Source organism: Nonomuraea sp. NPDC059194 (assembly GCF_042754765.1).
Classification (GTDB): Bacteria; Actinomycetota; Actinomycetes; order Streptosporangiales; family Streptosporangiaceae; genus Nonomuraea.
This window is the reverse complement of the sequence record NZ_JBHZBH010000007.1, coordinates 1-52,712: the sequence shown is the minus strand read 5'-3', so window position 1 is coordinate 52,712 and position 52,712 is coordinate 1. Positions and strand designations below refer to the sequence as shown.

The following is a 52,712-nucleotide window of genomic DNA, read 5'->3' as shown; positions in this document are numbered from 1 at the left end:
TTCGCAATGCTCCACAACGCACCACGAGGCACAGAGGCGAGATGACTTTGACCGTCGAGGAGGCGCGGGAACGGCTCGGTATCGGCCGCTCCACGCTCCTCCGCATGCTCAGCTCCGGCACGCTGACCGGCACCAAGACGCACGCGTGCGGCACCCCGTGCGGCACCCCCGACACCTGCAAGCAGGGCACGTGGGCGCTGGACGAAGAGGCTGTCGAGGCGCGCCTCCAGGCTGGGAAGCAGGCGAGCTGATGGCGGCCAGGAACCCGGAACGCCGCTCGGCGATCGCCAAGCTCGCGGTCCACGCCTCGTGGGCGCGGACCCCGGACAGGCGCGAGCGGACGCAGGCCGCGACCAAGGCATCCCCGGTCTCGATCGAGTACTGGGAGGAGCGGCTGCGCGATGAGGGTGTCGTCTCGGAGGCCGACATCCCCGCCGCGGCCGTCAACGCCCGCTCTGCGGAGATGCGGCGGCGGGCGCTCAAGTCCGCGACGTCGCGGGCCCGCAACAAGGCCGCCCGCGAGGCGGCGCTCAGGCAGCTCGCCGAGTCGGCCTGACCCATGAAGACGGCCCGTCACTCGATTGCAGCGGGTGACGGGCCCAGCATCCACAAAACCCACAGCATGAGAGGTAGGACGCAATGTCCAAGGCTATGCCCCCCGCCCACGAGCCGCTGCTCACCCCGTCCGAGGTCGCCGCGATGTTCCGTGTCGACCCCAAGACCGTGACCCGCTGGGCCAAGGCCGGGAAGCTCACCAGCTTCCGCACCCTCGGCGGGCACCGCCGCTACCTCGAGTCCGAGGTCCGCGCCCTCTTGGCCGGCATCCCCGCCGACACCGCCGCGGAGTAGGCGATGCGGTTCGCCGACCTGGAGCCCGGCTCGCTGGCGCGCGTGCCGAAGGCGTATGCGCCTCGCCCTGGCGACCCGTTGCCGCCCGCGGTCCGCATGGACCACAAGCCGACCCCGTGCGGCGCCAACTGGTGCGAGGCGCTGAACGTCGTCGCCCGCGACCTGGAGACCGGCGCCACGCACTACTACCACCGGAAGCCGGACTTTCAGGTCATCGAGATCACCCCCGCCGAGGAGTCCCTGTGATCCGCGACATCCACATCACACACCTGCGCGAGCAGGTCGACCAGGCCCGGCGTGACCTGGCGGGCTTCGAGCGCATGCTGATGCTGGCCGAGCAGGAGGCGCGCGTCGGCCAGGTGCTGCCTGACCCGATGATGCCGGTCGGCGCCCCCTGGCCGGCGCCGCCCCAGGGCGTCCACCCGTACCAGCCCACCCCGATCGACGGCGAGCAGCTGCCGCCGAAGCAGCAGAACGCCTTCACCGCGTTCGAGGCGAACCACAAGGAGCTGGCGCAGACGCCCGAGCAGGTCCGCGAGGACGAGAAGTGGCGGCAGGCGTGAACAAGTGGATCAAGGCAGCTATCGCGGTCGTCCTCATCGACGTGCTGGCCGCATACTCCCTGATGAGGATCCTCCAGGTGCTCCACGACGAGTGGTCGCCGGCGGTGCCCACGATGGGCTTCTGGACGGCGCTGTTCGTCATCGTCTTCACCTGGTTCGTGCTGCTGCCGTTCCGTGTGAAGGGCGGCGACTGATGGCCATGGTCCTGGCCCTGCTCGTCGCGCTCGCGGCCGCCCTCCTCGGGGTGGCGGCCGCCCGCCGCGGCTGGTGGACGAAAGCCTGCATCGCAGGCGCCTGTAGCTTCCTGGCCCTGTTCGCCGCCATCTACCTGACCGGCCCGGCCGCTGATGTCCAGCTGCCGATGTGGGTCAGCGCGGCCGCCGCGCTGCTCGTCCTGCCGACGTCCGGCTGGCTGGCCGTGACGGCGTGGATGTGCGAGCGGGACCGGAAGGAAGGCCGCCCGTGAACAGCGAACGCCGCGACGAACTCGCGCTGTTCAAGGACCGCGCCCGGGCCCGCTTGGAGTACGCCGTGCGGATGGAGCTGACGTTGAAGGCGATCAGCGACGTTCTTGAGCAGGAGCGCGTCTTCCAGATCGGCCTGCACGCAGCACTCGACAAGGTGCGCGCCCTCACTGCGGAGACGCTCTCCAAGCCTGTCCCGTGGAGGGAGCGGTGAACGGCGAGCCGCGCTCGTGGACGATCGAGCTTCCCGCCGGGCTGAAGCTGCTCAACTCCAACCAGCGCATCCACCGAGTCCCCGCCTCCAAAATCACCAAGGCGATCAGGGAGGCGGGGAAGGACGCCGCCGAGGAGGCGGGTCTTCCGCCGCTCGCCAGAGCCCACATCTTCGGCGTCCTCCGCCCGGCAACCAAGGGGCGCCGGGATCCAGCGAACTGGTATCCGAGCTTCAAAGCTGCAGTGGACGGCCTCGTCGACGCGGGCGTGCTGCCCGACGACGACGACAAGCACCTCGTCGGCCCCGACATGCGGCTCGGCCCAGTGCAGCGGGGCAGCCAGCTCGTCCTCCACATCTACGAACTGCTTGAGGAGGCGTCTTGACGCGCCGCTTCGTCCTCCGCCGCTACACCGACGTGTCCGGCGTTTCCGGCATCGGGATCGTCGCCGACGGCGTGCAGTGGCCCGACGGGACAGTCACCCTGCGGTGGCGGGGTGATCGGCCGTCCACCGTCTGCTGGGACAACCTCGCCGACGCCGAGGCGGTGCACGGGCACGCGGGCGCCACCCGCGTCGTGTGGCTTGACCCCGAGCCTTCGGCGGTGAGCGCATGAGCACCGCCGTCCAGAACTGGATCCGCCCGTGGTATCCGGCCGGGTTCGAGGGCCACATCTACGCCGACTGTCCCAACCTGCTGGAGAAAGTGTCCGAGCCTGTCGAGGGTGCCGGCTGGCTCGACCCGTTCAACGGCGAGGTGTGCAACGACTGCCTGAAGCGCAGCAACGACTGTCTGAAGCGCAGCGACGTCCCGTCTTGGGACGCGGTGTGCGAGACCTGCGACTCCTCCATGAAGGAGGAGTGGGAGGACGCGCCCCGCCCTTTCACCGAGGACGACGCCCAGCTGTGGAAGGAGGAGCACCGCTGCCAGCCGCTCGTCCGCCTCATCTCCCCCGATCAGAGAAAGAAGAAGCAGTGAAGCTCACGATCATGGCGGGAGAGTTGGCCGACGCCGTCGGCTGGGTCTCCCACGCACTCCCCAAGCGGCCATCCGCGCCCGTCCTCGGCGGCATCCTCGCTGAGGTGGACGACGACGGCGTCACCTTCTGCGCGTTCGACTACGACACGTCCCGGCGGATCACTGTCGAGCTGGACAGCCCTCTCACTCCTGGCCGTGCACTGTTGCCCGGACGTGTCCTGGCCGAGCTGGTGAAGGCGCTACCGAAGGGCGAGCTCGTCGACGTGGCGGTCGACGAGAAGGAGGCGGTCGTCCAATGCGGGCGGGCCGAGTTCGCGCTGCCGCTGATGCCCGTCGACGACTACCCGAACCTGCCCAAGCAGCCGGCCGCGGTCGGCACCGTCCACTCGAAGATGCTCGGCTACGCCGTCGCCCAGGCCGCGGTCGCCGCCAGCACCGACGATTCTCTGCCGCTGCTGACCGGGGTGCGGCTCGAAGTCGGCGACGGCCTCATCGACCTGGCGGCCACCGACAGGTACCGGCTGACGTGGCGCACCCTCGCCTGGTCCCCGGTGCTGGACGGCCCTGCCGACGTGAAGGCGCTGATCCCCGCCCGCATCCTGCAGGACATCGCTCGAAGCCTCCCCGAGGGAGACGTCGCGGTGGGGCTCGGCGACGGGCTCGCTTCGTTCAGCTGCAAGGGCCGGTCGACCACGGTGCGGCTGCTCGACCCAGAGTTCCCCGACTTCCGCGCGATGTTCGCCAAGGTGGAGGCCGCAACCACGGCGACAGTCGACGGCGGCGAGCTGGTCAAGGTCGTGAAACGGGTCGCTTTGATGGCGCCGCGGAGCACGCCGGTGCGGCTGTCGTTCGGGCAGGGCCGCGTCCTCGTCGAGGCCGGCGGCGAGGAAGGACGCGCCGCCGAGGCGGTCGACTGCAAGGTGGACGGCGCCGACGTGACGATCCCGTTCAACGCCGCCTACCTGGTGGACGCGCTCAACGCGTTCACCGGCGGGCCGGTGCAGGTCCGCGTGTCCACGCCGGGCAGGCCGTGTCTGTTGAAGCGCGCCGACGACGACACCTACCAGCACATCGTCATGTCGATCAGGGCCTCCTGATGGCTAACCAGACGACGGCCGCCGACCTCCCCGAGGTGGAGGTCGGCAGGAACGCGGCGATGGTGACCGTGACCACGCATGACGGCGACACCGTCACCGTCACCACGTGGACCACCTGCCCAGGCGTCGGCGCGTTCGTCCGCGGCTTCCTCGGCCAGCCGACAAGCAGCTACGAGGTCACGCTCAACCAGCCGTGAACCACCGCGATTCAAATCCGGCAATCTCCTCTTGCTTCGCAATGCTTCATCTTGTACCGTCTTAGCTAGCAGAACGGAGCAACACGGAGTGAGGGGAGAGAGCCGATGACGCAGGAGCTCGCGGAGGACATCGCCCGCCTCGACCGCATGACGCGGGAGGAGCTCGACATCGAGGTCGGCCTGACGAAGGCGCTCATCGCCTCCGGCCGGGCCGACGCCGAGGACCTCCAGTACTGGGCCGAGCTGCAGAAGCGGACGCGCTGACGGGTGCGCGGGATGGCCGGCCATCGGCGGTCCGGCCATCCCGCAGACCTTCCAGACGCCCACCGAGCGAGAAAGAAGAAAGCCATGAACGACGACGAGGCGTTCGCCTTCCTTGAGACGTGCACCGAGACGGAGATGAGGGACATGCTCAGCTTCTTGCACGGCTACGAGCCCAAGGGCTTCATGCGCGCCGTGGAGATGATCAAGCGGGACCGCCAGGCGGGTGCCGCCTGATGACCACGCTGTTCACCCAGCCCGGCGCCTTCACCGCGCCCGCGTTCACCGCGCCGACCCAGGCCGCGCCCGTCTTCGAGCACCCGCCCACCATCGAGCAGGCCGCCATCCTGGAGGCTGCCCGGCAGGGCGATGACCTCGTGATCGAGGCGGGAGCGGGCACCGGCAAGACCAGCACTCTGAAGATGGTCGCCGCGGCCTCGATGCGGCGCGGCCTCTACCTCGCCTACAACCGGGCGATCGCCGACGACGCCCGCGCCTCGTTCCCCGCCTCCGTCCAATGCGCAACCGCGCACAGCTTGGCGTTCCGCGCGGTCGGCCACCAGTTCGCCCACCGGCTCAACGGGCCGCGCCTGCCCGCGCGGGAGGTGGCGCGCTTCCTGAAGATCCCGGCCGTGCTCGACCTCGGCGCCCACGCCCTCACCTCGGTAAAGGTCGCCAGGATCGTCATGGACGCGGTGGCCGCGTTCTGCCACTCCTCCAGCGACGAACCGGCCTGGTGGCACATCCACGACATCCCCGGTCTGGACGTCGACCCGTACGCCATGACCCAGCTGCGCCAGGCGGTGCTGCCCATGGTCGTCAAGGCGTGGGAGGACCTCATCAGCCTGGACGGCAAGCTGAAGTTCACCCACGACCACTACCTGAAGATGTGGGCTCTGGGCCGCCCGGTCCTGCCCGCCGAGCTCGTGTTCCTCGACGAAGCGCAGGACGCCAACCCGGTCATCGCCCAGGTAGTCGAAGACCAGTCGTCGCAGACGATCCTTGTCGGCGACCAGTCCCAGGCCATCTACGGGTGGCGGGGCGCGGTCGACGCCATGGAGTCGTTCGAGGGGGCCCGCTTCCAGCTGTCCCAGTCGTTCCGATTCGGCCAGAAGATCGCCGACGAGGCGAACGTGTGGCTTGAGCTGCTCGACGCGCCCCTCCGGCTGACCGGCAACCCAGCCAAGGATTCCGGGCTCGGCGTGGTCTACCCAGGCGACGCGATCCTTTGCCGGACGAACGCGGGCGCGATCGGCCAGGCGATGGCCGCGCTCGGCTCCGGCCTGCGGCCCGCGATGGTGGGTGGCGGCGACGACATCCGCCGCCTGGCCCGCGCCTGCCAGGACCTGCGCAACGGCCGCGGCACCGAACACCCCGAACTGATGGCCTTCAGCAGCTGGGCCGAGGTGAAGGAGTACGCCGAGCACGACGCCGGCGGCGCCGACCTGAAGACCCTGGTGAAGCTTGTCGACTCGCACGGGCCCGAGCGGATCCTGAAGGTCGTCGACCAGCTGGTGGATGAGCACAACGCCGACGTCAAGATCAGCACCGGGCACCGCGCCAAGGGTCGCGAGTTCGAGACGGTACGGCTCGCCTCCGACTGGAACGAGCCGTACGACAAGGACGGCAACCTGGTCCCGGCCGAGGCGATGCTCACCTACGTCGCCGTCACCCGCGCCAAGCAGGTGCTCGACTGCCGGACGCTCACCTCCCAGGGCGGTATCCACAGCCCCGACGAGGTTGTCCACAGAACGCCGCTCGCCGCCGAACAGGCGGTCCCGGCCGGTGGAGACTCCACCGCCATGGACGTGCTCACCCCCGACCCCGAGCGGGTCGACACGGACCTCCCTGCCGAGATGGTCGGCTGGCTCGACTACGCCAAGAAGGCCGCCGAGAACGAGGCCGGGTGGAAGGCCGTCAAGGACGCCGCCATCCAGAAGGTGAAAGACCACCTCGCCGCGCGCGGCCTCGACAAGGCCACCGTCGCCGGTAGGGACGCCGTCTCGTGGAAGGAGTCCGCGCCTGGCGGCCAGCTCGACGGCCAGGAGCTCAAGAAGGACCACCCCGACATCTACGCCAAGTACTACAAGCCCAAGAAGGCCAGCCGCCCCTTCAACTTCCTCGGAGAGTGGAAATGACCGACCGCCTCACCCCCACCAAGATCGCCTCCCTCCGCCTGGTCTGGTCGCCAGACGCCCGTTTCAAGCGGCACGGTGCCACCGTCGTTAACCAGCTGCTCGACGAGATCGAAGCGCTCAATGCCAAGCTGGAGCAGGCCGACGGCGAGCTCGTCAAGCGGCTCACGCTGGCCCCGTGGGACGAGCTCGCGGACGAGCTGGTGGAGGCCTACCACGGCGCGATCTCCATGCACGACGGCGTCAAGGCCGTCTACGGCCACATTCAGACCATGCTCGCTCTCGAACTTGTCCTCGCTCGCGCCGCCATGGCGGGCGACGAATGACGGTCGCCTTCTCTCAGCCGGACGCGGGGTGGGCCACCACCCCGCTGTCCGGGCTGGCCGCCACCATCGCCACCAACGTCGTCCAGACTGTGAAGCACGCCGGCGAGCACGCGCCGCGCTCCCTGCAGCGGGTGATCGGCCCGTCCGAGATCGGCGTCCCGTGCGTGCGCCGCCTCGCCTACAAGCTGTGCGACCACCCCGAGGTCAACACCGGCGGCGACCCGTGGGCCAGCATCATCGGCACCAGCGTCCACGCTTGGATGGAGGAGACGTACGCCGCCGAGAACCGGCGCCTCGGCCGGGAGCGGTACGTGGTCGAGCGGCGGCTGCACATCCGCGGCAACATCTACGGCAGCGCGGACCTGTACGACCGCGACCTGCGAGTCAACAACGACTGGAAGGTGACCGGCGCCGATCGGGTCAAGAAGTACGCCAAGGACGGGCCCGGCGACCAGTACAGGATCCAGGCCCACCTGTACGGGCTCGGCCAGGAGAACGCCGGCGAAACCCCCGAGCACGTCGCTATCACGTTCCTGCCGCGCGGCGGGCGGATCGACGGCCTGCACGTCTGGTGCGAGCCGTACGACCGCGCCGTCGCCGAGGCGGCGCTGGAGCGGATGGATCACGTGCTCACCGCGTTGACCGTGCTCGACCCGCCCAACAACCCGCACAACTGGGCCGCGTTCCCGGCCACCGCGTCGTACTGCACGTTTTGCCCGTGGTTTGCGCCCGGCTCGACCGACGCGAGCAATGGCTGCCCCGGCACAAGCTGAAGCACCGTATTGCTTCTAAATGCTTCATCTTGTACCGTTCTTCTTGCACCACCAAGTCAGGTCACATCAAGTCAGGTTCCGTCAGGTTCCGAAAGGATCAACATGTTCGCTCAGCCCTCCGCCGCCTCCGACTTCCGCGCCAAGGACCACGTCGGCCACCTCCTCCTCATCTACGTCCGCGACCTGCGCAAGGACATCGTCACCGCGTACGGCACCAGCGACGCCATCCAGGCCGACGTCGTCGTCCTCACCAGCCCCGAGGGCCCGCGCGTCGAGACGAGCGTCCTGTTCTTCCAGAAGCCGCTCATCGGCTCCCTGCAGGCCAGCATCGGCAAGGACCCCGTGCTCGCCCGCCTCGGCCAGGGCGTCGCCAAGCCCGGCCAGTCCGCGCCGTACATCCTCAACCCGTTCAACGAGGCCGACGCCGCCTTCGCCACCCAGTGGCTGCAGTCCGTGGGCGGCAACCCGTTCCAGACCGCGCCCGTCGTCCAGCAGCCCGCCCCGGCTCCCGTGCCGGTTCCCGCGGCCGCGCCGATCCCGCAGGCCCCGGGCGTCCCGGCGCAGGCGCCCCAGTGGGCTGGCCAGCCCGCGCCCGCCCCCATGGCGGCCGCTCCCCAGCCCGCTCCGGTTCCGGCCCCGGCCGCTCCTCAGGTGGCGCCGAACGCGGCCGAGGCCGCCGCCGCCATGGCCGCGCTCGGCATGCAGGCCCCGCCCCCGGCACCGGCCGCGTAACGCGCCCATGAACAGCCCCGAGACGCCGCGCTGGTCGTCTCGGGGCTTTCGCGCCCCCACCCACCACCGGAACCATCGAGGGAAGCGCACATTGAACGAAACCTTGCTGCAGACGGCCCTCCAGCTGCACGACGCTGGACTGTGCGTTCTCCCCGCCGCCGTCGACGGCAGCAAACGGCCCGCCATCTTCTGGAAGCCCTACCAGCACGAGCGGTCCAGCCGAGACCAGATGGTGGAGTGGTTCTCTGGCGACAGGGCACAGGGCCTCGGCGTGGTCTGCGGCGCTGTCTCCGGCAACCTGGAGATGCTGGAGTTCGAGGGCCGCGCCGTCGCCGACAACGTGCTCGGAGAGTACGGGCAGCTCGCCGAAGCATCCAGGCTCGGCGAGCTGTGGAAGCGCGTCACCACCGGCTACGTCGAAGTCACGCCCTCCGGCGGCATCCACCTGCTCTACAAGGTCGCCGACAGCACGGTCGCCGGGAACACGAAGCTGGCCCGACGGCCCGCCACGCCCGAAGAGCTCGCCGCCAACCCCCAGGACAAGGTCAAGGTCCTGATCGAGACGCGCGGGGAGGGCGGCTGGGTCGTCCTCGCCCCCAGCGCGGGCACCACCCACGAGACCGGGAAGCCGTGGCAGCTCCTGGCCGGCGGACCCGACACCATCGCCTCCATCACCGCTGAAGAGCGTGACGCCCTCCACCAGCTGGCCGCCACCTTCGACCGCATGCCCAGTCACGTACCCGCTGATCAGCCGTCTTCCCGGATCCGGGAAGACGTCGCCGCGCCCGGCCAGCTCTTCACGCAGCCCGCGCCCGCATGGGACGACGACGAGGGCGTCTCGCCCGGCGACGACTTCACCGAGCGCACCACGTGGGACGAGATCCTCACCCCGCGCGGCTGGACGCGCATCTACACCGACTCGTCCGGGGTCACCTACTGGTGCCGCCCCGGCAAGAGCACCGGTATCTCCGCGACCACCGGCCGCGACGGGCTCGACAACCTGTACGTGTTCACCACGTCGACCGAGTTCGAGACCGAACGGCCCTACTCAAAGTTCGGCGCCCACACGCATCTCACCGAAGGCTCCACCAGCCCGGCCGCGCTCTCGGCCGCCGCCTCCAAGCTGGCCGCCCAGGGGTACGGCCACCGCGTCGAGCGCACCATGCCCGCCCCCGCGGTCGCCCCGCCGCCCATCGTCGGCAACCTCGCCCCAGTCGTCGAGCTCCACCCCGACGGGCCGCCGCCCCTCCAGATCGTGGAAGAGAGGACGTACGCCCAGTCCGACGACGGCAACGCCCTCCAGCTCGTCGACAGGTTCGGCGACGTCATCCGCTACTGCCCCGAGCGTGGGCGTTGGCTCGCCTGGACGGGCACCCGCTGGGAGTGGCAGCCGATCGGCGGCGGCCTGGTCCGCGAGTACGGGAAGAGGATCGCCCGCGGCCTGCCCGAGGCCGACAAGCTGGCCGTCGCCCACAAGCGGAAAGCGCTCGGCGCGGTCGGCACTGGCGCCATGCTCGCCCAAGCCCAGACCGACGTGCGAATCGTCATCAGCTTCGACGAGCTCGACAACCAGCCGTGGGAGCTCAACACGCCCTCGGGGATCGTCGACCTGCGCACCGGCACGCTCGGCCCGGCCGACGCCACCAAGCTCCACACCAAGGTCACCGCCTGCTCGCCCGACGCGGCCGCCGACCCTGCGCGCTGGCATGAGTTCCTGGCCGACACGTTCGGCGGCGACACCCAGCTCGTCGCCTACCTGCAGCGCCTGATCGGGTACAGCGCGACAGGGTCCGTAGCGAAGCACGTCTTGCCCTTCTGCGTCGGCACGGGCGGCAACGGCAAGGGCGTCTTCCTTGAGGCCTTGGTCGCGGTGCTCGGCGACTATGCGACGACTGCGCCGAGCGGCTTCCTCATGGCGAAAGCCTCCATTCAGCATGAGACCGAGATTGCCCGGTTGGCCGGTATGAGAATGGTCGTCTGCAGTGAGGTCGCGGACGACGATCGTTTTGATGAAGTGAAAGTTAAGCAATTGACGGGCGGCGACACACTAACGGCCCGGTTTATGAGGCAGGACCATTTCACTTTCAAGCCGTCACACCATTTGTGGCTCATGGGAAACCACCAGCCGTCCGTACGCGCTGGTGGTCGAGCCTTTTGGCGGCGCCTGAGGTTGATCCCGTTCCTGCATGAGGTCGAGCCCGAGAAGGTGGTCGATGACCTGCAAGGAATCCTTGCCGGTGAGCACGGCCCGGCACTGCTCGCGTGGATCGTGGCGGGGGCGGCCGCCTACCACCAGGGCGGCCTCGACGAGCCCGAGACGGTCAAGGCCGCCACGGACGAGTACGCCGCCGACCAGGACACCGTCTCCAGGTTCGTGGCCACCCGATGCCACAAGGCGGCCTCCGACCAGGTGCAGATCAACGTCACCAAGTTCCGCGAAGCCTACGAGCGTTGGTGCTTCGACGAGGGAGAGATCCCGGTGTCTCCGAAGAAGCTCACGATGGAGCTCACCCGCCGGCACGGGGTCGGCGACGCCCGCTCCTCGACCGCACGCTTCTACACCCGGATCACCCTCCTCGCCGAGGACCGTGAGGGCGATGACGGATCCGTCACGCCGATGACGGATCCGTCATCGCGAGGCTTCACCCAGCCGGACGACGGCGACAAGATCGGCGGGCCGGGATGGTGAACCGCGTGACGGATCGCCGTGCCGATGACAGATCCGTCATCGCGAGAATTCGCTGTCTGACCTGCAAGGATCCGCCACCCGCGTTCAAGGTCATGACGGATGACAGTTTTCCCATCGTTCCCTCCTTACGCGTACGTGTACGCGCCCGCATGCGTGCGCACACCAAGGGTGGAACACAGAGAAATCTGTCATCTGTCATCGGGCGGTCGGAATGATCTCCAGCCCGGCCGTGCTCGACAGCTGCCCCCGATGCGGCGGCCTGATCTTGGTGGCGCACACCGACGGCATCCCCGCCCGCGCCGACGCCGCCCCGCTCGACCCCCACCAGGAGCTGGCCGCCATCCTCGACGGCCGGTTCACCTACGACGTGCAACCCCTTGGCCTCCCCCGAAAGCCCTACCTGATGTACCGGCACAGTTTCCGAATCGCGCGATCCACCCGCGAATGGAAAGTCGTCGCCACCCACAAATGCCCGCCAGGCCCACACCGCCCGACCATTCGCCAACCGCCCACCACCCTCGTCATCCCGTACGCCTCGGCCAGCCCCGATATCCCGCCATTCTGAGGAGACCGCATTGAGAGACGAAGTTGTGGCAGACCTCGAATGGGCAGCCGAATACTGGCCCGACCTCATCGAAATGAGGATTCCCGGCACCCGCCGGCCATGGCGGCAAACCGAGCTCACCCCCGAGGTGATCGCCGAACGCGACGAGCGCGACCGCATCGAACGCTTCGAGAGGTCGAGGCTGTCCCTCGGCGCCTCCCCGGCCCCGCTCGATATCAGCGTGCTGCAGACGGTGCTCGACCTACTCGTCCAGGCCGACGACCTCGCCGCCCAGGTGGCCGACCTGCTCGGCTACGAAGAGCTGCCGCCGCCTGGCCCGGGGGAGATGGACGCCCGCCCGTACCTGCTTTTCGTCGCCCGCCGCGTTCTCGACGTCGGCGACGAGCTGTTTGTCGAGCACGTCGCGAGGATCGCACGCACCATGGTGGACAGGGTCGCCCACAGCCTGTGCATGGTCTACACCGGGCAGGCGCTCGACGTCGAATGCCCCTGGTGCCACCAGCCCGACGCATGGAGAGTCCGCGAATTGCCCGGCGGCCAGGTCGCCATCGTCTGCGAAAGCAGCGTGGTGTGTGAGCCGCCGACCAGGGAGGTGGGCACGTGGTGGGGAGGCCGGCCAGTGTGGCCGATCCAGGACTGGGAACGCCTCGCCCGGCACATCCAAGCGGCCGAAGAACGCGCCGCGTAATGCTTCACAGTGCGTCGCATTGCTTCTACCTGCGGGGGAAGGTATTATCCACAGGCATGAGGCGCAGCATGCCCTAATCCAGCCCCGCCACAGCGCGGGGCTTCTTCATGTCCGGGGGTGAGCACGTGTGCCTCAGGGAAAGCCCCTCAACGACAAGGCCCGCGCGGCCATCCTCCGCGACATTGAATCCGGCGAGAAGTCATGCCGCAGCATCGCCACCGAACACGGAGTCGCCCCCTCCACCGTCGCGAAGATAGCCCGCGACAACGGGCTCGGCTTCGAACGTACGAAGACGAAGAACGCGACTGAGGCGAAGAAGGCCGACAACGCCGCCCTCCGCGCGTCGACGTCCCGGCGCTTCCTGGAGGAGGCGAACCGGTTCCTTGACGATCTGCACAAGCCTGCGCTCGTGTGGAACTTCGGAGGGAAGGACAACACCTTCAACTCGAAGGAGCTCCCGGCCCCGTCGACTGCGGACAAGCGGAACCTGATCGTCAGCGCGGCCACCGCGATCGACAAGCACCTCGTCATCGAGAAGCACGACAGCTCGGGTGAGTCGCACGCGGCGGTTGACGCCTGGTTGACGGAGATGACGGGCCTGTGAACGTCACCCCCTTGGTGGGTAAGCAGCGTGACAGCGTGCTCCACGCGACCGCGCGCCTCAACGTGTGGGACGGCTCAGTCCGATCCTCGAAGACGATCAGCTCGCTGATGAAGTGGCTGAAGTTCGTCAGGTCGGCCCCGGCCGGCCCCCTCCTCATGGTCGGCAAGACCGAACGCACCCTGAAGCGGAACATCATCGACCCCCTGGTCGAGATGCTCGGTGAGAAGCGCTGCAAGTTCGTGGCCGGCCGCGGCGAACTCCACCTGCTCGGCCGCCTGGTCTACGTCGTCGGCGCCTACAACGAGGGATCCGAGGACAAGATCCGAGGCCTGAGCTTGGTGGGCGCGTACGTCGACGAAGTCTCGACGATCCCCGAGTCGTTCTGGGTCATGCTGCTCACCCGGCTCTCCATCCCCGGCGCCCAACTCTTCGGCACAACGAACCCGGACGGTCCGCAGCACTGGCTCCTCGTCGACTACCTGGACCGGGCCCGCCTGTGGATCGACCACCAGGGCCAGCTCCACCGCAACGACGACCCCGACACGCTCAACCTCCACCGGTTCTCGTTCAAGCTGGCCGACAACCCGAACCTCACCCCCGAATACGTCGCCGACGTCTCCAGCGAATTCACCGGACTCTGGTACCGGCGCCTCATCCTCGGCGAGTGGTGCCTGGCCGAGGGCGTCATCTACGAGTCGTGGGATCCGGCCCGGCACGTCGTCGCCGAGCTGCCCGGCATCTCGCAGTGGTTGTGTGTCGCCCTCGACTACGGGACGACGAACCCGTTCCATGCCCTCGCTATCGGCCTGGGCGTCGACGGGCGCCTGTACGTGGGCCACGAATGGCGATGGGACAGCAAGAAGCAGCGCGGCTCGCTGACGGACGCCGAGTACTCCGAGCGTGTGCGCGCCTGGATCACCAGCCTCGGGATCACGCCGACGTACTGGATCGTGGACCCGTCCGCGAAGAGCTACCGCGTCCAGATGCACCGCGACGGCACCAACTCGACCTTGGCCGACAACGAGGTCGTTGACGGCATCCGCGACGTCGCGAGCCTGTTCGCCACAGGCCGTCTCCGCGTCTCTGCGGAGTGCAAGGAGCTGATCAAGGAGATTCCCGGCTACGCCTGGGATCCCGACGAGTCCGAGAAGGGCGAGGACAAGCCGCTCAAGGTCAACGACCACGGCGTGGACGCCTTGCGGTACGGGATCAGGACGACGCGCAACATCTGGCACGGCCAGCTCGCGCCGCCGTCGAAAGCCGCGTGAGCACTGCTCTACTGATCATTAGCTTTTGGGAAGTTCTGTTCTCCCAAGTTTCACATCCAAGATCACCGAGCCCCTTGGAGTCCCCCATGCTCGACTTCAGCGCCGCCCTCACCGTCCTCAAGAAGGGCGCGAAGATCACACGCAGTGGATGGAACGCCACCGGACAGTACGTCGTCCTCCAGCCTGGCTACCCGGACGGGATCGCCATCAACGCGAACACGGCTGAGGCCACGGGCATCCCAGAGGGGACCGTCCGTGCGTTCCGCCCGTACCTGATGTTGCACACGGCAGACGAGTCGTTCGTGCCGTGGCAGCCCACGGTGAGCGATGTCCTAGCCGAGGACTGGATGTTCGCCACCGCTGACGGTGTGATCACCTGGGCTGACGGGAAGCGCGCGTGACACCCGAGCTGGCTGCCGAGAAGGCCGCCCACTGCCTCGAACTCGCAGCCGACAACATTCTCTGTTCCGAGGCCGTCGCCAACCAGGTCGCGATCGCCGACGCATGGACCCGGCTGTACACCGCGCTCCACGACTCGCCTCCCGTGAGCCCCGACTTCGCCGAAGCACTGAGCCGGGAACTGGACGACCTGACGGCGGGATGGCCGAAGCTCGCGCGAGACCCGAAGCCTCCCGTCACCGACGTGCTCCACCCACTCCAGGACGAGATCGTGGTGTACGGCAAGCCCTACAAGATCCTCGAATGGGACTGGCAGCAGCACGACCTCAACGGGACCGCCTCGCTCAGGCTCAAGCTGGGCAGGTTGGGGGACTGACCTGATGATCTACGTGGACTCCATGCCGGAAGCGCTCCGCACGATCACCGTGCCTGAGGGCCCCGCACTGCTGTTCGTCACCGAGGGCGCCGCCCCCACGATCTGCATCATCGACCGCGCGAACCCGTCCGGTCTGCAGCCGCGTGACCGCGCGATCTGCCGGGCCCTCCTGGTGTACGCGCTCGAGCAAATCGACAAGGTCACCGACGACTGAGAGGACGTGTCATGCCGCTGCCGAGCGGCGGCATCTGGCCGCCCCGACACCTCGCCCCCATCTACCAGCACTACACCGTGCTCGACACCTGGTACCAGGGCGACGCCGAGCGTCTCGCCGCGCTGTACGGCGACGCCCGCGGCACCTCCACGACGATCCCGGCCAACCGACCGAGCCAGTACCGCGGCGGCATCGTGGGCGCGTTCGCCCGCACCTTCTGGGGCGCGCCGACCCCAGCCGGCGAGAAGCCCACCAAGCTCCACGTCCCCATCGCGAGCGACATCGCCACGATGTCGAGCGACCTCCTCTTCAGCGAGCCTCCGAGCATCACGGTCGAGAACCCGCAGACGCAGGAGCGCATCGACGAACTCCTGCCCTCCCTGCAGGCCACCCTCCTTGAAGGATCCGAGGTCGGCGCCGCCCTGGGCGGCTACTACCTTCGCTGCGTCTGGGACACCGACGTCGCCGAGAAGCCCTGGCTCGCCGCCGTGCATGCCGATGCGGCCGTGCCCGAGTGGCGCTGGGGGCGCCTCTACGCGGTGACGTTCTGGCGCGTGATCGAGCAGCCCGACGACAAGACCTGCGTCTGGCACCTCGAACGGCACGAGCCTGGCTTCATCCACAACGGCCTGTATCGGGGCGCGGTCGGCGACCTCGGCAAGCAGCTGCCGCTCACCGCGCACCCCGAGACCGCCGGCCTCCAGCCGTCCATCGAGACCGGGCTCACCCGCTGCACCGCCGTCTACATCCCCAACATGCGGCCGAACCGCACGTGGCGGAACTACCCGGCCGGGGCGAACCTCGGCCGCTCCGACTTCGACGGGCCCGTCCTCGGGTTGATGGACTCGCTCGACGAAACCTGGACCAGCTGGATGCGCGACATCCGGCTCGCCAAAGCCAGGCTGATCGTTCCCGACTCCTACCTCCAGTCGATGGGCAAGGGGCAGGGCGCCTACTTCGATCCCGACCGGGAGATCTACGAGGCTCTCTCCGTGCTCGGCGGCGACGACCGCATGGAAATCAGCGCCCAGCAGTTCGCGATCAGGGTCATGGAGCACAAGGAGACCCAGGCCGAGCAGCTCGCCGCGATCCTCCGCGCCACCGGCTACAGCGCCCAGAGCTTCGGCCTGTCCGGCGAGGTGGCCGTCACCGCCACCGAGGTCGCAGCCAAGGAGCGGCGCTCGCTCGTCACCCGCGGGCGCAAGGCGCTCTACACCGCGCCCGAGCTCGCCTCGGCGATCGAGATGCTGCTCACCCTCGAAGCGTCCATCTTCCCGACCGGGGTCACCCCCGAGAAACCCACCGTCGTCTTCGGCGACAGCGTCAGCCCCGACATGATGCAGCTCGCACAGACCGCCGAGCTCATGCGCAGGGCCGAGGCCGCGTCCGACGAGACCCTCGTCAGACTCCTCCACCAGGACTGGGACGAAGAGCAGATCCAGGCCGAAGTGCAGGCGATCGCCGACGCCCGACCGGATCCGATGGAGGATCCGTTCGCGCTGCCCGGCGAGATGACCGGCGACGAGGGCAATCCCGAGGACCCGGCGGCGAAGGACGGGCCGCCCCGCCGCGAGGAATGATGGGCGCATGGATGACCTGATCGCGTTCCTACGGGCCCGCCTCGACGAGGACGAGACCCTGGCACAGGCCGCCATAAGCGCGCTCGGTGCCGCTGACGGGAACCCAGGGTGGCCGGACTACGAGACGTTCAGGACCCCTGCGCTGGATACCGCAGAGGAATACCTGGAGCGCTTCCAGCCCGCCCGTGTCCTTCGTGAGGTCGAAGCCAAGCGGCGGCTAGTGGAGCTCCACCTGCCGGAACCTCTCAGTGAGACGGATCGGCAGCTATTCGGCTTCACGCTGAAGTGCGCCGGAGAGTCGTGGGTGTGTTACGGGGATGGGGAGGACATCGTTCCGTGGCCCTGTGACCACCTCAAGCTGCTCGCCCTGCCGTACGCCGACCACCCTGAATACCGCGCGGACTGGCAACCATCAACCGAGAGTTGATAGTTCGAGGAGGTCCTTGTGGCCGTCGACCAGGACCTCCTCGACCAGATCGCCGCCTCCGTCGCCGATCTCTACCGCGAGGTAGAGGCCGCGCTCGTCAAGACGGTCGCCCAGCGGTTGCGCGCCGACCTGCCCCTCCCGAGCCCGTTCCAGGAGACCAAGCTCGACGCGATCAGGAAACTGCAGGCGTCGGCTCGTCTGATCGTGGCCAGCCTCCAGGCCACCCGCGCGCGCATCATCAGGCAGGCGATCGCCGACGCCTACCGATCCGGCGGGGATGCAGCGGTCGCCGACCTGCCCGCATCGTGGTTCCCCAAGTCGGGCATCGGCCAGCAGGCGCGCGCCGCCACCGCGGTCGTGCCGAACGCGCGCGTGGTCGAGAACATCGCCCAGGCGCTGCACCGCGACGTCGGCCGCGTCGACGCCAACATCCTGCGCGCCCCCGTCGACGCCTACCGCGCCGTCCAGGCCGGGGCCGCCGCCCGCATCATCACCGGCAGCTACACCAGGCGGGAAGCCTCACAGGCCGCGTGGTCCCAGCTGATCGAGCGGGGCATCGTCGACTTCACCGACCGCGCCGGCCGCCGCTGGAAGCTCAGCTCCTACGTGGAGATGATGGCCCGCACCAACGCGCAGAGGGCCGCGGTCCAGGGCCAGACCGACCGCCTGGAGTCGATCGGCATCGACCTCGTCTACATCAGCGACAACGTGCAGGAGTGCAAGATCTGCAGGCGATACGAGTCGCAGGTGCTCAGGCGCGACGCCGGGCCGACCGGGAAGATCCAGGTCGAGCACGCCACCCGCGACGGCGAGATGGTCACCGTCGACGTCATCGACACTCTGCCCGGCGCTATGGCGAAGGGGCTATTTCACCCGAATTGTAGGCATTCGGCCAGCGCCTACCTGCCCGGCGTCACGAAGCTGAAGACCGGCACCGCCGACCCCGAAGGGGACAAGGCCCGCCAGCGGCAGCGCTACCTCGAACGCAAGATCCGGGCCGCCAAGCAGCTGGAGGTCGGCGCGCTCGACGAGCCCGCGAAGAAGGCCGCCCGCGTCAAGGTCCGCGCCGCTCAGGCCGCGCTCCGCGACCACCTCAAGGCCCACCCCGACCTGAAGCGGCTCCCGTACCGCGAGCAGATCGGCGCCGGCAACATCCCCCGCGGCGAGGCGCCCGGCGGACCCATCACCCCGCTGCAGCCCCCCGTCCAGGGCCAGCTACCGGCCACGCCATCCTCGCCCGACGCCGACCAGGGGCGCGTCCAGGCCGAGAAGGCGGCAGCGCGAGCGGCCGCTGAAGTCAAGGCCAAGCAGGAAGCCGAGCGTCAGGCCGCCGAGCAGAAGGCGAAGCAGGAGGCAGAGGCTAAGGCCCTGGCCGAGGCGAAAGCGAAGGCCGAAGCCGAGGCCAAGGCGAAAGCCGAGGAGGCCGCGAAGAAGGCCGCCGAGGAGGCCGCGCGGAAGGCGGCCATCGAGCAGGCCAAACGCGAGGCCGCCGAAGCCGCCCGCCGCGCCGCCGCCGAGAAGGCACGCCAGGAAGCCGCCCGCAAGGCCGCGCCTGGCATGCGCCACGGTGTACGGCACCGCACCAACCAGGCCGGACTCGACTGGGCCCACACCCAGCTCCCCTCCATCCGAAACCTGCCCGCCGAACAGCGGGAAGCCATCGTCGACTACACCGGCTTCGACTACACGCTGATCAACAACGGGCTCCGCGGCGAAAAGCTCACCGCCGCCGAACGCATGCGGTTCGACCGGCTCGTCTCCAACATCGACGCCGCCTTCAACTCCTCCAGGGCGCCAGAGCCTGTCCTCGTCCACCGGGGAACCGACAGCGGCTACAGCCGCAACGGGCTCGGCGTCGACATCTTCCAGCCAGAACAGATGTATGCCCTGGTCGGCAAGACGTTCAAGGAGGCGGGCTTCTGGTCCACCAGCGTCGGCAAGGGCGAGAGGGACGGCAACCAGATCCAGCTGATGATCCGCGTCCCCGCCGGGTATCCGATGCTCGACGTGATGCCCATCTCCAAGTACGGCGAGGACGAACTCGAGGTGCTTCTCCAGCGCGGCGCCCACTATGTCGTGCATGCTGTCTATAAGCAGCTCGATAACTGGGTGCTCGAAGTCGAGATCGTCTCAGATGGATGGACTCCACCGCCCGGTTGGAAGCCCGACCCGTACGGGCCCGACGATGGGCCAGGCAGCGAGAAGGGAGCATGATGGCGGATCAGCCGTTCACGCATCCCCGATGGGGGCCCGGCTCGCTCCTCCCGGAAGAGATGTCATCGCCGCCCGGCTACTCACCTATCGCCCAGGGCGAGATAAGGAAGGCCGAACTCCGCGACCGCGACGGGCGCCTGGTGGGCCACGTGTGGACCGACGACAAGCAGGCGGCCGGATTCCTCCCCGCCGAGAAGGCAGGGTCGGCCGGCACCACCGCAGCCTCCTACGTGTGGGTGCTGATGACCGAGTGCGCGGCGCGCGACGTGCCCGCCTCCGAGCTGCTCGACCCGGCCCTCTACATGCCGGACTACGAGCTCCGCGCCTGACGCCCCGAACCACCTGATCTCCCACCGCACCCTGCGGTGGTCCCCGCCCCGGCGAGACGCCTCGGCGGGTTTTCGGCATGCCCGGCGTGACGCCCGGCGTCCCACCTGAAGGAGAGCAGCCGCATGGCTGACGACACCACCACCGACGACACCACCCAGGACACCACGGCGGACGAGACGTCCACCAGCACCGATGACCTGGCCGGGCTGAAGTCGGCCCTGTCCTCCGAGCGCGAGCAGCGCAAGGCGGCAGAGAAGCAGGCCCGCACCAACGCCAAGGCCGCCGAGGAGCTGGAGAAGCTCCGCACCGAGTCGATGACAGCCCAGGAGAAGGCCGTCGCCGAAGCCGAGCAGCGCGGCAAGACCACCGCCGCCGTCGACTACGGCAAGCGCCTGGCCGCCGCCGAGTTCAAGGCCGCGGTCGCAGCGAAGGGCCTCGACCTCGGCGAAGCGCTCGACCTCATCGACACCACGAGGTTCGTCGACGAGCAGGGCGACGTCGACGAGGCCGAGATCAAGAAGGCCGTCACCAAGCTCGCCAAGATCGCCGCTTCTCGCGGTCCTGGCCAGTCCGGCGGCGACTTCGGCGGCGGCAACGGCAACGGGGCCCCGCCCAAGAACCTCCACGAGCAGATCGCCGACGCCGAAGCCAAGGGCGATTGGAAAGCGGCGCGTCAGCTCAAGACGCAGCTCATGTTCACAACCCAGTAGACGACCAGGGCCAGGCCGAAAGCCTGCCCGATCTCGACCAGAGAGGATGACACCCCATGGCGGGTATCACCGGGCAGGGCAACACTTTCGGCCTGCCGAACTACGTCGGCGAACTCTTCGCAGCCACCCCGACCGACACCCCGTTCCTGTCCGCGATCGGCGGCCTGACCGGCGGCGAAGCGGCCAGCGCCACCCTGTTCCCTTGGCAGGGCTACGACCTGCGCGACGCCGCCGACGACAGGCAGCGCGTCGAAGGCGCGCCCGCACCCACCGCCGAGGAGCGGGTGCGGTTCAACGTGTACAACGTGGTGGAGATCCACCAGGAAGCCCTTGAGCTCTCCTACACCAAGCTCGCCGCGACTGGTCAGTTCGCCTCGACCGGCTCAGCTCACGCGGGCGCCGTCGGCGTTTCCGGCAGCAACCCCGTGCTCAACGAACTCGACTGGCAGATCGAGCAGCACCTCAAGCAGATCGCCCGCGACGTCGAGAAGAGCTTCATCACGGGCACGTTCGCCAACCCCTCCACGAACGCCACCCCGCGCAAGACCCGCGGCATTCTGGAGGCCACCGCGACCAACGTGTCCACGCACGGCACGCTCGTCGGCACCGCGACCATCGCCACGAACGGCAACTTCACGCTCACCGCGCACGGCCTGGCCGTCGGCGACCAGGTCACCCTGACCACGCTGACCACCGGCGCCGTCGGCGTCGTCAAGACCGACACCCTCTACTACGTGGCCACCGCGGCCGACGCGAACACCTTCACCCTCGCCACCCGCCCCGGCAGCAGCGTCATCACGTTCGCCGGCACCGGCGGCGCCACCGTGTACGAGGCGACCCCGCTCACCGACGCCTTGGTCTCCAACCTGCTGCAGCAGGTGTGGGAGAACGGCGGCATCCAGGAGTCCGAGACCGCCACCCTCATGTGCGGCGCCAGCATCAAGCGAGCCCTCACGAAGATCTACATCACCGACCGGAACTTCCAGGAGCAGACCCGCAACGTCGGCGGTGTCAGCGTGATGACCATCGAGACGGACTTCGGACGGCTCAACATCATGCTCAACCGCCACATGCCGACCTCTACTCTGCAGGTCGTCTCCCTGGAGGAGTGCACCCCGGTGTTCCTGCCGATCCCCGGCAAGGGCTTCCTGTTCGTCGAGGAGTTGGCCAAGGCGGGCGCGGCGGAGAAGCGCCAGATCTACGGCGAGATCGGCTTGCGCTACGGCAACGAGCGCGCGCACGGCAAGCTGCTGCGCGTCGGCGCCCCTGCAGGCGCCTGATGGTCGCCGCTCGCTGCGAACGCTTCCCCGAGGGGGAGGCGTTCATCCGCACCACGGCCGGCATCGTCCTCTTCGTGGACGGTGTGGCCGAGGTCGAGTCTCCCGAGCTCGTTGAGGCGCTGCGCGAGGTGCCTGACGAGTTCGGGATCAGCGTGGAGAAGCCTTCAGAGCCGCCCCCGCCGCCCCCGCCGGCCCCGGCACCCGAGCCAGAGCCTGAGGTGGTCGACGGGGTGCCCGTCGAGCGCCCCGCCCAGTCCGCGTCGAAGGCCGCCTGGATCGAGTGGGCCGCCTCCCACGGCATGGACCGCGACCAGGCCGACGACCTGACCAAGGCCGAGCTGATCGAGCTGGCCGACCAGCTCGCAAAGGAGTAGCTATGGCGCGCGTCGTCATCACCAGCCCCACCGTCCCGTCAACCGCCGGCGTCGCGGTCACACCCACAACCTTCATCGCCGATGGGATCGCGATCCCGAACGGCGCCAAGCGCGCCGTCCGGATCACAAACGGCTCCGCGTCCAGCGTGAACATCACGGAGAAGTTCGGGCCGGCCGCCGCCGTCGACGGTGTCGCGCCTGCTGACCGGGTCATCCCGCTCGCCGCCTCGGCGACGAAGTGGTTCGGCCCGTGGCCGGGCGCGTACGCCCAGGACGACGGGGCGGTCTACATCGACGTCTCCCTGCCGACCTCGGTCACGTACGAGGTCGTGGAGATCACCCCCAAGTAAGGGGTCCATGAACGCGCGGGCAGGCGTGGGGGCTATGAGGGTGCGCCGCCTGCCTGCGTCCTACTCCTGGCTGTCCCGTACGCGACCAGTGGGGATATCACGCCCGCTGCGCCTTACGGGCCGCGTTGGCGTCGCGGTGTAGGGCGGGGAACTAGCCAGCCCGCAGCGGCGGGACGGCCAGGAAACACCACCACCGAGGGGAGTACGGCCATGCCCTACGCCACCGTCGACGACCTGGTGCCGACCTACGTAAGCCCCGCGCCGGCCGACGCCGCGCTGCTGCTCACGCGAGCGTCCCGCCTCGTCGACCAGGCGCTCCAGTCCGCCGTCTACCCCGTCGACGACAACGGGTTGCCGACCAAGGCCAAGCACGTCACCGCCCTGAAGGAGGCGACGTGCGAGCAGGTGGCCGCGTGGCTGGAGGCCGGGGAGACCGGCACGGGTGCCAGCGCCGAGTACCGGGACGTGCAGATCGGGTCGGTACGGCTGGCGCGCGGCGGGCGCGGCTCTGAGACCGGGGCGGGTGGTGGAGGCTCGGCCGCCACCCGCCTCGCACCACAAGCCTGGAACGTCCTGCAGCAGGCCGGACTCACCGGGCACGAGCCGTACACGTACCCGACCTGCGAGGCTGCCGATGGGTAACCTCCCGGCCTGGCTCCTACGCCACACCGTCATCGTGGAGCCGTTCGAGGGCGAGGGACCGTTCGGGCCTGAGTTCGGCGACCAGGTCACCGAGCGCGCCTTCATCGACGAGAAACGCCGCCTGGTGCGCGACGCTGAGGGCGTGGAGGTCGTCTCGGAGACGACCGTCTACATGCGGCTCGCCGCGACCTGCCCGGCCGGGAGCCGGATGATCGTCAACGGCCGCCTCACGTACGTCATAACCGCATCACGGCGGGACGGCGGCGGCCTGCCGACACCCGACCACCTCGAAGTCGCCTTGCAGTGAAGGGGGTGGTAGCGGTGGCGCAACGCTCCACGCTCAAGCTCGACACCGGCCAGCTCGACGCGCGCATGCAGGAGGGCGCGGTGAAGGGCCTGAAGGTCGCCATGGAGCACCTGCTGCAGAAGTCACGCGAAGTTGTGCCTCACGAAGAGGGAGACCTAGAACGATCAGGCACCCCTTCCGTGGACGAAGGGGGGCTGAGGGGTGCCGTCTCGTACGACACCCCCTATTTATGCTGTGCGCCAGCATGAAGACCTCACTCTGAAGCACGATAACGGCCGAACCAGCAAGTACTTGGAAGATCCGTTCGACGCCGAGCAGCAGACGATGCAGGAGATCATTGCGGCGGAAATCCGCAGGTCACTACGGTAAAGTTAATGCAAAGAACCCCGGCGAGTGCGCTAACACTCCCGGGGCGTGGACGACCTGATGAAAGCAGGCCGACATGACGAAGCGTACCTGCCGTACGCCTGAATGCCCCCTCACAGCCACCTCGCGACGCGGACTCTGCACACCGTGCTGGGAAGCGGAACTGGCTGCGCCTGACAAACGGTGCTCGAAATGCGATGTCGTGAAGCTCAAGACCGAGTTCTCGCCCGTCACGAAAGCGAAGGACGGGCGGCACTCCTGGTGCAAGGCGTGCTGCCGCGTCCTGGCGAAGTCGTCGTATGACCCCGAGAAGGCTCGCGAGAAGCACGCGGCGAAGAAGACTAGCCCCGAGTACATCGCCATGAAGAAGGTCGCTTACGACCGCTGGCGGAAGCAGTATCCGGAGCGCGCCCGAGCCGCGACCAAAACCTGGCGTGACGCGAACCAAGAGCACGTCCGAGACGTCTGGCTCGCCTGGACCGCTGCGAACCCTGAACGGTGGGCGCTTCTCCGGCGGCAGCACTCGAAGCTGCGGAAGCTTCGGAAGAAAAACCAGTCGGTCGGCGTCGTCAGCTATGCGGCGATCCTCGAACGTGACGGCATGGTCTGCCACATCTGCGCAGAGACCATCCCGACGCTCGATGATCTGCATTTTGACCATGTGGTCCCGCTTGCTCGCGGCGGTGAGCACAGCATGGCGAACATCAGGCCAGCCCACGCGGCGTGCAACCTGTGGAAGAGCGACAAGCTCCCAGACGAGCTGACGCTGGCCTGATCCTGCGACCACCGAGCCCCGGCCCACCAGCCGGGGCTTTCGCATTCCTGGAGGTGATGCCGTTGAGCTGGACCGCCGACCTCCTCACCGCGATCGCCGAGCATCTCCACGCCCAAGGCGTAGGTGTGTGGAAGCCCGCCGGCGGCTACACCTCCTCCGACATCGCCATCACCTTCGGCCGGCTTCCCACCACACCCGACCGCGCCATCGCGCTCGCCGCCTACGGGGTGGACCAGTTCGCCGACGACCCCGTCAACACCGACGGCACCCAAGGCGTCCAGCTCAGGCTGCGCGGCACCACCGATCCGCGCGTCGTCGACGACATCGCCGACCGCGCCTTCGACGCCCTCCAGGGCTGGCAGCAGCCGACGGCCGGGATCCTGCTCTGCACCCGCCGCATCAACGCCCCGATGGGCGTCGACGGCAACCAGCGCTGGGAGCGGGCCGACTCCTACCACCTGCTCGTTCACCGACCTACCAGCAACCGTCCCGGATAACCAGGGAGATCACACATGGCAACCCGTTCACTCCTGGCCAGCGCTTGGGCGTTGGACGTCAACACCGGCACCAGCGCCGTCCCGGTGTGGACGCCGGTCAAGGGCCGCAGCTCCTTCAAGGAGACCATCGACTCGACGATGGAGGACGACTCGGATTTCGACTCCGAGGGCTGGGGCAGCGACGAGGTCACGCAGCGCAAGTGGAAGCTCGAGTGTGAGGGCAAGCGCAAGCGCGACGCCGACAACGAGGCGACCTTCATCCCGGATCCTGGCCAGCAGGCCATTCTCGATGCCGGGAACCTGGTGGGCGTCGGCTCCGACATCGAAATCCGCTACTACCGCCGGGATGGCGCTCCGGACGCGTGGCAGGGCCGCGTCAACGTCCAGTACGGCGGCGGCGGTGGTGCCACGACCGCGCTGGAGCCGTTCAACTTCACCCTTGGCGGCAAGGGCAAGCGCACCGCCATCACCAACCCTGCAGCCTAGAAGGGCGTACCGAGCCATGCCCCGATTCCCCGAACTCGACGCCAGCCTCGGCGAAACGCTGGACCTGCCCGTGCCGCTCCCGGCGGGGCAGGTCAAGGAATACAAGGTGCCGCCCGTCGATGCCGACACGTGGACGTGGCTGACCGCGCGATTCGCGGCCAGCAGCGATGACGATGTCCTCGATGACGAGACCGAGACAGGCCTCTACCGGCGCTGCCTCGGCCCCGTGTACGACCAGCTGAAGACCGACAAGGCCGGGTGGGAGCAGATCCGCCGCTGCGGCCTGGCCGCGCTCGCCTGGCACGTCCACGGCGAACAGGCGGCGCTCAAGGTCTGGGAGGGCGGTCTCCCAAAACAGAGATCGAAGTCGGAGACGGGCGAGCCGACGGAGACCCAGGCGGAGGCCCCATCGACCCCGCCACCGGGCTCAGAGAGTGGTACAACCCCGACCCTGAGGAAGGCTCAGGGATCACGTGGGCGGACATCTTCGACCGCTGGAACCTCGTCGAAGTCGACCTCCACCAAACGTACGGCGTCGACCTCGGCAGACCCGGTCTCCTGAAAGAGCGCACCGGCCACTGGCTGAGAGTGCGCGTGATCGGCCTCCTGTCCGAACCGCGGACCCGCCTGTCTCGGGTGTTCCGTGCCCGCGAAGAGGGACAAGCGCCGGCGCTCCGCCGCGATGAGGCGTCCTTCGACGACTACGACTACTGACCAGCACGAGGGGGTGCTCTTCTCGTGACTCTCACGGTCGGCGAGCTCGTCGCCTACGCCCAGCTCGACAAGAGCGACTTCCAGCGCGGCACGCGCGCCATCACCTCGGACCTCCGGTCCCTGCAGGCGTCCACCAGTAGCTCCATGCAGTCGATGGAGTCGACCGTCTCCCGCGCAAGCAGCGATATCGCCCGCGAGCTGGGGGACGCGTTCGACCCCGCGCAAGCGCTCACCGACATCGACCGGCTCATCGCCGGGTTCAAGGCCGAGCTCGACGCGGTTGACGGCATCGCGGGCCGGGCCGGGCGGCGGGCTGGTGACGCGTTTGTCGACGAGGCGCGCGACGCCCTCAACACGCTGCGGTATGGCGAGTTCGACGTTGAGATCGACGCCGACATCGCGCAAGCGCTCGCCGCCCTGGGGGTGCTGGAGCAGGCGGCCGAGGACAGCGGGGAGCGGGCCGGGGAACGCTTCGTGCGCGGAGCCGACGGGCGCCTGCGCGACGCGCGAGGCCGCTTCGTCGCCGAAGGCAAGACCCTGTTCGACGGCCTCGCTGAAGGGGCGGAGCGGAGCGGCGGCCTGATCGGGCGCGCGATGGAATCCGGGCTGGGCGTGATCGGCCGGGCCGGGCCCGCCAACGTGGCCCTCGCCGCCGCGGCGATCCAGGCGCTGCCCGTGGTGGCCGGAGTGGCGGCGGGCGGGATCGTGGCCGCCATCGGCGGCGGCCTGGCCGCCGTGGGCTTCAAGGCGGCAGCCACCTCCGATCAGGTGCGGCATGCCTGGTCGGAGACCGCTGACGAGATCAAGCGCGAGCTGGCCGACGTGGCCAAGCCCTTCGAGGGCAGCGCGATCCGCGCCGCGGACGTCGCCGAACGCGCCTTCGACCGGCTCAAGCCCAGCCTGAAGCGGATCTTCAAGGACCTCGTACCTGACGTCGACGCGTTCATCAACGCCGTAGGCGACGGTGTCGGGTCCCTCGGCCCCACCCTGGAGCGGCTCGGCGACGCCGCCGGCAACGTCCTGCGCGAGCTGGGCGACCGCATGCCCGAGATCATCGACAACATCTCCGACATGCTCGACACCTTCACCGAGATCGCGAACGAAGATCCGCAGATGCTGGCCGACTTGGTCGAGGATGCCACGGAGCTGCTCGCGGTCGGGGCAGAGGTGTTGAGCTGGGCGGACGAGCTCAAGGCCACTCTCGGCATGCTCAACCCTAAAAACCCTGGCGATTACCTCCTCGAGCAGATACTTGGCGCTACCCCCGAACAGATGCTCGAGGACATGGAAAAGCTGCCGCTCCAGCTGGCCCGCTTCCAGGCTGAGGCGGCTGCGGGGGCTCTCGCCATCCAGGGTGTCGGAGGGGCTGGCGATGAGGCGGCGGGCGGGGTGCGGAACTTCTCCGACGCTCTTGAGGAGCTGTTCGATCCTGCTGCTGCCGCGCTCGGTGCCGAGATCAGGTTGAAGGAGGCGCTGAAGGACGCGGCTGAGGCGGCCAAGGAAGGCAAGCTGACCAACCTGGACCGGCTCAAGACGGTGCGGGACGTCACGTCCGCTCTCGCGGATGCGGCGACGGCCGAGCACGAGCGGACTGGGAAGACGATCGAGGCGTCGGCCGCGTTCGCCCGCCAGCTGCCCACGCTGGCGGATCTGGCGGGTAAGAACGATGCCGCCCGGGACGCGGTGGCCGGGCTCGGCAACTCGCTCGGCGTCACGATCAAGCGGACAGACGACGGCAAGATCGCCTTCGACAAGCTCGGCCAGGCGGTGGTCACGCTCCCGTCCGGCAAGACGGTCAAGGTCGACGCGGACACCGCGAAGGCGCTTGCTGGACTCGCCGACACGAAGAAAAAGACCGACGAGGTCAAGGACAAGAAGGTCAAGGTCGATGCCGACACCAAGCAGGCGGTGTCGGAGGTCAAGAAGGTCACGAGCGGGCTGAACAGCCTGAAGGGCGACGCCCACAAGGCCGGCCAAGACCTGGGCTCGGGTCTGACCGCCGGTATCCGCTCGATGATCGGCGATGCGATCGCGGCGGCGAAGAATCTCGCCTCGGCAGCTCTCAAGGGGGCTAAGGACTTCCTCGGCATCAAGAGCCCGAGCACCGTCATGGCCGAGGTTGGTCGCTGGACCGTCAAGGGCCTCATCGTCGGCCTTACCAGTGAGGAAGGCCAGGCGGTCGACACCGTCAAGCAGCTGGTCGGCAAGATCAAGGACGCGTTCTCCTCCCAGCCAGACATCGCCGACGGCCTGGTCAAGTTCGTCCAGGTCGGCAACGACTCGCTTGCCGCGCTGGCGAAGCAGCGCGACGAGCTCGTGGCCAAGCTGGCGGCGGCGAAGGAGATGGCCAAGCAGGTCGCAGGCGACGCGGCCGAGTGGGCCGCCATCACCGGCCTCAACGCGGAGGACTTCACGGGCGCCGGCGACATGGCGGCCGAGCTGAAGTCGAAAGCGTCGGCCATCAACAACTTCGCCAACAACATCACCGAGCTGGCCCGGCGGGGGCTCAACAAGAAGACGATTCAGCAGATCATCGACGCCGGGGTCGAGAAGGGCGCAACCTTCGCTGAAATGCTGGTCGGCAGCGACGGCAGCGAAATCAAGGCGCTGAACAAGGCTCAGGCCGCCGTCGACAAAGCCAGCAAGAAGCTGGGCAAGGCCTCAGCGGACGCCATGTTCGACACTGGCAAGCAGGCCGGTGAAGGCTACCTGAAGGGCCTGCAGGAGAGCCTGAAGAAGCTCGATGCCGAGATGGAGAAGATCGTCAAGGCGCTCGTGCGGGCGATCAAGAAGGAACTCAAGATCAAGTCGCCGTCGCAGGTGATGGCCGACATCGGCGTCCAGACCATCGCAGGATGGATCGTCGGCATCGAGTCGATGACCGGCCAAGCGATGGCCTCCGTACAGAAGGTCGTCGGAGCCACCCTCACCAAGGGCAGCATCCCCCTCGACCCGAGCGCGGCCGGGCTGAACCCGCTGCGCGGCGGCCTACGGGACGCGGGAGACGTCTCCCAGCACGGCTACACCCCGCCCAAGCCAGGTGCGGGGGCTGCGGGCGGGACGGTCGTCCAGGTCGACATGACCGGCGCGGTCATCCGCGAAGAGGCCGACGTGCCCAAGCTCGGCCGCGAGTTCGGCTTCCAGCTGGCCGTCCAGGCCTGACCCCATTCAACAGAGGAGGCGGTTCGGCATGGCCGGACTCGATGCGTACGGCGCGGCCGACATGGCCCGCCTGCGGTCCCTGCAGCACATGCGCGGGGGCCGCACCCGCGCCACCAGAGACCTGGTGCGCGAGTTCCGCGACGAGCGCGGCCGGTGGGTGCAGGAGGTCACCGACCAGCTCGGCAACCTGACCCGGCGCCGCCGGATCGGGCGAGAGGGCGAAGCCCAGGACGTGGAGATCTTCCTGCCCCACCTGCTCATTCACGCGAGAACGGGAGAAATCATGGCGGTGAAGCGGTGAACGGGCTCGGACAGCCTGCCGTGCAGGAGAGCGCGGCCGAGCTGCGGGCGCGGCTGGAACTGGTGGAAGCGTGCGAGCCGATCTGGCAGGCCCACCAGGACGCCAAGGCCGCCGCCAAGGAGGCGGCCGTCAGCGGGGATGCCGTCGCCTACCGGGCGGCGGTCGAGGCGAAGAACGACGCGGCGGTACGGCTGAACGGCACCCGGCAGTGGCTGCGCCGCGAGGCCCGCATCGCCAAGCTGAAGGCGAACATCCCTCAGCTGCAGCAGCGGCTGGCCGGGCAGATCCTCAACGAGCACGGCCAGGAGGACGCCGAGCTGCGCGCCGAGCTGGCCGAGCGGCTCGACGGCTGGCAGGCCGAGCTGGTCGAGCTCGAGGAGGTGGCCGCGCCCCTGCGGGAGGCCCTCGGCGCGCTGCCGACCCCGGTAGCGGACGTGGTCGTGGAGGACGGCGGCGCGAGCGTGGATGTACCGTCCCCTGCGGCGATGCGCGCCCGCGTCCGTACTGGCAAGACCGGAGGTAACTGACATGGCTTCTGGCCTGTACGCGTCCACGTTCCTCGACGTCTGGGCGCTGTCCCTGACCACGCTCGACTTCGAGGACGAAACCCACCAGTGGGCGCTGTACAACGCGTCCAGGGTGCCCGACTACAACGCCAACACCGCCTACAGCGCGACGAATGAGATTGTGGGCACCGGCTACACGGCGAAGGGCAAGGTCGTCACCGGCACCACGCTGGCCAAGCTGGCCGCCGTGGTCACCTACGACTCCGACGCGGTCTCCTGGCCGTCCTCAACGCTGACGAACGTCAGGCACGTCGACATGTTCGCCGAGACGGTCACGGCGCCGATCGCCGACCCGCTGATGATCGGCATGGACCTCGGCCTCAACTACTCGACGAACGACGGCACGTTGGCGATCACACCTCACGCCAACGGCCTGTTCACCGCGGACTTCACACCGTAGACCTGGCCGACTCGTGCCGGCGCCGCCTTAGGGCGGCTTTTTCATGCCCACCACCTGAGATGAGAGGGGGCGGGCATGGCGATCGACATACCGGTCAATCCGCCGATGGGCTCGTACGGTTCCGGCCCGATCAGTAGCCCGCAATTCTCCCCGCCCGCCAACAGCCTGCTGGTGGCGGTGCTTTGCTCCGACCTGAACGGCACCCTCACCGTCACCAACAGCGGCATCGCACGGACGTGGGCAAAGAGGGTCGAACACGCCGACGACAAGGGCGTGACGATCTGGACCGCACCCAACCCCACCGCCCAAACCAACATCACGGTCACCGCGAGCACCGACGGCATCTTCGTGGCTGGCGGCGTCAAAATGTACGTCGTCACCGGCCAGCACCCAAGTTCGCCGATCGGCCAGAGCGGCACCGGCACCAGCACCGACAACAACGCCACCATCACCGGCTACACCAGCTCGGCCGCCGCCAGCCGTGGTTTCGCCGCAGCGATTGACACTGGCGGGAACAGCGCTCCGTCCAGCACCGATGACGAGGCTACGATCCAGATCGTCGATATCGGGGCCTGGGCTATGGCGCTGGCCAAGGCCGCCAACTCGGGCGCATCCGGCAGCCCGGTCACGTTCAACCTGGACGCTGGCGGGGCGGCAGCCGCGAACTGGCGCTGGGTGGCGCTGGAGATCCTGCCCGCCTCCCTCGACGCGTCCGCTGGCCTCACCGTCATCGCAGTCCCCACCACCGTCCCCACACCGAGCGGCTCGGCTGGCGCGGGTGCGCACCCCGGTGTCATCCCCGTCGGGATCACCACCCCGACCCCAAGCGTGTCGACCGGCGCGGGCGCCCACCCGGGCGTCATCCCGGTCGCCTTCACCATGCCGCCGCCGCTGGTGACGACGGAGAACGCCGAGATCGTCACCCCCGACACCGTCCCCGTCCCCTTCACCGTGCCCGCGCCCAGCGTGTCGGCCGGATCCGACGTCCAGCTGGCCGCGCCAACCGCGGTGGGCTTCTCGGTGTTCACGCCGGACGTGGACGCCCAGTTCAACGTCGACGTCACCCTCCCGCACATCCCGGTCGGCATCACCGTCGACGGGGTGACGGCGAACGTGCCGGTGCTGCCCGGCGACCAGCTCGACGGCTTGCCCGGCCAGATCGAGTTCTTCGGCACCGTCCTCGGCCGCGGCACGCCGTACCGGTGGCGGCTGCTGGAGGGCTGGCGCGGCAAGGACACACCCGACTCCGGCAACGCACCCCGCGCCAACAGGCACGGGTCCGCGCCGGGCAGGCCGCTTGGCCGGGAACGCACCCTCACCTGGACGGCGCTGCTGAAGGCGGCGCGTGCGGATATCGAGGCGGCCGTGCTCGCCCTGGAGAACGCCACCCCGCTGCTGGACACGGCCGAGCAGTGGCCGATCGTCGTCAACGACCTCGGCACCCCGTACCTCGCCTACGGGCGGATCGACCGCGTCCACATCCCGCTCGACAAGCTGATCCGGCTCGGACACGGCAACATCGTGCTGCAGTGGATCCTGGCCGACCCGCGCCGCTACAACATCAACGCCACCGGCGTCACCGTGCCGATCAGCACCACGGTGGAGATCTCCAACGCGGGCAACGCGAGCACGCACCCGGTGCTCCGCTTCCCGGGCCCGGTGACCACGCCGCGTCTGCACAACCAGACAGCCGACCGCGTCCTGGAGATCAACGCCACGGTGGCGTCCGGGCAGGAGCTGGTCGTCAACACCGACCTGGGCACCGCCAAGGTGGGCCCGCCCGGCTCGCCTACCACGGACGTGCCGATCACCCCGAGCTCGGTCAGCATCCCCGACTGGACCCTCGCGCGAGGGGCCCAGGACGTCCGCTACACCGCCGTCTCGGGCGGCTCGCAGGTCGAGGTGCTCTACCGGGACGCCTGGAACTGACCCCTGTCCACGCTCGTCAGCCGAACGCGAGGGGGTGAGTCGTGCAGGCCAACGTCCGATCCGCGAAGGTCACCACCGGCTCCGACGCCATCATCGCCGCCGCCCGACCACCCCAGGTCACGGCAGGAGACGTCCTCTGGGCCATCCAGTCGTCCACACACTCGCTGGCCGGGCAGCCCGCCCCGGCAGGGTGGAGCCCAGTCCCCACCGGCCTTGAGGATGGCCTGTTCCTGTCCACGCGCATCTTCCGCCGCACCAGCAGCGGATCGGAGCCCGCGACCACCGACTTCGGGCAGGACCCAGCAGGCCATGGTTCGGTCACGCTGGTGGCCGTCTCCAACGCCAGCCTCTCCATCTCAGCCCGCATGGCCGTCCTGGTGCCAGGCGAAGACCAGATGGTCACCAGCATCCCCACCCCGAACGTCACCCCCGCCGCGTCGTCGCACGTGGAGATCCGCTACGTCGCCTCCTTCGCTTCAGGCTCGACCATCACTCTGCAGGCACCGACCGGCTACCAGCTGCGCGACCAGGGCAACGTGCCCGCGCAAATCGTGGCCGGCGTCGCCTCCCGGCAGATCAGCAGCAGCACCGGGTCGGGCAGCAAGACGTTCCCGGCCAGCCCGAACCCGGGCATCGCCGCGCACGGCATCACGATCAGCATCGCGAGCGCGGACATCGAGCCTGAGGTGCCGCCGATCCCGCCGGACGCGCCCGGCCAGGGCGACGCCCTCTACCTGTACCGGTTCTCCCGCCTGTTCGGCGGCGAGCTCGGGGATCTCGCCGTGGGGCAGGTCAGCTTCGAGAAGCGGATCAGCCGCCGAGGGCAGATCAACTCCGGCAACTTCACCGCGTCGTTCCCGATCGCCAACGAGGATGACGGCGACCTGGCCGCCAAGATCGTGCCCCGCTACCAGTCGGACCTGCTGCGCGGGCCCGGCGTGACCGTGGTCGACATCTGGCGGGCGGGCATCCACTGGGGCCGCTACTGGATCATCGGCGCGAAGATCTCCAAGTCCCGGCGGCAGACCCCGGTCCTGCACCTGTCCGGCGTCACGCTGGAGGCGTTCCTGCAGTACGTGCAGCTGGAGGACACCCTCACCCCGTTCGTCGGCGTGGACCGGGTCGAGATTGCCCGGCAGCTGATCGACCACATGCAGCTGCAGCCGCACGCAGACCTCGGCCTGATCCTCCAGACGGGCGCAGCGGGCTCGCTGATCGACCGCACCTTCGGGCCTTTCGCGGGCATGTACGGCCAGCACGTCGCCTCCACCACCGAGGGCGTCGACGGCTACGAATGGATGATCAACAGCGAGTTCGGTGCTGGCGGCCTGGAGTTCCACTGGAACTGGGGTGTCCCGCTCGGCGACCCGGACGCCACCCACACCTACAGCGAATCCCCTGGCGGCGGCGAGATCCTCGACTGGGGCATCGAGTGGACCCCGCTGACGCGAGGCACACGGTGGCGGGCCCGCGGCGACACCATCGACACCGACGCCTCCACCGTCTCCACGCCGCTCATGTCCAACGCCTACGACTCGCCGCACCTCGCGACGGGCGTGTGGTCGCGGATCGACCGCATCGTGGACCGGCCCGGCGTGAAGGACCTGGACCAGCTCAACGCGATCGCCGAGCAGCTGGCCGCCACCTCGGGGGGTGCGCCGCCGGTCTTCTCCATCACGGTGCTGCTCGGCGAGCAGCCGAGCATCCACCCGAACAACCTCGGCGACCCAGCCCAGATCGTCATGACTAACGAGGTCTACAAGCGGATCAACGGCGGCGCCGGCCTCAACGAGAAACGGCGCATCCTCGGCATACGCGTCACCCCGACCGGCCGGGAGAACGGCCGTGATGAGGCCGAGCTGTATATCGATGACCAGGCGGTCGAGTAGGAGGCCCGGTGGACGGATATCCCGATGACCAGCAGCGCGTCATGCGGCAGATGCAGCGCGACCTGACCACGGCGCAGGCCTCCGCGGGGCGACGGCAGCCGCTGATCGAGGCGTCGGCCGGGTGGGTGATGCGTAACCGCTCCACCCCGCCCGCACCGCCTTCTGGAGACGTCCACATCTACGCGCAGGGTGGCCGCCTGTGGGCGCGCTCCACTCTGGGGGACGTCCCCCTGCTGCCGATCCCCGATCCGCCTCAGGCGGGCTTCGTGGGCGCCCCGTCGAGCGTGCAGGCGCCCGTCTCGTTGGACAGCGGCGCGCTGGCCGCGGCCTACAACCAGCTCCGCCTGGACGTGATCAACACGGTGGACACGCTGGCCGACTTGATCGTGGAGCTGAAGAGTTCCTCGCCGCCGATCGTCAGCCCCTTCTAACCATCCGCACGGCGCGAGCCGTACAACGAACGGAGCGCCGTGACCGAGCAGCAGGAGTCAGTAACCCTGGCCCTCGCCAAACTCTCCGAGATCACCGCTGTCGGGATCGCCGAGATCAAAGGCCAGCTCGCCCTGCTCGTCCAGCGCGCGGACCATGCCGACCGGCGCGTCGACGAGCTGGCCGCCCGGCAGGAACGCGAAACCCAAGAGCTATCCGATGTAGTGGCCGCCCAAGACACGCGGCTTCGGGCGCTGGAGAACGACCGGGCAGGCCGCGCGGAGGTGAACGCCGCGTCCGGTCGTCGGGCCGTATGGATCTCGGTGGTAATCGCGGCGGTCGGCCTGGCCATCACGATCGTCGTCACCTTGTTGAACACCTGAGGAGGAGGTTGACCATGGACCTCGTCACCCGAGCCGAATGGCGAGCTCGTTCCCCGCGCGGCCAGCTCTCCTCGCTGTCCTCGGCGCGCGGCGTGAAGCTGCACTACGTCGGCTCCTATGTCCACCCGGACCTGGCCAAGTCATGCTCTCGCTGCCTCGACACGGTGCAGGGCATCCAGGCCTACCACCAGGACAGCAACAAGTGGACGGACGTCGCCTACAACCTGCTCGTCTGCCCTCATGGGCGCGTGTTCGAGGGCCGGGGTGCGCGCATCATGTCGGCCGCCAACGGGCCCGGCCTCAACACCGGCCACTACGCGATCTGCGCGCTGCTCGGCGACCGCGGCCTCATCCAGCCCACCCAGGCCATGCTGCGAGGCCTGCGCGACGCGGTCGCCTACCTGCAGCAGCGCGGCGCCGGCCGGGAGGTGCGCGGCCACCGCGACGGCTACTCCACCACCTGCCCCGGCCCCGTCCTCTACCGGTGGCTGCAGCAAGGGATGCCGCTCGCTGGCCGGGACGATACGACGCCGATCCCGCGCCAGCCTTCCGCGCCGCGCTGGCCGGGACGCTACCTGCAGTACCGGTACGGGCAGGCGATGCCGCGCGGCCAGGACGTGGCCACGTGGCAGCGGCGCTGCAAGCAGCTGAAGTACACCCTCGTCGCCGACGGCATCTACGGGCCCACCTCGGCCGCGACGACGCGTGTCCTGCAGCGCGCCCTGGGCGTCGCTGACGACGGCGTGGTCGGCCCGAAGACGTGGGCGGCCGCCTGGCGGCACAGCTAGGGCCCGGGTCGCCCCGGGCCGGTGCTGCTAGTCGTCGTCGCGGGTGCGGTTGGTGAGCCAGGCCACGTACTCGTAGGCCTCCTCGACCGTTCCGGGGAAGCGGACCTGGTGGCTGAACTCGCCCTCCGGGGTCCAGACGTTGAGCCTCTGGATGGCGCGGCCGGGGCGGAGGATCTCGGTGGGGATCTCGGTGGCGGTGGCGTTCATTACGTTCTCCCTGCTCTCCGTTGTGTAGCTACAGATTAACCACAGGGCTTGTAGCTACGCAATACTTCTGGGAAACTTTTTCTGTAGCTACAGAAGAAGGAGCCATGAGCAGCACGAACGAGACCTCCGACACCACCAAGCCCCGCCAAGTCCGCGTCGCCGAAGGCCACTGGAAGGCCTACGACCGCGTCTGCAAGCAGCTCGACACCAACCGAGCCGAACACCTCAACGCCTACATCCGCGCCACCATCGCCGAACACGGAGACGCCGAGGCCCTCAAGCTCCTCGCCGAGGCCGACGCCGAAGTGGCCGAACGACGCGCCCGCATGCACCCAGGCCGACCCCCAAAGACACCCCCGGCCGCATAAGCCCACACCAGCTCCACCCGAGCGCCTCACACCCCCGTGAGGCGCTCTTTTCATGCCCCGAGCAAGGAGATCCTCGTGCTTAAGAAGCTGTCCGCCATCGCCGCCACCGGCCTCCTCCTGGCGGGAGGCGGAGCCGTCGCCGCGGCCTCCGTCGCCGCCAAGGAGCCCGCCAAGGTGTACGGCCTCTGCATCGCCAAGAGCGGCGCGGTACGCGTCCTGGAAGCCAGGAACCTGTCGAAGTCCCGGTACGGCCGGTGCAAGACGGGCGAGCGCAAGGTCCTCGTGCCGTCGATCGACGGCGTCCCCAAGCCGTTCCAGATGCCCGCCAAGGTCCAGTTCTCGTACGACGGCACCACGGTGCTCTGCTCGCGCGGCGCCGACGCGGCCGGCGTCCCGGCCTACGCGTGCGTGAAGCCGACCGCGAGCCCGTCGCCGACGCCCAGCTCCTAACCCCGGCTCCAACCCCCTCGCCCCGCGCCGCCCGGCCGGGGCCTCGTCACCCCTCCCGAGGAGAGACATGCAGGTCCGCATCTTCGGCCGCGAGCCCGCGGTCTGGGTCTACACCATCAACACCCTCGTCGCCCTCCTGGTCGCCTACGGGCTCCCGCTCACCCAGCTCCAGGTCGCGACCATCTCCACCATGTCCACCGCGGTGCTCGCCGCCATCGTCGCCATCCTGACGCGGCCGTTCGTCGTCTCCGCGCTCACCGGCGCCGTCGGCACCACGCTGACCGCGGTCGCCGGGTTCGGGCTTGAGCTGTCCGAGGCGCAGATCGGCGCGACCGTGACGGCGCTCAACGTGGTGCTCGCGCTGGTGCTCCGGATGAACGTGTCCCCCGCGGCCTCTGCGCCGCCGTACCACCCGGGCAATCACACTGGCCGGGACCTCACCGGCCTCTAGCCGAACCGGCCCCCGTCTCCTCCATCGCGGAGGGGGCGGGGGCCCGTTTTGTTATGCCCGTACACCTGGGAGCGCCCTTGTGCGTCATCCTGAGGTTCCCCCGAGCCTCAGGAGTCACATGATGCGTCTCTTCTTAGCCGTCGCCGCCATCGTGCTCGCCGCCGGATGCGCCCCTGCCGGCACCCCGCAAGCGGCGCAGCCGTCGTCGGCCGCCAGCGACTCGGCGACCGCCAACGAAACGTCTGAGACGCCCACGCCGTCGTCGCCTGCTCGGTCACGCGCGGAGACCGCGTTCCTGGCCGCGATCACCAAGGCGTTCGCCGACACCCTGGACGACGGCGAGACCATCGCCGAAGAGGCGTATCTGGAGGATGGGCGGGAGATCTGCGAGCTGGCGGCCGACTCGCCGTGGGAGGCGGTGCAGGGGGTGATCGACAACCTGGAGACGGATGAGGCCACGCAGCGTGCCGCGCTGACGCAGCTGTGCCCCAAGCACCGGAAGGTGTGGCAGGCCGGGGCGACGGGGTTCGGCGACGGCGAACATACAGTCGGGAAGGACCTCCGGCCGGGCACGTACCGGACGTGGCGGCGGCCCGTGACCGACTGCTACTGGGAAAGGTCCGCCGGCAATGGCCGGATCATCGACAACCAGCTCGTCACCAATGCACCCCGAGGGATCACGGTCACCGTCCGCGCTGGCGAGGGGTTCACGAGCCGGGATTGCGGGCCGTGGGTGCGCGCGTAGGCAGGGTGCGGCACCGGCCTGGAGTACGGCATGAAGCAGCCCCGTCCACCTTCGGGTGGGCGGGGCTGCTTCGTCATGTTCGCGCGTTGCTGCTAGAGACCGACGCCCTTCGAGACGGCGTTGCCGGCGACGCCGAGGAGGACACTCCAACCGGTGTTTCCGAGCCAGGCGGCCGTCTGCTTGATCCGACTGCGCTTCTCTTCGTCAGGCTCAGCCGCGGCTGCTTCCTCCAACCCAGCGATGATCTGCTTGGCGAGGCCTTCGGCGGTCGGCCACGTGCCGACGGTCCGCCGGGCATGCCCCGTCACGCTGTGAACCAGCTCGATCTTCGGGCCCGACAAGCTGCCCGCACTGTTGGTGGTGTCGAAGAAGGGTGGCTGCTCGCCTTCGAGCGCGATGAGGGCCTTCTGAACGTCGGCGCGCTCGAAGCCGGTCCGTTCGACGACTTCCGTCCAGTCGACTCGACCGCCGTTTTCGTCAGCCAGGTCAACGATTGCCTGGAGGACAGGGAGATCGCGCGATTCCCATGTCATGGGATCACTCCACTTCATTGTGGTGAAACGGCCTGACGTAACCAGCGTGACAGAAGGGTGCGACAGAACATTAATGTTGCGCTCTTCGCTGTCAGCTCCACTTGCGCTTCTCCCTCTGGAGCTCGGTTGCCTTCCTCCGTGCGACCGCGCGCCGCGAGAACGGCGACTCGGGGCTGTTCTGGGCGCGGCGCTGCAGGTCGGCCCACTGCTTGTCGTCGATCGTGCCCTTGGTCTGGGGGTCCTTGCGCTTCATTGTGTGCTCCTTCGTGTGTTGATCTATCTGCGGACTTCGCCAGCGCCGGCGCAACGACGGCACACGCCGTACGCCTGGCCGTTCCATTTGGAGATCTTCTTGCCGGGCGACGTGCGGCAGGCCCGGCAGCGCTTCATCGGATGCCGCTGCCGATCCCACGCGAGGTAGACGGCGAGAGCGATGAGCAGAATGACGGCGAGCTCCATGACGTTTCCTTCCTGGCCCGTCAGGCAGGGCCGTACGCGGGGATAGGGGGATGCGCCCGGTAGGGTCTACCGCCCCTACCGCGCAGGTCAGCGCCGGTAGAGGTGAGGTAGACCCTCCCGACGCGGTAGAGCCTCGGTAGACCCGGCTCATGCGGGTGTGAAGAGCGCTTCGAGGTCGGATCGGCGGTAGCCGTTGCGGTTGACGCCGCCGATCTTTACGTCGCCGGGCGTGATCCCGTGGGGGCGCAGCACCTCGGCGACCCGGGCCGCCGTCCACCCGGAGCCAAGCGCCTCCAAGAGATCGGCGGTGTGTATCCGATCCGCCTCCCCCATCGCGGCCAGGATCATCTCCACCGGGTCGACGGCGACCGCCTGCTCCCGCTCGGGTAGCGTCCCGGCGGCGCGGCGCAGCTCGTAGGCGACCGCAGCCACGTCGGGAAGGTCCGAGCCCGCGTCGTCGAGGAAGTAGCTCTTCAGCTTGGAAGGGTCCGAGCCGTCAGCGTCCAGGATCCCGACGCCGCGGTGCGAGCGCGGGATCTCCGAGGCGTCGTAGCCCGCGCCGGCTGCGCCCGGGCCGAGCACCGCGTTGCTCGCGATGACGTCCGGGCAGCGCATCGCCCACCGCAGCGAGCAGACGCCCTTCAGCTCCGGCGGGATGCCCTCCTTCGTCATGCGTTGGGTGGCGAGCACCAGCAGGATCCCGGCGGCCGGGCCTCGGCTCGCGATGTCCACCATCGCCGCCACGATCTCCGGCCCCTGTGGCGAGGCGACGTAGTAGCGGGTCTCATCCACGACCGTGAGCTCGACGTCGACCCCGAACTGGCGACACAGCGCCGGGGTGAGCTTTGTGGAGCCGCCCGCCTCATCCAGCAGATCGAACACCTTCTCCATCTGTTCCTGCTGCCGCTTCAGGTGCTCCAGCAGCCCGGGAGCGTTGCGCTTCTCGGCCGTGTGAGCGATCCGCCGCCACGGCCGGTGATCCCCGGCGCCCTTCCCGTCCCACAGGTGGATCTTCGGTGTGATGGCCAGGGCGGCCGCGCCGATGATGCCGTTCACCGCGGCGGACTTCCCGGCGCGCGGCTCGCCGGCGACGAGGAGGGAGGCGTCGACGAGCTTGAGCCGCTCCTCCTGGCCGCGGGCGTTCACACCGGCCGGGATGCCTTGCCAGAAGTCGAGCGGCTCGGTGCGGCCCAGCAGGGGCGACTGATACACCTTGAGGAACGGGTCGGACTTGGCGACGTAGATGTGCAGCTGCCCGGCGTGCTCGTCGACGAGCTTGAACACGACCTGGCTCTCACCGACACCCAGCGCGCTGGCGAAGTCGGCTTCCTTGCCGAGCGCGCCGCGCGCCCGCTGGCCGGGCGGCAGCTGCAGGATGGTGGACCAGCCACCGTCCTCGGTGAGCACCGGCGTGGCGAGGCGCATCCCTTCGGCGCGGCCGAGCTTAGCGGCGATCGCCGCTCGGGTGACGAGGTCCTCGCCGGGCGTCCCCTTCTTCTGCCCGGGGAAGACGAAGCCCCTGGGCCGGTTCTTGAACCGCTTCGTCGCCTCGGCGGCCGTACCGACCGTCACGACCGCGCCCGCGGCGAGCAGCGCGGCCGAGCCGCCCACCATGTAGGCGCCCATGCTGGAGGAGAGGACGTAGCCGCTGCCGACCAGCCACGCCGTACGGCGCCGCCTGGTCCGCACCGCCTCGAGGAATTTGAGGTCGTCGGTGCCTGCGTAGTCGTCGGCGCGGACCCACCGCCAGGCGGTCCGGGCGAGCAGGCTGGTGCCGGCGAACGGCACGGTGCTGGTCCGGTAGGCGAAGCGGACCGTGCGGCGGCCGTACTGGCCCTGCCGTACCCGGTGCACAGCCATCCGTATCCGCGTACCTCGGCGGGGCTTGTGCCAGAACTCGGGAGGCGTCTGGGGCCTTACGAGCTCGTCTGTGGGGGCGCTCAAGCGGTCACCTTCTCCCGGCTCGTCTTGGCCTTCCTCCGCTGCTGCCACGGCAGCTCTTCCACCCACTCCCGACGGCGGCGTGAGGCGAGGCTGTGGTGAGCACCAGACACCTCCTTCAGCTCGCTGACGGAGGGGTACCGCTTGGCGGCGATCTCCTGCTCCCAGTGCGCGCGCATGATCGCGGTCTTGGAGGCGGGATCTTCCAGCTCAGGGCCAGGATCCGTGACCTGCTCGGTGACCGGCTCGGTGACCTCTGCGGCGGTCACGACGGGGGTCACAGCGGGGGTCGCGAGGACAATGGCGGCCGGTGTGGCAGCGGGCGGCGGTGTGGCGACCGTGGGGGTGACCGGCTGCGTGGTCACGGACGGGGTCGCCCGGCGGATCACTGCGGGGAGCGGTTTGAGAGCGCGACGGGCTGCCCAGTCCTCGAAGTCGGTGACAGCGGCCGCGCCCTCCTCCGTGACCACGCTCGCGGTCACGGTAGGAGTCGCGGCGGGGGTCACCGCGGCGAGGGCGGCCGCCCGCGCCTTGGCCGCCTCGTACGCCTTGTGGACGGCCTCGGTGATGCGGTGGCGAAGCTCGGTGACGGCCTCAGCGGCACAGAAGACGAGGAGAGGCGGCACGGAGTGCAACAGGATGTCGGCGGGGCTCCCGGCCACCCAGGACTCCCAGGTGTTCATGGTGTAGGTGAAGGCGAGCGCGGTCCACTTCGTGAGGCGCACCCAGCCGCCGGCGGCGATCTGGTAGCGGGCGATGACCTGCTCGCCCAGGAGGACGCCGAGGAGGACGAGGGAGACGGTGGGGTCGAGTGCCCAGGCCGCCCACCATTCGGTGCTGCCGTGTTCGGCGCCGCGGGCGGCGAACGCCTGGACGTTCACCATCGTGAAGAGCAGGCCCAGGATGAGGCCTGCCCAGATGAGCCTGTCGACGCGGGCGCGCATGCGTTCGATGCGGTAGGCGATGACGTCGGGGTTGGTGTCGTAGGCGCGGACGTCGGCGGCGGCTTGGGCGGCGGCGGCGAGCTTCTCGGCGGCCGTCAGCTTCCTCTTCTTCGGCGCTGGTGCATCGCCGGTCTGGCGCTTATCGTTCTTCACGGGTCAGGACCTCTATTCCTGATCAAGACCCCCGTTCGGCGTTGCAGTCGCCGGCCGGGGGTCGTCTTCGTTTTGGGGGTGGGGTGGCTGGTCCAATCCCTCCCTGGCCAGCCACCCCGTGCCCTGCAGGTCACGCTGCAGGGCAGTACCGGCGCCGTCCTACTGGCGATCCGTCCAGGTGCCGACGTACCTGTGCGTGGGAGGCAGGCTGATCCCGACGGATCGGCCGGGAATCATCCACAGCATGAGGTCGAGCAGGCCGATGTACGGGGGAGTCTCGGCGGGCGCTTCCTCCGCGTCTGCGGGGGTCGTAGGCTCGGTCACGGGTCGCACCTCCACGTGCGATCAAGGGCTCGGTAAGGCGCCTGCCGCGCCTGCCGGGCCCGTCCTTTTAGGACAAGCAATCCGATGCTACGCGCCTTCACCACACTTCACTATGGGGAACCTTGGTGAGCCCTGGGTATCCGCAGGTCAACAGGGATGCCTACTGTTCGACTGTGATGATCGAATGGCGGCAGAACGCGCCGAGATGGGTGCAGATCGCAGAGATCCTCAAGGAGCGGATCGCCGACGGAACCTACCTCGCGGACACGCCGCTTCCGTCCGAGCACCAGCTGGTCGCCGAGTTCGACGTCGCCCGCGGCACGGCACGGAAGGTCCTCGTGCGGTTGCGTGAGGAGGGCGTGGCCTACTCGGTGCGCGGCCTGGGGACGTTCGTCCAGGCGCCGAAGCCTGAGGAGTAGGCCGCGGGCGGCGCGGGTGGCGCCGCACCGACCGCGACTTCACCGCTATACCCCTCTCTATGCGTACGCATGCACGAGCGTGCGTACTGCCGCTCACGGACCCGACACCATGATCACCTACGCTCACGCCGTGATTGAGTTCCGAGACGACCTGCCCCGATGGCAGCAGATCGCCACCGTCATACGCCGAAGGATTGAGTCCGGCGAATATAAAAGCGGTCGTCTCATTTCCGAAAACGCGCTCATTCAGGAATTCGGCGTCGCACGTAATACGGCGAGAAAAGCGGTCGCTTCTCTGCGCGAAAATGGGCACGTTTATACGAGGCCGAACCTGGGTTCGTTCGTGGGTCCCGAGCCGCCCGACGAGGGGTAGCGGACGCGCCGAAACCCCTACCCGACCTGGTCGGATGGGGGTTTTAGTGTCTGACCTGGGGATTCCTTGATCAGAGTTTAAGCGTCTGATTCGGGTTGTACGCTGCTTTCCCCGGACCTGGTCAAACGGGGTGACGTACGCTGCTTAAGGGGAGATAATCCGTAGTCAGATGCTCTATCCATTGAGCTACGGCCGCTCGCTGCGTAAGCAAGCATAGCGGACCCGAAGCCGTGCCTCGAACCAATTCGCCGCCTCATCCCCGCCGACGACCCTGTGTACAACCTTCGGTGTATCCACAGAACGCCCTTCGGTGTCATCAACACCGCCGCGACCAGTGGTGAGATTGGGGGATGAGACGAGACCTCCTGGCCGCCCTGGCTGCCTTCGCCGTAGGTCTCGTCCTGCTGGCCGCCGGCTCTTTCTACCACCGCGGCGGCCCCGCCTGGCTGCCGGTCGTCCCGTTGGCGCTCACCTGCGTGGGCGTAGCCGTACGGCGGAGCGCGCCGCTGGCCGCGTTGACGCTGGGCGTGGTGGGGCTGAGCATGGACGTCGTCGTCGCCGGCCCTTCGCTGCCCACCACGCTGATCTTCACCGACAACCTTTACGCCGCCGCCCTGTACGGCCCCGCGCGGCTGAGCAAGTGGCTGCTCTATGTCACCGCCGCTACTGCGGTGATCATTGGCACGATCTTCAGCTTCATCGAGAAGGACCTGTGGAAAATCTCGGTCATGGGCGTCCAGGCGGGCCTGGTGCTGGTCGTGCCGGTGACGACCGCGATGGTCCTGCGGCAGCATCGCGACCAGGCGGTGGCGGAGCGGGCCAGGGCCGAGCAGGTGGCGCACCTGGCCGAGCTCGACCGCAACGCCGCGATCGTCGCCGAGCGCACCAGGATGGCCAGGGAGCTGCACGACATGATCGCCAACCATTTCAGCGCGATCGCGATCCAGTCCACGGCTGTGCTGTCGCGCAAGGACCTCGACGCGGCAGCCGTACACCAGATCATGGCTTCGATCAGGGAGAACAGCGTTCAGGGCATGGCCGAGATGCGCACGATGATCGGGCTGCTGCGGCAGGAGGGCGAAGACACCGACGCGACGACCAGGCCGCGGCTGCGCGACGCCGGTGACCTGGCGGAGCGGGCGCGACGGGCGGGGGTGGAGACGGTCATGACGGTCGAGGGTGTCTCAAGGGAGCTGCCGGTGTCGGTGGATCTGGCCGGCTATCGGATCGTGCAGGAGGCGCTGACGAACGCGATGAAACACGGCGACGGCCGGGCGGAGGTCACGATCGTCTATGCGCCCGGCCACGTCAGCGTCGTGGTCGACAATCCGCTGAACGACGGCGGGCCGGCGCTGCCGGGGTCGGGCGCAGGGCTGATCGGGATGCGGGAGCGGACGACGCTGGTGGGCGGCAGCTTCGAGGCCGGGCCGTACGGAGAGAAACACTGGCGGGTGCGGGCGACGCTGCCGACGGAGGAGGAGCGGTGACGATCAGGGTGCTGGTCGCCGACGACCACGCGGCGGTCAGGGCGGGGATCGTGCTGATCCTCGGCGGCGCCGACGACGTCGAGGTGGTGGGCGAGGCGGGCGACGGTGAGGAGGCCGTCGCGATGGCGCGCGAGAAGCGGCCCGATGTGGTGCTGATGGACGTCCGGATGCCGAAGAAGGACGGCATCACCGCCACCAAGGAGCTGGCGGGGGTGGCCGACGTGCTGATCCTGACGACGTTCGATGTGGACGAGTACGTCTTCGGCGCGCTGCGGGCCGGCGCGGCGGGGTTCCTGCTGAAGAACACCGACGCGGACGCGCTGGTCGACGCGGTGCGCCTGGTGGCGAGAGGCGATGGGCTGATCTCCCCCGCCGTGACCCGCCGGTTGATCTCGGCCTTCGCCGAGCAGCCGGTACGGCGTGAGCCACCGAAGGACCTGCTCACGCCGAGAGAGCGCGAGGTGCTCGCCTGTGTGGCGAGGGGCCTGTCCAACGCGGAGATCGCCAAGGAGCTCGACATGGCGGAGGCGACGACCAAGACCCATGTCAGCAGGGTGCTCAACAAACTGGGCCTGAAGAGCCGCGTGCAGGCCGCCATCTACTACTCCGAGGGGAGCTGACAACGGCCCGCGACGAGATGAATCGGCTATTCGGCGACGGGCACGTAGAGCAGCAGCGCCTCCGCGACGCAGACGGGGCGGCGCTCGCCCTCCAGCTCGACCGACACCTTGATGGTGGCCAGCTGGCCCGCGGGGCTGTTCTTGATGTCGACCAGCTCACCGCTGGCCCGCACCCGGGAGCCGACCGGCACGGGCTTGGGGAAGCGGACCTTGTTGAGCCCGAAATTGACCGCCATCTCGATCTGGCCGACGGTCATCAGCTCGGTCAGGAAGGACGGCAGCAGCGACAGCGTCAGAAACCCGTGGGCGATCGTCCCGCCGAAGGGCGTCTCCTTGGCCCTGTCGGGGTCAACGTGGATCCACTGGTGGTCGTCGGTGGCGTCGGCGAACAGGTTGACCTGGTCCTGAGTGATCGTCCGCCACTCGGTCGGGCCCACCGTCTCACCGGCCGCCGCCTTCAACTCCTGCACGTTCGCAAAGCTCCGCATGGGTCGAACCCTATTGCGCGGCCCGCCGGGTTGACCATTCGGAACGCGTCCGGATTGTCCTCCCGCGGCTTCCGTGCCTTCTTCGGCTTCCGCGCCTTCGTTGGCGTCCGCGCTTCCCTCGGCACCTGTCGAATTCGTCAGCTCCTGCATCTTTGTCGGCTTCTGCACCTCCCTCGGCTTCCGCACCTCCCGTGGCATCCGCGCCTGCGTCAACCTCCCCGACTTCCTTGACTTCCACGCCCCCTCCGCTTTCGCGGCATCCTCGCCCGACTCCGACCGGAAGTGATCTCGTGCGGATCAGCCGCCGGGCTCGGAGAAGGCGCCGATGCCGCACCAGTGGCCGGGATGGTCGGGCAGCGTGTGCTCGTTGGGCTCGTGAGCGGCGGCCCACCACCGGCGCGCGAACCGGGGGTTCGGGCTGTTGCGAAGATCTTTACTCGAATATCTCGCGCACGTGTTCGATGGCGCGCTACAGTTCTCGGAAAGCACTCGAACAGAGGTTCGGCCAGGTGGGAGGGGGTGCCATGCTCGTTCAGACACGCCGTAGGTGTTTCTTCCCAACTCTAAGACGGCCGCTATACCCAGCTATAAAGTCCGAGAGCGTGGATCCTGTGCGCAATCCCTACGCCCCCGGCGCCGGACAGCGCCCGCCCGAGCTCGCCGGTCGCGATCGCGAGCTGCAGCAGTTCGAGGTCGTGCTGGAGCGGGTGGCCCGCGGCCGTCCCGAGCGCAGCATGGTCGTGACCGGTCTGCGCGGCGTCGGCAAGACCGTTCTGCTCAACACGTTCAAGTCCATGGCGATGCAGCGGCTGTGGGGCACCGGCAAAATCGAGGCCAGGCCCGACCAGTCGATCCGCCGTCCCGTCGCCGCCGCTCTCCACATGGCGGTGCGCGAGCTGGCCCCGAGGCATCGCGCGCCCGAGCGCATCGAGGAGTTCCTCGGCGTGCTCAAGGCGTTCGCGATGCGCGATCCCGCCGCAGCCAAGGGCACCTCCCACTGGTCGCCCGGCATCGACGTGCCGGCCAGCCGGGGCCGCGCCGACTCGGGCGACCTGGAGATCGACCTGACCGAGCTGTTCGTCGACGCGGCGAGCGTGGCCACCGACCTCGGGGTGGGCGTCGCGCTGTTCATCGACGAGATGCAGGACGTGCAGGCCACCGACATCTCCGCGCTCTGCGCCGCCTGCCACGAGCTCTCCCAGACCGGCGGGCCGCTGATCGTGGTGGGTGCGGGCCTGCCCCACCTGCCGAGCGTGCTGTCGGCCAGCAAGAGCTACTCCGAGCGGCTGTTCCGCTACGCGCGCCTCGACAAGCTCGACCGCGACGCCGCCGACATGGCGCTGCTCGTCCCGGCCAGGGAGGAGGGCGTGGAGTTCACCCAGGAGGCGCTCGACGCGCTCTACGACGCCGCCGACGGCTACCCCTACTTCGTCCAGGCGTACGGCAAGGTCGCCTGGGACTACGCGCCGCGTACGCCGATCACGCTCGACGATGTCAAGGTGTCCGCGCCCGAGGCAGAGGAGGAGCTCGCGGTCGGCTTCTTCGGCAGCCGCTACGAGCGGGCCACCCCCGCTGAGCGCGACTACATGCACGCCATGGCCTCGATCGGCGACGAGCCGGTGGCGACCGCCGATGTGGCCGACGCGCTCGGCCGCAAGCCGTCGAGCCTGTCGCCCGCCCGCGACAGTCTCATCAAGAAAGGGCTCATCTTCTCCGCTGAGCGCGGCCTGATCGCGTTCACGGTGCCTCACTTCGGGAGGTTCCTGCGCGCTCAGCCCATCTGACTCTCTCTAGCCGTGTCTAGAGGGGAAGCTAGGCACGGCTAGAGAGACACATATCGCTTCGTATAACGCTGTCTAGCGTCAGGCCGATACGGCCGTATATTCCGGCATGGAGTCGGTGTCGTCCCTGCCCACCACCGCCACGCGCACGACGGGATGGCGTCCGGTGAGGTAGACGGCGAACACCACGTCGTCCTGGTGGTGGTTGCGGAAGACGAAGAAGCGCCAGCACAGCTCGCGCCAGCTGTCGTACGGCTCGGCGGAGGACAGCTCGTCGGCATGCGACCGCCAGGTCGCGCTCGCCTTGAGTTTGGCCAGGCCGACGCTCTCGACGGAGGGCCGCTGCTCGCAGGGCGCCCGATAGCGGATCCTGTCGACCGCCTCCTCCAACTCGGGCGACAGAACGGCCAGCGCGACCACTCCGGCCAATGTCCACCACGACAAGCCCGACATGCCCGACATGCCCGACACCGGCGCCCAGACCGCCATGAGAGCCATCCCGGTCAGCACGACCGTTCGAGCGATCGAACGCGCTCCCACAGGAGTCGAGCTGACCTCGCCGAAGCAGCCGCAGCCCGCGTCGGGCCGCCGCCTGCGCAGTTCGAGCAGCACATAGGTCGACAGCGCGAAGAAGACAACGGTCCCCCACCTGAACAGCGGGGCGGTCGTGAGCAGCAGCCCCGCCGCGAGCACGAGTTCGCCCACGGCGCAGCACACCAGCGCCGGCTTGCGCAGCGGGCCCGGCACGAGCACGGCCGGCCCGAGTCTGGTCAGCGCGCCGGGCTCGCTGTCGGTGTGGACGGTCGCCAGCTTCGCGAACGTTCCCAGCACCAGCAGCACGATCAGGATCGGCAGTTGCGATTCGAGCATGCGTGTCACCCCCATCCGACCCGGGCGTTGAAGCACCCTTTGGTCAGTTCCCCACCCAGTTCCACGAACGACGAGGGCGACAGCTCCACGATGCGGCCCCTCGGCGAGGTGCCGCACTCGACGCACCGATCGCAGAACCCCCCGGCCATGCAACCGCAGGCCACGATCGGCGTGTTCGCCGCCCTTTCCGTGCAGACATTACGGATTTGCAGTAACGAACCAATTGCCAGGTACGGCAGGCCGACGCACGACACCTCGGCATCGGGACACGCCGCGTCAGAACGTTCCACCATGGGATAGGCCGCGCCGCGTTCGTCGCAGTCGAAGGCGTCGGACCAGGTGGCGGTTCCGTTGACGCGTTGCTGCGCTCCGCCGTACACGGGAGGAGGGGTTGGTACGGCACGCGCGGGATGGCCGGGCTGCGACGTCGCGGGCAGCAGAGCGTGGCCCACCCCGTCATCACGGATGCCGATGGCGTCGAAGAGGTAGCCCGGTTCGAGTTGGGGATGGCGGACGCGGATGCGCCCGGTGGTCCGGTAAGGGATCACCACGCTGCGGCGCCCCCTGTGGGGGCCGCAGTCGAGCTCCACGTGCAGGTCGCGGCGACCTTCGACGGACAGGATCGCGCCGGTCATCCGGGTGGTGTCGGCCCAGATGCGCTCGGCGACCCTTCCGTCGCGGATCGCCCTGATCATCACGCTCGCGCCGAGCGGGAGGTCACCCGGTGCGACGTCGCCGCCGTGCCAGGCCGTCGCCCACGGGGCGATGACCAGCCTCTCCTCCGTTCCCTGCTCGGTCTCCACGATGAGCAGATGGGGGCTGACGTCGACGATCTGGCCGGTGACCGCGCGCAGCGGATCGCCGCCTGCCGGATCGGGTCCCGGGTGTCCTGCGTCGCGGCCGAGGGCCGCCGCCGCGAGGATCCGGCGGCGTTCCGTGCTGTTCACTCCCCTAGCGTCACATAACTCCCTGCCCTCCCCCGCAGACGAGAGCAAAATACACATCCTCGGTGGAACTCATTGACAACCGATGTGCGGTAGACCTTGACTGCCCTTTGCTGTTGGTGGGGCGAATCCTGGATTCTGGTTCAGCCGCAATAGGCGCTCCGGCTGCGATTCTGACGACGATGCAGATTGCCGAGCTGGAAGAGGAGTTCCGCGAGTACGTGAGGTCTCGCGGGCCCGCTCTCCTGCGCGCCGCGCACCAGCTGACCGGCCATCCCTGCGACGCCGAGGATCTGCTGCAGATCGCGCTCACCAACACGTACCTGGCATGGGACCGCATCAAGGATCATGCCGCATTGGATGGATATGTACGGCGGGCGATGATCAATATCAACATATCGCAATGGCGCAGGCGGAAGGTGGAGGAGTTTCCCGCTGACGAGCTTCCCGACATCCCCGTGGCCTTCGAGGCGCCCTGCGAATGGGAGGAAACCCTCGAACAGGCACTGAAGGGGTTGCCCGACCGCATGCGCGCGGCGGTCGTCCTGCGCTACTACGAGGACATGACCGAACCGGAGATCGCCAGAACGCTCGGCATCAGCGTCGGCACGGTCAAGAGCACTGTCTCGCGCGCGGTGGCCAAGCTCAGGGGCGAACTGTCTGTCCCGGCTCAATCGCCCCCGCGGTAGCGCAAGGATGAACGACGTCCCTGATGATGCGCAGCGTGGTGAGGAACTGGTCGAGCTGCTCCTCCGTCAGCAGGCCCGTGAACAGGTCCTCTATGTCCGTGAGGTGCTGGGGCAGGAGCGTCTGAAGCTTTTCCGCCCCCTTGTCGGTCAACGCGGCATAGGAGGCACGGCGGTCGCTGGCGCAGGCCTGCCGTACGACGAGCCCGTCACGTTCGAGGCGGTCGACGACGCGCGTCACACCGCTGGTCGACAGCCCGGTCTGCGCGGCGAGGTCACCCATCCGCAGGCTCCGCCGAGGTGAGCGGGCGAGCCTGATCAACGTTCCGAAGTCGACGTCGGACAGACCGGCTGAGACGAGCGCGGGGGACATCCTCGCCACCAGGCCGGCATGAACCTCCGTCAGCAGGCCCATCGCGGTCAGCCGGGGGTCGTCAAAGGGGATCACGTTCACATCGTAGACGACGATAGTTGACGAGTGGAATATTCCTCAGGTAGACATCTGTTGCAGCAAACATCCGCACAGCAACCACCTCTGAGGGAGCACACGTTATGAGCACTCGCACCTGGGAAGGTCTTTCCATCCCCGCCGCCGGCACCTACGCCATCGACGTGAACCACACCCGCATCGGCTTCACCGCCAAGCACATGATGGTCAGCAAGGTCCGCGGCAACTTCGAGAAGTTCAGCGGCTCCATCACGATCGCCGAGAACCCCCTCGAGTCGTCGGCCGAGCTCACGATCGACGCCTCCAGCATCAGCACCAACGTCGGCGACCGCGACGCCCACCTGCGCAGCGGCGACTTCCTGGACGTCGAGACGTACCCCGAGCTCACCTTCAAGAGCACCCGCGTCGTCGGCCACCAGGGCGACGAGTTCACCGTGCTGGGCGACCTCACCATCCGCGGCGTCACCAAGGAGGTCAAGCTCACCGTCGAGTACGGCGGCAGCGGCACCAACCCGTGGGGTCAGCAGGTGTGGGGCTTCGGCATCTCCACCGAGTTCGACCGCGAGGAGTTCGGCCTGACCTGGAACGCCGCGCTCGAGACCGGTGGCGTGCTGGTCGGCAAGAAGGTCAAGATCGAGGTCGAGGGCGAGGCGAACCCCGCCGCCTGACCCGCCTTGTCCACAGCCTGCCGTGACCTGGGCGGGCTGTCATCCACAGGTAGCGAGCACGTTACCCACAGGCAGTGGATAACCTTGGTGACGACCCTCGGGCCAATCACTTTGCCGCACCGCCAGAAGGCCGGTACTCTGTCCTGAGCCAGATGGCTACCAGGAGGATTCGCCTAGTCAGGTCTATGGCGCCGCACTGCTAATGCGGTTTGGTGGCAACACCATCCGGGGTTCAAATCCCCGATCCTCCGCAGATCGAAGGCCCTCACCCGAAACCGGGCGAGGGCCTTTCTGCTGTCAGGGTTGCAGTTTCGGTTGCAGGTATCCCCAGAGGGCCGAGTCCATGCGGCCGCTCGCGTCCTTCATCTGCGCGGTGGCGACGTGTGTGTACCGCTCGGCGGTCGTCACCCTCGTGTGGCCGAGGATCTCTTGCATCGCGCGGATGTGGACGCCTTGCTCGATCAGGAGGGTGGCCTTCCGTGTGTCTGGCGTCATGGACCCGGGCGTCCCGTATGCCTGCCTGCTTGAGGATGGTTTTCCACATCTTCCAGTCCTCGGTTCGCTCGATCGGGCCGCCGAGGCGAGTCGTGAAGACCAGGTCGTGATCCGTGCACCTCTCCCCCACCTTCAGACACTCGGCGGCCTGGATCTTCTTGTGGGCCTTCAGCTGATCGAGGAGCGCGGGAGGGCACTGCAGGGTGGGCTTGCTCTTACCCTTGCGAGGCCGGAAGACGAGACCGCCGCCCGAGCGCCGCGGGCACTTGTCCGCGTGACCGGCGCGGTCCTTCAGGCACCGCCGCTTGTAGCAGTTGTGACCCGGCTTGGCGCAAGTCGGTCCCCAGCTCCGATCATGGCTGTGGATCGTGCAGTTCTTCTTGCAAGGGAGGCGATGCCGAGTTCGTCCAGCATGACGCGGTACAGCTTGGCCCACACCCGGGGCGGCGCTGCATGTGAACGGTCAGGATGATCTGGCTCTGTCTCACTCCATGGGGTCGGGTCGTCATCGGTGACGCTCAGTTGTGGAGGATCATGGTCCGGAGGAGGTCGAGGTTGGCGCGGCCGAAC

Annotated in this window: 74 protein-coding genes and 1 tRNA gene; 63 read left to right on the top strand and 12 right to left on the bottom strand. The window is 68.6% G+C overall.

The genetic code is table 11. The annotated features are described in order from the left end of the window. Positions 1–41 precede the first annotated feature (41 nt). The 51 genes from ACFXJ8_RS12075 (at position 42) to ACFXJ8_RS11825 (ending at position 36,288) form a co-directional block, all read left to right on the top strand. On the top strand, positions 42–251 hold the full coding sequence (locus ACFXJ8_RS12075; RefSeq protein ID WP_379643883.1) for a helix-turn-helix domain-containing protein: 210 nt from the start codon (positions 42–44) through the stop codon (positions 249–251). After that, positions 251–556 carry a hypothetical protein gene (locus ACFXJ8_RS12070; RefSeq protein ID WP_379643882.1) on the top strand — a complete coding sequence of 102 codons (306 nt, stop codon included), beginning with the start codon at positions 251–253 and terminating at the stop codon, positions 554–556. The genes ACFXJ8_RS12075 and ACFXJ8_RS12070 overlap by 1 nt, the downstream gene beginning before the upstream one ends. A gap of 83 nt (positions 557–639) precedes the next feature. Next, positions 640–849 (top strand): BldC family transcriptional regulator, encoded by a 210-nt coding sequence (locus ACFXJ8_RS12065; protein ID WP_379643881.1) that lies wholly within the window; start codon positions 640–642, stop codon positions 847–849. 3 nt (positions 850–852) lie between these two features. Continuing rightward, positions 853–1,095, top strand: a complete 243-nt coding sequence (locus tag ACFXJ8_RS12060) for a hypothetical protein (RefSeq protein WP_379643880.1) — start codon at positions 853–855, stop codon at positions 1,093–1,095. Continuing rightward, complete coding sequence (locus tag ACFXJ8_RS12055; RefSeq protein ID WP_379643879.1) at positions 1,092–1,412, top strand: hypothetical protein; 321 nt, start codon at positions 1,092–1,094, stop codon at positions 1,410–1,412. The genes ACFXJ8_RS12060 and ACFXJ8_RS12055 overlap by 4 nt, the downstream gene beginning before the upstream one ends. Further along, on the top strand, positions 1,409–1,606 hold the full coding sequence (locus tag ACFXJ8_RS12050; protein WP_379643878.1) for a hypothetical protein: 198 nt from the start codon (positions 1,409–1,411) through the stop codon (positions 1,604–1,606). The genes ACFXJ8_RS12055 and ACFXJ8_RS12050 overlap by 4 nt, the downstream gene beginning before the upstream one ends. Beyond that, positions 1,606–1,878, top strand: coding sequence for a hypothetical protein (locus ACFXJ8_RS12045; protein WP_379643877.1), 273 nt, complete (start codon positions 1,606–1,608; stop codon positions 1,876–1,878). Before ACFXJ8_RS12050 ends, ACFXJ8_RS12045 begins: the two co-directional genes overlap by 1 nt. After that, a complete protein-coding gene (locus tag ACFXJ8_RS12040) occupies positions 1,875–2,090 on the top strand; it encodes a hypothetical protein (RefSeq protein ID WP_379643876.1) in 216 nt (71 codons plus the stop codon). Before ACFXJ8_RS12045 ends, ACFXJ8_RS12040 begins: the two co-directional genes overlap by 4 nt. Further along, positions 2,087–2,473, top strand: coding sequence for a hypothetical protein (locus ACFXJ8_RS12035; RefSeq protein ID WP_379643875.1), 387 nt, complete (start codon positions 2,087–2,089; stop codon positions 2,471–2,473). The genes ACFXJ8_RS12040 and ACFXJ8_RS12035 overlap by 4 nt, the downstream gene beginning before the upstream one ends. Continuing rightward, the gene (locus ACFXJ8_RS12030; protein WP_379643874.1) at positions 2,470–2,703 is read left to right on the top strand and encodes a hypothetical protein; all 234 of its coding nucleotides are present in this window, start codon (positions 2,470–2,472) and stop codon (positions 2,701–2,703) included. The genes ACFXJ8_RS12035 and ACFXJ8_RS12030 overlap by 4 nt, the downstream gene beginning before the upstream one ends. Then, positions 2,700–3,065, top strand: coding sequence for a hypothetical protein (locus tag ACFXJ8_RS12025; RefSeq protein ID WP_379643873.1), 366 nt, complete (start codon positions 2,700–2,702; stop codon positions 3,063–3,065). Before ACFXJ8_RS12030 ends, ACFXJ8_RS12025 begins: the two co-directional genes overlap by 4 nt. Beyond that, entirely contained in the window at positions 3,062–4,162 is a 1,101-nt protein-coding gene (gene dnaN / locus ACFXJ8_RS12020) for a DNA polymerase III subunit beta (RefSeq protein WP_379643872.1), read from the top strand. The genes ACFXJ8_RS12025 and dnaN overlap by 4 nt, the downstream gene beginning before the upstream one ends. Next, positions 4,162–4,359: a hypothetical protein gene (locus ACFXJ8_RS12015; RefSeq protein WP_379643871.1), complete on the top strand. Its 198-nt coding sequence runs from the start codon at positions 4,162–4,164 to the stop codon at positions 4,357–4,359. The genes dnaN and ACFXJ8_RS12015 overlap by 1 nt, the downstream gene beginning before the upstream one ends. A gap of 105 nt (positions 4,360–4,464) precedes the next feature. Further along, a complete protein-coding gene (locus tag ACFXJ8_RS12010) occupies positions 4,465–4,623 on the top strand; it encodes a hypothetical protein (protein WP_379643870.1) in 159 nt (52 codons plus the stop codon). Between the two features lie 84 nt (positions 4,624–4,707). Further along, entirely contained in the window at positions 4,708–4,857 is a 150-nt protein-coding gene (locus ACFXJ8_RS12005; protein ID WP_379643869.1) for a hypothetical protein, read from the top strand. After that, positions 4,857–6,758, top strand: a complete 1,902-nt coding sequence (locus tag ACFXJ8_RS12000) for a UvrD-helicase domain-containing protein (protein WP_379643868.1) — start codon at positions 4,857–4,859, stop codon at positions 6,756–6,758. Before ACFXJ8_RS12005 ends, ACFXJ8_RS12000 begins: the two co-directional genes overlap by 1 nt. Next, complete coding sequence (locus tag ACFXJ8_RS11995; RefSeq protein ID WP_379643867.1) at positions 6,755–7,081, top strand: hypothetical protein; 327 nt, start codon at positions 6,755–6,757, stop codon at positions 7,079–7,081. Before ACFXJ8_RS12000 ends, ACFXJ8_RS11995 begins: the two co-directional genes overlap by 4 nt. Then, complete coding sequence (locus ACFXJ8_RS11990) at positions 7,078–7,854, top strand: hypothetical protein (protein ID WP_379643866.1); 777 nt, start codon at positions 7,078–7,080, stop codon at positions 7,852–7,854. The genes ACFXJ8_RS11995 and ACFXJ8_RS11990 overlap by 4 nt, the downstream gene beginning before the upstream one ends. Before the next feature lie 102 nt (positions 7,855–7,956). Continuing rightward, a complete protein-coding gene (locus tag ACFXJ8_RS11985) occupies positions 7,957–8,586 on the top strand; it encodes a hypothetical protein (RefSeq protein ID WP_379643865.1) in 630 nt (209 codons plus the stop codon). A 91-nt stretch (positions 8,587–8,677) separates the two neighbouring features. Further along, positions 8,678–11,275: a phage/plasmid primase, P4 family gene (locus tag ACFXJ8_RS11980; RefSeq protein ID WP_379643864.1), complete on the top strand. Its 2,598-nt coding sequence runs from the start codon at positions 8,678–8,680 to the stop codon at positions 11,273–11,275. Between the two features lie 211 nt (positions 11,276–11,486). After that, positions 11,487–11,840: a hypothetical protein gene (locus ACFXJ8_RS11975; protein WP_379643863.1), complete on the top strand. Its 354-nt coding sequence runs from the start codon at positions 11,487–11,489 to the stop codon at positions 11,838–11,840. Between the two features lie 10 nt (positions 11,841–11,850). Further along, positions 11,851–12,528 (top strand): hypothetical protein, encoded by a 678-nt coding sequence (locus ACFXJ8_RS11970; RefSeq protein WP_379643862.1) that lies wholly within the window; start codon positions 11,851–11,853, stop codon positions 12,526–12,528. 127 nt (positions 12,529–12,655) lie between these two features. Next, positions 12,656–13,132, top strand: coding sequence for a hypothetical protein (locus ACFXJ8_RS11965; protein WP_379643861.1), 477 nt, complete (start codon positions 12,656–12,658; stop codon positions 13,130–13,132). After that, positions 13,129–14,400 (top strand): PBSX family phage terminase large subunit, encoded by a 1,272-nt coding sequence (locus ACFXJ8_RS11960; RefSeq protein WP_379643860.1) that lies wholly within the window; start codon positions 13,129–13,131, stop codon positions 14,398–14,400. The genes ACFXJ8_RS11965 and ACFXJ8_RS11960 overlap by 4 nt, the downstream gene beginning before the upstream one ends. Positions 14,401–14,486: 86 nt before the next feature. Further along, positions 14,487–14,801, top strand: a complete 315-nt coding sequence (locus ACFXJ8_RS11955; RefSeq protein WP_379643859.1) for a DUF2829 domain-containing protein — start codon at positions 14,487–14,489, stop codon at positions 14,799–14,801. Next, positions 14,798–15,175 (top strand): hypothetical protein, encoded by a 378-nt coding sequence (locus tag ACFXJ8_RS11950; RefSeq protein WP_379643858.1) that lies wholly within the window; start codon positions 14,798–14,800, stop codon positions 15,173–15,175. The genes ACFXJ8_RS11955 and ACFXJ8_RS11950 overlap by 4 nt, the downstream gene beginning before the upstream one ends. 4 nt (positions 15,176–15,179) lie before the next feature. After that, on the top strand, positions 15,180–15,389 hold the full coding sequence (locus ACFXJ8_RS11945) for a hypothetical protein (RefSeq protein WP_379643857.1): 210 nt from the start codon (positions 15,180–15,182) through the stop codon (positions 15,387–15,389). Positions 15,390–15,400: 11 nt separating this feature from the next. After that, the gene (locus ACFXJ8_RS11940) at positions 15,401–16,969 is read left to right on the top strand and encodes a hypothetical protein (RefSeq protein ID WP_379643856.1); all 1,569 of its coding nucleotides are present in this window, start codon (positions 15,401–15,403) and stop codon (positions 16,967–16,969) included. 7 nt (positions 16,970–16,976) lie between these two features. After that, entirely contained in the window at positions 16,977–17,396 is a 420-nt protein-coding gene (locus ACFXJ8_RS11935; RefSeq protein ID WP_379643855.1) for a DUF6221 family protein, read from the top strand. Between the two features lie 18 nt (positions 17,397–17,414). Continuing rightward, positions 17,415–19,610, top strand: a complete 2,196-nt coding sequence (locus ACFXJ8_RS11930; RefSeq protein WP_379643854.1) for a phage minor capsid protein — start codon at positions 17,415–17,417, stop codon at positions 19,608–19,610. After that, a complete protein-coding gene (locus ACFXJ8_RS11925) occupies positions 19,607–19,939 on the top strand; it encodes a hypothetical protein (protein WP_379643853.1) in 333 nt (110 codons plus the stop codon). Before ACFXJ8_RS11930 ends, ACFXJ8_RS11925 begins: the two co-directional genes overlap by 4 nt. A 123-nt stretch (positions 19,940–20,062) precedes the next feature. Further along, positions 20,063–20,650 carry a hypothetical protein gene (locus ACFXJ8_RS11920; protein WP_379643852.1) on the top strand — a complete coding sequence of 196 codons (588 nt, stop codon included), beginning with the start codon at positions 20,063–20,065 and terminating at the stop codon, positions 20,648–20,650. 56 nt (positions 20,651–20,706) lie between these two features. Then, complete coding sequence (locus tag ACFXJ8_RS11915) at positions 20,707–21,930, top strand: DUF5309 family protein (RefSeq protein WP_379643851.1); 1,224 nt, start codon at positions 20,707–20,709, stop codon at positions 21,928–21,930. Next, a complete protein-coding gene (locus ACFXJ8_RS11910) occupies positions 21,930–22,304 on the top strand; it encodes a hypothetical protein (RefSeq protein ID WP_379643850.1) in 375 nt (124 codons plus the stop codon). Before ACFXJ8_RS11915 ends, ACFXJ8_RS11910 begins: the two co-directional genes overlap by 1 nt. 2 nt (positions 22,305–22,306) lie before the next feature. Further along, positions 22,307–22,654, top strand: coding sequence for a hypothetical protein (locus ACFXJ8_RS11905; RefSeq protein WP_379643849.1), 348 nt, complete (start codon positions 22,307–22,309; stop codon positions 22,652–22,654). Positions 22,655–22,864: 210 nt separating this feature from the next. Next, positions 22,865–23,296, top strand: coding sequence for a hypothetical protein (locus tag ACFXJ8_RS11900; protein WP_379643848.1), 432 nt, complete (start codon positions 22,865–22,867; stop codon positions 23,294–23,296). Then, positions 23,289–23,603 (top strand): hypothetical protein, encoded by a 315-nt coding sequence (locus ACFXJ8_RS11895; protein ID WP_379643847.1) that lies wholly within the window; start codon positions 23,289–23,291, stop codon positions 23,601–23,603. Before ACFXJ8_RS11900 ends, ACFXJ8_RS11895 begins: the two co-directional genes overlap by 8 nt. 14 nt (positions 23,604–23,617) lie before the next feature. Beyond that, positions 23,618–23,851 (top strand): hypothetical protein, encoded by a 234-nt coding sequence (locus ACFXJ8_RS11890; RefSeq protein ID WP_379643846.1) that lies wholly within the window; start codon positions 23,618–23,620, stop codon positions 23,849–23,851. Between the two features lie 320 nt (positions 23,852–24,171). After that, a complete protein-coding gene (locus tag ACFXJ8_RS11885; RefSeq protein ID WP_379643845.1) occupies positions 24,172–24,744 on the top strand; it encodes an HNH endonuclease in 573 nt (190 codons plus the stop codon). 62 nt (positions 24,745–24,806) lie between these two features. Further along, on the top strand, positions 24,807–25,241 hold the full coding sequence (locus ACFXJ8_RS11880; protein ID WP_379643844.1) for a minor capsid protein: 435 nt from the start codon (positions 24,807–24,809) through the stop codon (positions 25,239–25,241). A gap of 15 nt (positions 25,242–25,256) precedes the next feature. Further along, positions 25,257–25,727: a phage tail tube protein gene (locus ACFXJ8_RS11875; RefSeq protein WP_379643843.1), complete on the top strand. Its 471-nt coding sequence runs from the start codon at positions 25,257–25,259 to the stop codon at positions 25,725–25,727. Between the two features lie 16 nt (positions 25,728–25,743). Then, positions 25,744–26,289, top strand: coding sequence for a hypothetical protein (locus ACFXJ8_RS11870; RefSeq protein WP_379643842.1), 546 nt, complete (start codon positions 25,744–25,746; stop codon positions 26,287–26,289). Between the two features lie 176 nt (positions 26,290–26,465). After that, entirely contained in the window at positions 26,466–29,603 is a 3,138-nt protein-coding gene (locus ACFXJ8_RS11865) for a hypothetical protein (RefSeq protein ID WP_379643841.1), read from the top strand. Positions 29,604–29,631: 28 nt separating this feature from the next. After that, on the top strand, positions 29,632–29,904 hold the full coding sequence (locus tag ACFXJ8_RS11860) for a hypothetical protein (protein WP_379643840.1): 273 nt from the start codon (positions 29,632–29,634) through the stop codon (positions 29,902–29,904). Beyond that, positions 29,901–30,431 (top strand): hypothetical protein, encoded by a 531-nt coding sequence (locus ACFXJ8_RS11855; protein ID WP_379643839.1) that lies wholly within the window; start codon positions 29,901–29,903, stop codon positions 30,429–30,431. Before ACFXJ8_RS11860 ends, ACFXJ8_RS11855 begins: the two co-directional genes overlap by 4 nt. Position 30,432: 1 nt before the next feature. After that, the gene (locus ACFXJ8_RS11850) at positions 30,433–30,870 is read left to right on the top strand and encodes a hypothetical protein (RefSeq protein ID WP_379643838.1); all 438 of its coding nucleotides are present in this window, start codon (positions 30,433–30,435) and stop codon (positions 30,868–30,870) included. Positions 30,871–30,945: 75 nt separating this feature from the next. Beyond that, positions 30,946–32,799: a hypothetical protein gene (locus ACFXJ8_RS11845; RefSeq protein WP_379643837.1), complete on the top strand. Its 1,854-nt coding sequence runs from the start codon at positions 30,946–30,948 to the stop codon at positions 32,797–32,799. Between the two features lie 41 nt (positions 32,800–32,840). Further along, positions 32,841–34,688 (top strand): hypothetical protein, encoded by a 1,848-nt coding sequence (locus tag ACFXJ8_RS11840; RefSeq protein ID WP_379643836.1) that lies wholly within the window; start codon positions 32,841–32,843, stop codon positions 34,686–34,688. Positions 34,689–34,696: 8 nt separating this feature from the next. Further along, positions 34,697–35,119, top strand: coding sequence for a hypothetical protein (locus ACFXJ8_RS11835; protein WP_379643835.1), 423 nt, complete (start codon positions 34,697–34,699; stop codon positions 35,117–35,119). Positions 35,120–35,158: 39 nt separating this feature from the next. Beyond that, positions 35,159–35,500: a hypothetical protein gene (locus ACFXJ8_RS11830; protein WP_379643834.1), complete on the top strand. Its 342-nt coding sequence runs from the start codon at positions 35,159–35,161 to the stop codon at positions 35,498–35,500. A gap of 14 nt (positions 35,501–35,514) precedes the next feature. Then, positions 35,515–36,288 carry an N-acetylmuramoyl-L-alanine amidase gene (locus ACFXJ8_RS11825; protein WP_379643833.1) on the top strand — a complete coding sequence of 258 codons (774 nt, stop codon included), beginning with the start codon at positions 35,515–35,517 and terminating at the stop codon, positions 36,286–36,288. Positions 36,289–36,315: 27 nt separating this feature from the next. On the opposite strand, the gene ACFXJ8_RS11820 is transcribed toward ACFXJ8_RS11825, so the two are convergent. Next, the gene (locus ACFXJ8_RS11820; protein ID WP_379643832.1) at positions 36,316–36,495 is read right to left on the bottom strand and encodes a hypothetical protein; all 180 of its coding nucleotides are present in this window, start codon (positions 36,493–36,495) and stop codon (positions 36,316–36,318) included. Positions 36,496–36,599: 104 nt separating this feature from the next. Between ACFXJ8_RS11820 and ACFXJ8_RS11815 the strand changes: the two genes are divergently transcribed. The 4 genes from ACFXJ8_RS11815 to ACFXJ8_RS11800 all read left to right on the top strand — a co-directional run bounded on the left by ACFXJ8_RS11815 (position 36,600) and on the right by ACFXJ8_RS11800 (position 38,509). Next, complete coding sequence (locus tag ACFXJ8_RS11815) at positions 36,600–36,863, top strand: hypothetical protein (RefSeq protein WP_379643831.1); 264 nt, start codon at positions 36,600–36,602, stop codon at positions 36,861–36,863. 75 nt (positions 36,864–36,938) lie between these two features. Further along, positions 36,939–37,313, top strand: a complete 375-nt coding sequence (locus ACFXJ8_RS11810; protein WP_379643830.1) for a hypothetical protein — start codon at positions 36,939–36,941, stop codon at positions 37,311–37,313. 67 nt (positions 37,314–37,380) lie between these two features. Further along, positions 37,381–37,764 carry a hypothetical protein gene (locus ACFXJ8_RS11805; protein WP_379643829.1) on the top strand — a complete coding sequence of 128 codons (384 nt, stop codon included), beginning with the start codon at positions 37,381–37,383 and terminating at the stop codon, positions 37,762–37,764. Positions 37,765–37,882: 118 nt separating this feature from the next. Next, positions 37,883–38,509 carry a hypothetical protein gene (locus ACFXJ8_RS11800; protein WP_379643828.1) on the top strand — a complete coding sequence of 209 codons (627 nt, stop codon included), beginning with the start codon at positions 37,883–37,885 and terminating at the stop codon, positions 38,507–38,509. 92 nt (positions 38,510–38,601) lie between these two features. On the opposite strand, the gene ACFXJ8_RS11795 is transcribed toward ACFXJ8_RS11800, so the two are convergent. From ACFXJ8_RS11795 to ACFXJ8_RS11770, 6 genes are all read right to left on the bottom strand, one after another. Further along, a complete protein-coding gene (locus ACFXJ8_RS11795) occupies positions 38,602–39,042 on the bottom strand; it encodes a hypothetical protein (RefSeq protein WP_379643827.1) in 441 nt (146 codons plus the stop codon). 91 nt (positions 39,043–39,133) lie between these two features. Next, entirely contained in the window at positions 39,134–39,295 is a 162-nt protein-coding gene (locus tag ACFXJ8_RS11790) for a hypothetical protein (protein WP_379643826.1), read from the bottom strand. Positions 39,296–39,318: 23 nt separating this feature from the next. Next, complete coding sequence (locus tag ACFXJ8_RS11785; protein ID WP_379643825.1) at positions 39,319–39,501, bottom strand: hypothetical protein; 183 nt, start codon at positions 39,499–39,501, stop codon at positions 39,319–39,321. 147 nt (positions 39,502–39,648) lie between these two features. Then, positions 39,649–41,361, bottom strand: coding sequence for a hypothetical protein (locus ACFXJ8_RS11780; protein WP_379643824.1), 1,713 nt, complete (start codon positions 41,359–41,361; stop codon positions 39,649–39,651). Positions 41,362–41,441: 80 nt separating this feature from the next. Beyond that, positions 41,442–42,539 carry a hypothetical protein gene (locus ACFXJ8_RS11775; RefSeq protein WP_379643823.1) on the bottom strand — a complete coding sequence of 366 codons (1,098 nt, stop codon included), beginning with the start codon at positions 42,537–42,539 and terminating at the stop codon, positions 41,442–41,444. A gap of 159 nt (positions 42,540–42,698) precedes the next feature. Continuing rightward, positions 42,699–42,863: a hypothetical protein gene (locus ACFXJ8_RS11770; RefSeq protein ID WP_379643822.1), complete on the bottom strand. Its 165-nt coding sequence runs from the start codon at positions 42,861–42,863 to the stop codon at positions 42,699–42,701. Between the two features lie 176 nt (positions 42,864–43,039). Between ACFXJ8_RS11770 and ACFXJ8_RS11765 the strand changes: the two genes are divergently transcribed. From ACFXJ8_RS11765 to ACFXJ8_RS11750, 4 genes are all read left to right on the top strand, one after another. Further along, on the top strand, positions 43,040–43,282 hold the full coding sequence (locus tag ACFXJ8_RS11765; protein ID WP_379644060.1) for a GntR family transcriptional regulator: 243 nt from the start codon (positions 43,040–43,042) through the stop codon (positions 43,280–43,282). 130 nt (positions 43,283–43,412) lie between these two features. Continuing rightward, entirely contained in the window at positions 43,413–43,655 is a 243-nt protein-coding gene (locus ACFXJ8_RS11760; RefSeq protein ID WP_379643821.1) for a GntR family transcriptional regulator, read from the top strand. 350 nt (positions 43,656–44,005) lie between these two features. Then, positions 44,006–45,142 (top strand): sensor histidine kinase, encoded by a 1,137-nt coding sequence (locus ACFXJ8_RS11755; RefSeq protein WP_379643820.1) that lies wholly within the window; start codon positions 44,006–44,008, stop codon positions 45,140–45,142. Next, a complete protein-coding gene (locus ACFXJ8_RS11750) occupies positions 45,139–45,762 on the top strand; it encodes a response regulator (RefSeq protein WP_379643819.1) in 624 nt (207 codons plus the stop codon). The genes ACFXJ8_RS11755 and ACFXJ8_RS11750 overlap by 4 nt, the downstream gene beginning before the upstream one ends. Positions 45,763–45,788: 26 nt before the next feature. On the opposite strand, the gene ACFXJ8_RS11745 is transcribed toward ACFXJ8_RS11750, so the two are convergent. Continuing rightward, positions 45,789–46,250: a MaoC family dehydratase gene (locus ACFXJ8_RS11745; protein ID WP_379643818.1), complete on the bottom strand. Its 462-nt coding sequence runs from the start codon at positions 46,248–46,250 to the stop codon at positions 45,789–45,791. Positions 46,251–46,852: 602 nt separating this feature from the next. On the opposite strand from ACFXJ8_RS11745, the gene ACFXJ8_RS11740 reads away from it, so the two are divergent. Then, positions 46,853–48,034, top strand: a complete 1,182-nt coding sequence (locus ACFXJ8_RS11740) for an AAA family ATPase (RefSeq protein ID WP_379643817.1) — start codon at positions 46,853–46,855, stop codon at positions 48,032–48,034. A 78-nt stretch (positions 48,035–48,112) separates the two neighbouring features. Here ACFXJ8_RS11740 and ACFXJ8_RS11735 read toward each other — a convergent pair whose 3' ends face one another. Then, entirely contained in the window at positions 48,113–48,901 is a 789-nt protein-coding gene (locus ACFXJ8_RS11735; RefSeq protein ID WP_379643816.1) for a MauE/DoxX family redox-associated membrane protein, read from the bottom strand. A gap of 5 nt (positions 48,902–48,906) precedes the next feature. After that, positions 48,907–49,848 carry a hypothetical protein gene (locus ACFXJ8_RS11730; protein ID WP_379643815.1) on the bottom strand — a complete coding sequence of 314 codons (942 nt, stop codon included), beginning with the start codon at positions 49,846–49,848 and terminating at the stop codon, positions 48,907–48,909. 179 nt (positions 49,849–50,027) lie between these two features. Between ACFXJ8_RS11730 and ACFXJ8_RS11725 the strand changes: the two genes are divergently transcribed. Then, the gene (locus ACFXJ8_RS11725) at positions 50,028–50,534 is read left to right on the top strand and encodes a SigE family RNA polymerase sigma factor (protein WP_379643814.1); all 507 of its coding nucleotides are present in this window, start codon (positions 50,028–50,030) and stop codon (positions 50,532–50,534) included. Here ACFXJ8_RS11725 and ACFXJ8_RS11720 read toward each other — a convergent pair. Beyond that, complete coding sequence (locus ACFXJ8_RS11720) at positions 50,491–50,979, bottom strand: MarR family winged helix-turn-helix transcriptional regulator (protein ID WP_379643813.1); 489 nt, start codon at positions 50,977–50,979, stop codon at positions 50,491–50,493. The two genes, ACFXJ8_RS11725 and ACFXJ8_RS11720, sit on opposite strands and share 44 nt — an antisense overlap. Positions 50,980–51,083: 104 nt before the next feature. On the opposite strand from ACFXJ8_RS11720, the gene ACFXJ8_RS11715 reads away from it, so the two are divergent. Both ACFXJ8_RS11715 and ACFXJ8_RS11710 read left to right on the top strand, forming a co-directional pair. Continuing rightward, on the top strand, positions 51,084–51,647 hold the full coding sequence (locus tag ACFXJ8_RS11715) for a YceI family protein (protein WP_379643812.1): 564 nt from the start codon (positions 51,084–51,086) through the stop codon (positions 51,645–51,647). A 162-nt stretch (positions 51,648–51,809) separates the two neighbouring features. Then, positions 51,810–51,898, top strand: a tRNA-Ser gene (locus tag ACFXJ8_RS11710). 46 nt (positions 51,899–51,944) lie between these two features. Here ACFXJ8_RS11710 and ACFXJ8_RS11705 read toward each other — a convergent pair. Beyond that, positions 51,945–52,142 (bottom strand): tyrosine-type recombinase/integrase, encoded by a 198-nt coding sequence (locus tag ACFXJ8_RS11705; RefSeq protein ID WP_379643811.1) that lies wholly within the window; start codon positions 52,140–52,142, stop codon positions 51,945–51,947. Positions 52,143–52,712: the final 570 nt, after the last annotated feature.

Excerpts from the sequence above, each read along its gene's own strand:
- ACFXJ8_RS12075 (WP_379643883.1), top strand. The coding sequence starts at position 42 with ATGACTTTGACCGTCGAGGAGGCGCGGGAACGGCTCGGTATCGGCCGC.
- ACFXJ8_RS11795 (WP_379643827.1), bottom strand. The coding sequence starts at position 39,042 with ATGACATGGGAATCGCGCGATCTCCCTGTCCTCCAGGCAATCGTTGAC.
- ACFXJ8_RS11735 (WP_379643816.1), bottom strand. The coding sequence starts at position 48,901 with ATGCTCGAATCGCAACTGCCGATCCTGATCGTGCTGCTGGTGCTGGGA.
- ACFXJ8_RS11875 (WP_379643843.1), top strand. The coding sequence starts at position 25,257 with ATGGCAACCCGTTCACTCCTGGCCAGCGCTTGGGCGTTGGACGTCAAC.
- ACFXJ8_RS11780 (WP_379643824.1), bottom strand. The coding sequence starts at position 41,361 with ATGGCTGTGCACCGGGTACGGCAGGGCCAGTACGGCCGCCGCACGGTC.
- ACFXJ8_RS11755 (WP_379643820.1), top strand. The coding sequence starts at position 44,006 with ATGAGACGAGACCTCCTGGCCGCCCTGGCTGCCTTCGCCGTAGGTCTC.
- ACFXJ8_RS12015 (WP_379643871.1), top strand. The coding sequence starts at position 4,162 with ATGGCTAACCAGACGACGGCCGCCGACCTCCCCGAGGTGGAGGTCGGC.
- ACFXJ8_RS11905 (WP_379643849.1), top strand. The coding sequence starts at position 22,307 with ATGGCGCGCGTCGTCATCACCAGCCCCACCGTCCCGTCAACCGCCGGC.
- ACFXJ8_RS11910 (WP_379643850.1), top strand. The coding sequence starts at position 21,930 with ATGGTCGCCGCTCGCTGCGAACGCTTCCCCGAGGGGGAGGCGTTCATC.
- ACFXJ8_RS11725 (WP_379643814.1), top strand. The coding sequence starts at position 50,028 with ATGCAGATTGCCGAGCTGGAAGAGGAGTTCCGCGAGTACGTGAGGTCT.
- ACFXJ8_RS11765 (WP_379644060.1), top strand. The coding sequence starts at position 43,040 with ATGATCGAATGGCGGCAGAACGCGCCGAGATGGGTGCAGATCGCAGAG.
- ACFXJ8_RS11825 (WP_379643833.1), top strand. The coding sequence starts at position 35,515 with ATGGACCTCGTCACCCGAGCCGAATGGCGAGCTCGTTCCCCGCGCGGC.
- ACFXJ8_RS11915 (WP_379643851.1), top strand. The coding sequence starts at position 20,707 with ATGGCGGGTATCACCGGGCAGGGCAACACTTTCGGCCTGCCGAACTAC.
- ACFXJ8_RS11790 (WP_379643826.1), bottom strand. The coding sequence starts at position 39,295 with ATGAAGCGCAAGGACCCCCAGACCAAGGGCACGATCGACGACAAGCAG.
- ACFXJ8_RS11920 (WP_379643852.1), top strand. The coding sequence starts at position 20,063 with ATGGCTGACGACACCACCACCGACGACACCACCCAGGACACCACGGCG.
- ACFXJ8_RS12000 (WP_379643868.1), top strand. The coding sequence starts at position 4,857 with ATGACCACGCTGTTCACCCAGCCCGGCGCCTTCACCGCGCCCGCGTTC.
- ACFXJ8_RS11900 (WP_379643848.1), top strand. The coding sequence starts at position 22,865 with ATGCCCTACGCCACCGTCGACGACCTGGTGCCGACCTACGTAAGCCCC.
- ACFXJ8_RS11945 (WP_379643857.1), top strand. The coding sequence starts at position 15,180 with ATGATCTACGTGGACTCCATGCCGGAAGCGCTCCGCACGATCACCGTG.
- ACFXJ8_RS11975 (WP_379643863.1), top strand. The coding sequence starts at position 11,487 with ATGATCTCCAGCCCGGCCGTGCTCGACAGCTGCCCCCGATGCGGCGGC.
- ACFXJ8_RS12070 (WP_379643882.1), top strand. The coding sequence starts at position 251 with ATGGCGGCCAGGAACCCGGAACGCCGCTCGGCGATCGCCAAGCTCGCG.
- ACFXJ8_RS11870 (WP_379643842.1), top strand. The coding sequence starts at position 25,744 with ATGCCCCGATTCCCCGAACTCGACGCCAGCCTCGGCGAAACGCTGGAC.
- ACFXJ8_RS11850 (WP_379643838.1), top strand. The coding sequence starts at position 30,433 with ATGGCTTCTGGCCTGTACGCGTCCACGTTCCTCGACGTCTGGGCGCTG.
- ACFXJ8_RS12025 (WP_379643873.1), top strand. The coding sequence starts at position 2,700 with ATGAGCACCGCCGTCCAGAACTGGATCCGCCCGTGGTATCCGGCCGGG.
- ACFXJ8_RS12010 (WP_379643870.1), top strand. The coding sequence starts at position 4,465 with ATGACGCAGGAGCTCGCGGAGGACATCGCCCGCCTCGACCGCATGACG.
- ACFXJ8_RS11990 (WP_379643866.1), top strand. The coding sequence starts at position 7,078 with ATGACGGTCGCCTTCTCTCAGCCGGACGCGGGGTGGGCCACCACCCCG.
- ACFXJ8_RS12065 (WP_379643881.1), top strand. The coding sequence starts at position 640 with ATGTCCAAGGCTATGCCCCCCGCCCACGAGCCGCTGCTCACCCCGTCC.
- ACFXJ8_RS11925 (WP_379643853.1), top strand. The coding sequence starts at position 19,607 with ATGATGGCGGATCAGCCGTTCACGCATCCCCGATGGGGGCCCGGCTCG.
- ACFXJ8_RS11940 (WP_379643856.1), top strand. The coding sequence starts at position 15,401 with ATGCCGCTGCCGAGCGGCGGCATCTGGCCGCCCCGACACCTCGCCCCC.
- ACFXJ8_RS11745 (WP_379643818.1), bottom strand. The coding sequence starts at position 46,250 with ATGCGGAGCTTTGCGAACGTGCAGGAGTTGAAGGCGGCGGCCGGTGAG.
- ACFXJ8_RS12005 (WP_379643869.1), top strand. The coding sequence starts at position 4,708 with ATGAACGACGACGAGGCGTTCGCCTTCCTTGAGACGTGCACCGAGACG.
- ACFXJ8_RS12045 (WP_379643877.1), top strand. The coding sequence starts at position 1,606 with ATGGCCATGGTCCTGGCCCTGCTCGTCGCGCTCGCGGCCGCCCTCCTC.
- ACFXJ8_RS11820 (WP_379643832.1), bottom strand. The coding sequence starts at position 36,495 with ATGAACGCCACCGCCACCGAGATCCCCACCGAGATCCTCCGCCCCGGC.
- ACFXJ8_RS12060 (WP_379643880.1), top strand. The coding sequence starts at position 853 with ATGCGGTTCGCCGACCTGGAGCCCGGCTCGCTGGCGCGCGTGCCGAAG.
- ACFXJ8_RS11815 (WP_379643831.1), top strand. The coding sequence starts at position 36,600 with ATGAGCAGCACGAACGAGACCTCCGACACCACCAAGCCCCGCCAAGTC.
- ACFXJ8_RS11715 (WP_379643812.1), top strand. The coding sequence starts at position 51,084 with ATGAGCACTCGCACCTGGGAAGGTCTTTCCATCCCCGCCGCCGGCACC.
- ACFXJ8_RS11800 (WP_379643828.1), top strand. The coding sequence starts at position 37,883 with ATGATGCGTCTCTTCTTAGCCGTCGCCGCCATCGTGCTCGCCGCCGGA.
- ACFXJ8_RS11705 (WP_379643811.1), bottom strand. The coding sequence starts at position 52,142 with ATGACGCCAGACACACGGAAGGCCACCCTCCTGATCGAGCAAGGCGTC.
- ACFXJ8_RS11785 (WP_379643825.1), bottom strand. The coding sequence starts at position 39,501 with ATGGAGCTCGCCGTCATTCTGCTCATCGCTCTCGCCGTCTACCTCGCG.
- ACFXJ8_RS11860 (WP_379643840.1), top strand. The coding sequence starts at position 29,632 with ATGGCCGGACTCGATGCGTACGGCGCGGCCGACATGGCCCGCCTGCGG.
- ACFXJ8_RS11805 (WP_379643829.1), top strand. The coding sequence starts at position 37,381 with ATGCAGGTCCGCATCTTCGGCCGCGAGCCCGCGGTCTGGGTCTACACC.
- ACFXJ8_RS11935 (WP_379643855.1), top strand. The coding sequence starts at position 16,977 with ATGGATGACCTGATCGCGTTCCTACGGGCCCGCCTCGACGAGGACGAG.
- ACFXJ8_RS11895 (WP_379643847.1), top strand. The coding sequence starts at position 23,289 with ATGGGTAACCTCCCGGCCTGGCTCCTACGCCACACCGTCATCGTGGAG.
- ACFXJ8_RS11995 (WP_379643867.1), top strand. The coding sequence starts at position 6,755 with ATGACCGACCGCCTCACCCCCACCAAGATCGCCTCCCTCCGCCTGGTC.
- ACFXJ8_RS11985 (WP_379643865.1), top strand. The coding sequence starts at position 7,957 with ATGTTCGCTCAGCCCTCCGCCGCCTCCGACTTCCGCGCCAAGGACCAC.
- ACFXJ8_RS11845 (WP_379643837.1), top strand. The coding sequence starts at position 30,946 with ATGGCGATCGACATACCGGTCAATCCGCCGATGGGCTCGTACGGTTCC.
- ACFXJ8_RS11955 (WP_379643859.1), top strand. The coding sequence starts at position 14,487 with ATGCTCGACTTCAGCGCCGCCCTCACCGTCCTCAAGAAGGGCGCGAAG.